General features: G+C 71.5%; 53 protein-coding genes (2 of these 53 running past the window's edge). 31 read left to right on the forward strand and 22 right to left on the reverse strand.

The window, feature by feature from the left end:
* Nucleotides 1–380 carry the 3' portion of a RidA family protein gene (locus ACIA5G_RS46580; RefSeq protein ID WP_395935639.1) on the forward strand. 19 nt of this gene lie to the left of the window's left edge, so the window shows 380 of its 399 coding nt (coding positions 20–399); its start codon lies beyond the left edge, outside the window; the stop codon is at nt 378–380.
* On the opposite strand, the gene ACIA5G_RS46585 is transcribed toward ACIA5G_RS46580, so the two are convergent.
* Entirely contained in the window at nt 381–1,175 is a 795-nt protein-coding gene (locus ACIA5G_RS46585) for a PIG-L family deacetylase (protein ID WP_395935641.1), read from the reverse strand. It abuts the gene before it with no gap.
* A gap of 74 nt (nt 1,176–1,249) precedes the next feature.
* Between ACIA5G_RS46585 and ACIA5G_RS46590 the strand changes: the two genes are divergently transcribed.
* Nucleotides 1,250–1,714 carry a DinB family protein gene (locus ACIA5G_RS46590; protein WP_395935643.1) on the forward strand — a complete coding sequence of 155 codons (465 nt, stop codon included), beginning with the start codon at nt 1,250–1,252 and terminating at the stop codon, nt 1,712–1,714.
* A 294-nt stretch (nt 1,715–2,008) separates the two neighbouring features.
* Here the strand turns inward: ACIA5G_RS46590 and ACIA5G_RS46595 are convergent, their stop codons facing one another.
* Nucleotides 2,009–2,806, reverse strand: coding sequence for an Fpg/Nei family DNA glycosylase (locus tag ACIA5G_RS46595; RefSeq protein WP_395935645.1), 798 nt, complete (start codon nt 2,804–2,806; stop codon nt 2,009–2,011).
* 38 nt (nt 2,807–2,844) lie between these two features.
* Nucleotides 2,845–3,471 carry a glyoxalase gene (locus ACIA5G_RS46600; RefSeq protein ID WP_395935647.1) on the reverse strand — a complete coding sequence of 209 codons (627 nt, stop codon included), beginning with the start codon at nt 3,469–3,471 and terminating at the stop codon, nt 2,845–2,847.
* Between the two features lie 256 nt (nt 3,472–3,727).
* Between ACIA5G_RS46600 and ACIA5G_RS46605 the strand changes: the two genes are divergently transcribed.
* The 5 genes from ACIA5G_RS46605 to ACIA5G_RS46625 all read left to right on the forward strand — a co-directional run bounded on the left by ACIA5G_RS46605 (nt 3,728) and on the right by ACIA5G_RS46625 (nt 6,803).
* The gene (locus ACIA5G_RS46605) at nt 3,728–4,471 is read left to right on the forward strand and encodes a dienelactone hydrolase family protein (protein WP_395935649.1); all 744 of its coding nucleotides are present in this window, start codon (nt 3,728–3,730) and stop codon (nt 4,469–4,471) included.
* Nucleotides 4,468–5,211, forward strand: a complete 744-nt coding sequence (locus tag ACIA5G_RS46610) for a GNAT family N-acetyltransferase (protein ID WP_395935651.1) — start codon at nt 4,468–4,470, stop codon at nt 5,209–5,211. The genes ACIA5G_RS46605 and ACIA5G_RS46610 overlap by 4 nt, the downstream gene beginning before the upstream one ends.
* The gene (gene infA, locus ACIA5G_RS46615; RefSeq protein ID WP_395935653.1) at nt 5,211–5,432 is read left to right on the forward strand and encodes a translation initiation factor IF-1; all 222 of its coding nucleotides are present in this window, start codon (nt 5,211–5,213) and stop codon (nt 5,430–5,432) included. Before ACIA5G_RS46610 ends, infA begins: the two co-directional genes overlap by 1 nt.
* A gap of 73 nt (nt 5,433–5,505) precedes the next feature.
* Entirely contained in the window at nt 5,506–6,168 is a 663-nt protein-coding gene (locus ACIA5G_RS46620) for a hypothetical protein (protein WP_395935655.1), read from the forward strand.
* Nucleotides 6,165–6,803, forward strand: a complete 639-nt coding sequence (locus ACIA5G_RS46625; protein ID WP_395935657.1) for a Fic family protein — start codon at nt 6,165–6,167, stop codon at nt 6,801–6,803. Before ACIA5G_RS46620 ends, ACIA5G_RS46625 begins: the two co-directional genes overlap by 4 nt.
* Before the next feature lie 8 nt (nt 6,804–6,811).
* Here the strand turns inward: ACIA5G_RS46625 and ACIA5G_RS46630 are convergent, their stop codons facing one another.
* Nucleotides 6,812–7,480, reverse strand: coding sequence for a dienelactone hydrolase family protein (locus ACIA5G_RS46630; protein WP_395935659.1), 669 nt, complete (start codon nt 7,478–7,480; stop codon nt 6,812–6,814).
* The gene (locus ACIA5G_RS46635; protein ID WP_395935661.1) at nt 7,480–8,343 is read right to left on the reverse strand and encodes an arginase family protein; all 864 of its coding nucleotides are present in this window, start codon (nt 8,341–8,343) and stop codon (nt 7,480–7,482) included. Before ACIA5G_RS46635 ends, ACIA5G_RS46630 begins: the two co-directional genes overlap by 1 nt.
* Before the next feature lie 65 nt (nt 8,344–8,408).
* Between ACIA5G_RS46635 and ACIA5G_RS46640 the strand changes: the two genes are divergently transcribed.
* Complete coding sequence (locus ACIA5G_RS46640) at nt 8,409–9,761, forward strand: TrpB-like pyridoxal phosphate-dependent enzyme (protein ID WP_395935663.1); 1,353 nt, start codon at nt 8,409–8,411, stop codon at nt 9,759–9,761.
* A gap of 90 nt (nt 9,762–9,851) precedes the next feature.
* On the opposite strand, the gene ACIA5G_RS46645 is transcribed toward ACIA5G_RS46640, so the two are convergent.
* A complete protein-coding gene (locus tag ACIA5G_RS46645) occupies nt 9,852–11,129 on the reverse strand; it encodes a diguanylate cyclase (RefSeq protein ID WP_395935665.1) in 1,278 nt (425 codons plus the stop codon).
* Between the two features lie 207 nt (nt 11,130–11,336).
* On the opposite strand from ACIA5G_RS46645, the gene ACIA5G_RS46650 reads away from it, so the two are divergent.
* A complete protein-coding gene (locus ACIA5G_RS46650; protein WP_395935667.1) occupies nt 11,337–11,630 on the forward strand; it encodes a hypothetical protein in 294 nt (97 codons plus the stop codon).
* A gap of 60 nt (nt 11,631–11,690) precedes the next feature.
* Here ACIA5G_RS46650 and ACIA5G_RS46655 read toward each other — a convergent pair whose 3' ends face one another.
* The 3 genes from ACIA5G_RS46655 to araD all read right to left on the reverse strand — a co-directional run bounded on the left by ACIA5G_RS46655 (nt 11,691) and on the right by araD (nt 16,570).
* Complete coding sequence (locus ACIA5G_RS46655; protein ID WP_395935669.1) at nt 11,691–12,884, reverse strand: MFS transporter; 1,194 nt, start codon at nt 12,882–12,884, stop codon at nt 11,691–11,693.
* A 43-nt stretch (nt 12,885–12,927) separates the two neighbouring features.
* Nucleotides 12,928–14,718: a VanW family protein gene (locus tag ACIA5G_RS46660; RefSeq protein ID WP_395935671.1), complete on the reverse strand. Its 1,791-nt coding sequence runs from the start codon at nt 14,716–14,718 to the stop codon at nt 12,928–12,930.
* 139 nt (nt 14,719–14,857) lie between these two features.
* Nucleotides 14,858–16,570 (reverse strand): L-arabinonate dehydratase, encoded by a 1,713-nt coding sequence (gene araD / locus ACIA5G_RS46665; protein WP_395935673.1) that lies wholly within the window; start codon nt 16,568–16,570, stop codon nt 14,858–14,860.
* Nucleotides 16,571–16,646: 76 nt separating this feature from the next.
* On the opposite strand from araD, the gene ACIA5G_RS46670 reads away from it, so the two are divergent.
* The 3 genes from ACIA5G_RS46670 to ACIA5G_RS46680 are packed head-to-tail and all read left to right on the forward strand — an operon-like array spanning nt 16,647 to nt 18,796.
* Complete coding sequence (locus ACIA5G_RS46670) at nt 16,647–17,300, forward strand: GntR family transcriptional regulator (RefSeq protein WP_395935675.1); 654 nt, start codon at nt 16,647–16,649, stop codon at nt 17,298–17,300.
* Complete coding sequence (locus ACIA5G_RS46675; protein ID WP_395935677.1) at nt 17,297–17,800, forward strand: metallophosphoesterase family protein; 504 nt, start codon at nt 17,297–17,299, stop codon at nt 17,798–17,800. Before ACIA5G_RS46670 ends, ACIA5G_RS46675 begins: the two co-directional genes overlap by 4 nt.
* A gap of 9 nt (nt 17,801–17,809) precedes the next feature.
* The gene (locus ACIA5G_RS46680) at nt 17,810–18,796 is read left to right on the forward strand and encodes a PHP domain-containing protein (protein ID WP_395935679.1); all 987 of its coding nucleotides are present in this window, start codon (nt 17,810–17,812) and stop codon (nt 18,794–18,796) included.
* On the opposite strand, the gene ACIA5G_RS46685 is transcribed toward ACIA5G_RS46680, so the two are convergent.
* From ACIA5G_RS46685 to ACIA5G_RS46695, 3 genes are all read right to left on the reverse strand, one after another.
* Nucleotides 18,786–19,448, reverse strand: a complete 663-nt coding sequence (locus ACIA5G_RS46685) for a L,D-transpeptidase (RefSeq protein ID WP_395935681.1) — start codon at nt 19,446–19,448, stop codon at nt 18,786–18,788. The genes ACIA5G_RS46680 and ACIA5G_RS46685 overlap by 11 nt on opposite strands.
* A 38-nt stretch (nt 19,449–19,486) precedes the next feature.
* Entirely contained in the window at nt 19,487–20,332 is an 846-nt protein-coding gene (locus ACIA5G_RS46690) for a chitosanase (RefSeq protein WP_395935683.1), read from the reverse strand.
* 267 nt (nt 20,333–20,599) lie between these two features.
* Nucleotides 20,600–21,190, reverse strand: a complete 591-nt coding sequence (locus tag ACIA5G_RS46695) for a TetR/AcrR family transcriptional regulator (protein ID WP_395935685.1) — start codon at nt 21,188–21,190, stop codon at nt 20,600–20,602.
* Between the two features lie 67 nt (nt 21,191–21,257).
* Between ACIA5G_RS46695 and ACIA5G_RS46700 the strand changes: the two genes are divergently transcribed.
* Nucleotides 21,258–22,712, forward strand: a complete 1,455-nt coding sequence (locus ACIA5G_RS46700) for a flavin-containing monooxygenase (protein ID WP_395935687.1) — start codon at nt 21,258–21,260, stop codon at nt 22,710–22,712.
* Nucleotides 22,713–22,723: 11 nt separating this feature from the next.
* Here ACIA5G_RS46700 and ACIA5G_RS46705 read toward each other — a convergent pair whose 3' ends face one another.
* Both ACIA5G_RS46705 and ACIA5G_RS46710 read right to left on the reverse strand, forming a co-directional pair.
* Nucleotides 22,724–23,884 (reverse strand): saccharopine dehydrogenase family protein, encoded by a 1,161-nt coding sequence (locus ACIA5G_RS46705; RefSeq protein WP_395935689.1) that lies wholly within the window; start codon nt 23,882–23,884, stop codon nt 22,724–22,726.
* Between the two features lie 42 nt (nt 23,885–23,926).
* Nucleotides 23,927–24,568, reverse strand: coding sequence for a GPP34 family phosphoprotein (locus ACIA5G_RS46710; protein WP_395935691.1), 642 nt, complete (start codon nt 24,566–24,568; stop codon nt 23,927–23,929).
* A 172-nt stretch (nt 24,569–24,740) separates the two neighbouring features.
* On the opposite strand from ACIA5G_RS46710, the gene ACIA5G_RS46715 reads away from it, so the two are divergent.
* The 5 genes from ACIA5G_RS46715 (at nt 24,741) to ACIA5G_RS46735 (ending at nt 33,966) form a co-directional block, all read left to right on the forward strand.
* Nucleotides 24,741–26,210 carry an APC family permease gene (locus ACIA5G_RS46715; protein ID WP_395935693.1) on the forward strand — a complete coding sequence of 490 codons (1,470 nt, stop codon included), beginning with the start codon at nt 24,741–24,743 and terminating at the stop codon, nt 26,208–26,210.
* Nucleotides 26,207–26,779 carry a GNAT family N-acetyltransferase gene (locus tag ACIA5G_RS46720; RefSeq protein ID WP_395935695.1) on the forward strand — a complete coding sequence of 191 codons (573 nt, stop codon included), beginning with the start codon at nt 26,207–26,209 and terminating at the stop codon, nt 26,777–26,779. The genes ACIA5G_RS46715 and ACIA5G_RS46720 overlap by 4 nt, the downstream gene beginning before the upstream one ends.
* A 45-nt stretch (nt 26,780–26,824) precedes the next feature.
* On the forward strand, nt 26,825–27,988 hold the full coding sequence (locus tag ACIA5G_RS46725; RefSeq protein ID WP_395935697.1) for a lactate 2-monooxygenase: 1,164 nt from the start codon (nt 26,825–26,827) through the stop codon (nt 27,986–27,988).
* Nucleotides 27,989–28,178: 190 nt separating this feature from the next.
* A complete protein-coding gene (hrpA, locus tag ACIA5G_RS46730; protein ID WP_395935699.1) occupies nt 28,179–32,066 on the forward strand; it encodes an ATP-dependent RNA helicase HrpA in 3,888 nt (1,295 codons plus the stop codon).
* A 118-nt stretch (nt 32,067–32,184) separates the two neighbouring features.
* A complete protein-coding gene (locus ACIA5G_RS46735; RefSeq protein ID WP_395935701.1) occupies nt 32,185–33,966 on the forward strand; it encodes an exo-alpha-sialidase in 1,782 nt (593 codons plus the stop codon).
* Between the two features lie 43 nt (nt 33,967–34,009).
* On the opposite strand, the gene ACIA5G_RS46740 is transcribed toward ACIA5G_RS46735, so the two are convergent.
* Complete coding sequence (locus ACIA5G_RS46740) at nt 34,010–35,698, reverse strand: bifunctional 3'-5' exonuclease/DNA polymerase (RefSeq protein WP_395935703.1); 1,689 nt, start codon at nt 35,696–35,698, stop codon at nt 34,010–34,012.
* Between the two features lie 151 nt (nt 35,699–35,849).
* Between ACIA5G_RS46740 and ACIA5G_RS46745 the strand changes: the two genes are divergently transcribed.
* On the forward strand, nt 35,850–37,484 hold the full coding sequence (locus ACIA5G_RS46745) for an acyl-CoA synthetase (protein WP_395935705.1): 1,635 nt from the start codon (nt 35,850–35,852) through the stop codon (nt 37,482–37,484).
* Here ACIA5G_RS46745 and ACIA5G_RS46750 read toward each other — a convergent pair.
* Nucleotides 37,479–37,775, reverse strand: a complete 297-nt coding sequence (locus ACIA5G_RS46750) for a nuclear transport factor 2 family protein (protein ID WP_395935707.1) — start codon at nt 37,773–37,775, stop codon at nt 37,479–37,481. The genes ACIA5G_RS46745 and ACIA5G_RS46750 overlap by 6 nt on opposite strands.
* Nucleotides 37,776–37,850: 75 nt before the next feature.
* Between ACIA5G_RS46750 and ACIA5G_RS46755 the strand changes: the two genes are divergently transcribed.
* Together ACIA5G_RS46755 and ACIA5G_RS46760 are read left to right on the forward strand one after the other, a co-directional pair.
* Nucleotides 37,851–39,416, forward strand: a complete 1,566-nt coding sequence (locus ACIA5G_RS46755; protein ID WP_395935709.1) for an ATP-binding protein — start codon at nt 37,851–37,853, stop codon at nt 39,414–39,416.
* A gap of 287 nt (nt 39,417–39,703) precedes the next feature.
* Complete coding sequence (locus tag ACIA5G_RS46760) at nt 39,704–40,819, forward strand: LuxR C-terminal-related transcriptional regulator (protein WP_395935859.1); 1,116 nt, start codon at nt 39,704–39,706, stop codon at nt 40,817–40,819.
* 110 nt (nt 40,820–40,929) lie between these two features.
* On the opposite strand, the gene ACIA5G_RS46765 is transcribed toward ACIA5G_RS46760, so the two are convergent.
* Nucleotides 40,930–41,853 (reverse strand): hypothetical protein, encoded by a 924-nt coding sequence (locus tag ACIA5G_RS46765; RefSeq protein WP_395935711.1) that lies wholly within the window; start codon nt 41,851–41,853, stop codon nt 40,930–40,932.
* A gap of 388 nt (nt 41,854–42,241) precedes the next feature.
* On the opposite strand from ACIA5G_RS46765, the gene ACIA5G_RS46770 reads away from it, so the two are divergent.
* The 4 genes from ACIA5G_RS46770 to ACIA5G_RS46785 are packed head-to-tail and all read left to right on the forward strand — an operon-like array spanning nt 42,242 to nt 45,643.
* Nucleotides 42,242–42,994 (forward strand): SDR family oxidoreductase, encoded by a 753-nt coding sequence (locus ACIA5G_RS46770; protein ID WP_395935713.1) that lies wholly within the window; start codon nt 42,242–42,244, stop codon nt 42,992–42,994.
* Complete coding sequence (locus ACIA5G_RS46775; RefSeq protein ID WP_395935715.1) at nt 42,991–44,055, forward strand: phosphotransferase family protein; 1,065 nt, start codon at nt 42,991–42,993, stop codon at nt 44,053–44,055. Before ACIA5G_RS46770 ends, ACIA5G_RS46775 begins: the two co-directional genes overlap by 4 nt.
* The gene (locus ACIA5G_RS46780) at nt 44,056–44,712 is read left to right on the forward strand and encodes a histidine phosphatase family protein (protein WP_395935717.1); all 657 of its coding nucleotides are present in this window, start codon (nt 44,056–44,058) and stop codon (nt 44,710–44,712) included. It begins immediately after the preceding gene.
* A 10-nt stretch (nt 44,713–44,722) separates the two neighbouring features.
* Complete coding sequence (locus ACIA5G_RS46785) at nt 44,723–45,643, forward strand: SMP-30/gluconolactonase/LRE family protein (RefSeq protein WP_395935719.1); 921 nt, start codon at nt 44,723–44,725, stop codon at nt 45,641–45,643.
* A 100-nt stretch (nt 45,644–45,743) separates the two neighbouring features.
* Here ACIA5G_RS46785 and ACIA5G_RS46790 read toward each other — a convergent pair whose 3' ends face one another.
* From ACIA5G_RS46790 to ACIA5G_RS46805, 4 genes are read right to left on the reverse strand one after another with little or no spacing between them, the layout of a single operon-like run.
* Complete coding sequence (locus ACIA5G_RS46790; protein WP_395935721.1) at nt 45,744–46,571, reverse strand: enoyl-CoA hydratase family protein; 828 nt, start codon at nt 46,569–46,571, stop codon at nt 45,744–45,746.
* A complete protein-coding gene (locus ACIA5G_RS46795) occupies nt 46,568–47,260 on the reverse strand; it encodes an SDR family NAD(P)-dependent oxidoreductase (RefSeq protein WP_395935723.1) in 693 nt (230 codons plus the stop codon). Before ACIA5G_RS46795 ends, ACIA5G_RS46790 begins: the two co-directional genes overlap by 4 nt.
* Nucleotides 47,257–48,774, reverse strand: a complete 1,518-nt coding sequence (locus tag ACIA5G_RS46800) for a benzoate-CoA ligase family protein (protein ID WP_395935725.1) — start codon at nt 48,772–48,774, stop codon at nt 47,257–47,259. Before ACIA5G_RS46800 ends, ACIA5G_RS46795 begins: the two co-directional genes overlap by 4 nt.
* The gene (locus tag ACIA5G_RS46805; protein ID WP_395935727.1) at nt 48,767–49,519 is read right to left on the reverse strand and encodes a creatininase family protein; all 753 of its coding nucleotides are present in this window, start codon (nt 49,517–49,519) and stop codon (nt 48,767–48,769) included. The genes ACIA5G_RS46800 and ACIA5G_RS46805 overlap by 8 nt, the downstream gene beginning before the upstream one ends.
* 48 nt (nt 49,520–49,567) lie before the next feature.
* On the opposite strand from ACIA5G_RS46805, the gene ACIA5G_RS46810 reads away from it, so the two are divergent.
* The 5 genes from ACIA5G_RS46810 (at nt 49,568) to ACIA5G_RS46830 (ending at nt 54,406) form a co-directional block, all read left to right on the forward strand.
* Nucleotides 49,568–50,383 (forward strand): PaaX family transcriptional regulator C-terminal domain-containing protein, encoded by an 816-nt coding sequence (locus tag ACIA5G_RS46810; protein ID WP_395935729.1) that lies wholly within the window; start codon nt 49,568–49,570, stop codon nt 50,381–50,383.
* Nucleotides 50,380–51,174 (forward strand): tryptophan 2,3-dioxygenase, encoded by a 795-nt coding sequence (locus ACIA5G_RS46815; RefSeq protein WP_395935731.1) that lies wholly within the window; start codon nt 50,380–50,382, stop codon nt 51,172–51,174. The genes ACIA5G_RS46810 and ACIA5G_RS46815 overlap by 4 nt, the downstream gene beginning before the upstream one ends.
* Nucleotides 51,171–52,364 (forward strand): kynureninase, encoded by a 1,194-nt coding sequence (locus tag ACIA5G_RS46820; RefSeq protein WP_395935733.1) that lies wholly within the window; start codon nt 51,171–51,173, stop codon nt 52,362–52,364. The genes ACIA5G_RS46815 and ACIA5G_RS46820 overlap by 4 nt, the downstream gene beginning before the upstream one ends.
* A gap of 168 nt (nt 52,365–52,532) precedes the next feature.
* Nucleotides 52,533–53,606, forward strand: a complete 1,074-nt coding sequence (locus ACIA5G_RS46825) for a Glu/Leu/Phe/Val dehydrogenase dimerization domain-containing protein (protein ID WP_395935735.1) — start codon at nt 52,533–52,535, stop codon at nt 53,604–53,606.
* Nucleotides 53,603–54,406 carry a serine hydrolase gene (locus tag ACIA5G_RS46830; RefSeq protein WP_395935737.1) on the forward strand — a complete coding sequence of 268 codons (804 nt, stop codon included), beginning with the start codon at nt 53,603–53,605 and terminating at the stop codon, nt 54,404–54,406. The genes ACIA5G_RS46825 and ACIA5G_RS46830 overlap by 4 nt, the downstream gene beginning before the upstream one ends.
* Here ACIA5G_RS46830 and ACIA5G_RS46835 read toward each other — a convergent pair.
* The gene (locus tag ACIA5G_RS46835) at nt 54,391–55,338 is read right to left on the reverse strand and encodes a LysR substrate-binding domain-containing protein (protein WP_395935739.1); all 948 of its coding nucleotides are present in this window, start codon (nt 55,336–55,338) and stop codon (nt 54,391–54,393) included. The genes ACIA5G_RS46830 and ACIA5G_RS46835 overlap by 16 nt on opposite strands.
* Before the next feature lie 84 nt (nt 55,339–55,422).
* Between ACIA5G_RS46835 and ACIA5G_RS46840 the strand changes: the two genes are divergently transcribed.
* Nucleotides 55,423–56,036 carry the 5' portion of an MBL fold metallo-hydrolase gene (locus ACIA5G_RS46840; protein WP_395935741.1) on the forward strand. It continues 340 nt past the right edge of the window, so 614 of the gene's 954 nt are visible here — the first part of the coding sequence; its start codon is at nt 55,423–55,425; its stop codon lies beyond the right edge, outside the window.

The following is a 56,036-nucleotide window of genomic DNA, read 5'->3' on the forward strand; positions in this document are numbered from 1 at the left end:
ACCCGCCCGGCCTGCACACACCACCGGGCTACCACCACGTGACGGTGACCGAGGCACGCCGCACGGTGTACCTGGCCGGCCAGTGCCCGCTGGCCGCGGACGGCTCGCTCGTCGACGGCGGTGTCCTCGCCCAGACCGACCAGGTTGTCGCCAACACGGCCGCCGCGCTGGCCTTCGCCGGCGCCGGGCCGGCGGACGTCGTCCGCACGGTGATCTACGTGGCCACCGACGACCGCGAGACGCTCTCGGCCGTGTGGGACCGGCTCACCGCGTCCGAAATCGGCGCCGCGTTCAGCTCGGCGAGCACCCTGCTCGGCGTCGCGCAGCTCGGGTACCCGGGGCAGCTGGTCGAGCTGGACGTGACCGCCGCCCTCGCCTGATCAGAGGCCGGCCATCAGGTCGGTCTCGGTGATCCCCGGCCCCTGGCCGGCGCGGATGAACCACTCCGTGCCGAAGGCGAGCAGGAAAGCCTCGTCCGACATCGCCAGCATGAACATTTCCTCGGTGATCTGGCTGGGGTGCGCCCGCATCGCCGCGCGCTTCACCGAGACGTACGCCGACACGTCGACGGCCGCGGTGATCTCCGCCTCGGGCTTGCCGATCTCGAAGTTCTCCGGGTTGTCCGGCAGCGCCTCCGGCGGCATCAGACCCTGGTCGACGAGGTCCTTGAAGCCCCGTTGCATGAATTCGCGGTTGAAGGTGCCCTGGAAGACGCGGGCGGTGCCGGCCAGCTCGGCGGCGCGGAGGCCGACGCGGTGCACCTGGATGTGGTCCGGGTGGCCGTAGTCGCCGTTGTCGTCGTAGACCGTGAGGACATCGGCCGACTCCTCGCGCAGGATGACCGCGAGCTGCTCGGCCGCCTTCTCGACGTCGGCCTGCCAGAAGCAGTCCGGGGCCTCGTTCGTCGGCTCGTCCATCATCCCGGAGTCGCGGTAACCGAGGAATTCGACGCGTTTGACCCCGAGGATCTCGGCGGCGGCGTGCGACTCCTGGACGCGGCGCTCCCACAGCTCTTCGCCTTCGGCGAGGAAGCCCTCGGGCACCTCGCCGAGCTCGCCCCTGGTGGCCACGACGAGCACGACCCGGTGCCCGTCTTCGACGGCTTTGCGCATGACGCCCGCGGTGCGGAGGCATTCGTCGTCCGGGTGGGCGTGGAAGGTGACCAGTGTTGCCATGTCCACGACGCTACCGGGTGGGTCCGACAAAAACCGCCCGCGTGTGTGCGGTCCTGCCGCTAGGGTCCGCGGTCGTGGCCGACGAGAAGCGCACGTTGCGGATGTTCCTGCAGGCCCAGCGCGACAGTGTCCTGGCGATCGTCGACGGGCTCGGCGCGGAGCACCTGAGGACGTCGCTGGTGCCGTCGGGCTGGAGCCCGTTGAGCATGGTGGAGCACCTCGGGCACGCCGAGCGGCACTGGTTCCAGCAGATCGTCACGGGTGCGGCCGGCCCGCTGCCCTGGCCGGACGGCCGGCCGCCGTCGACGCCGGCGGTTTTCGAGTTCTACCGGGCGCAGTGCCGGCGGTCGGACGAAATCCTCCTCGCCACACCGCTGACGGCGCCGCCACGGGAACGCCACCCCGGGCCCCTCGGCGAGGAGATCACCGACCTGCGCGGAGTGGTGCTGCACATGATCGAGGAGACGGCTCGCCACGCGGGCCACCTGGACGTGGTGCGCGAGCTGATGGACGGCCGGACCGGCCTCGGCCCCCGCTAGCGCCCGAGCCGACCCCCCAGGCACGCGAGTCGTCCGTCCAGGTACGCGAGCCGACCGCCCAGGTACGCGAGCCGACCCTCCAGGTACGCGAGTCGTCCGTCCAGGTACACGAGTCGTCCGTCTGGGTGCGCGAGTCGTCCGTCCAGGTACATGAGCCGACCCTCCAGGTACGTGAGTCGTCCGTCCAGGTACGCGAGCCGACCCTCCAGGTACGCGAGTCGACTGTCTGGGTACGCGAGCCGACCCTCCGGGTACGTGAGCCGACCGTCCGGGTACGCGAGCCGACCGCCCCGGCTAGGCCTGTTCCTTCGAACACCACCACGTCGACCGGCCGCCGACCGTTCCGTGGGTCATCTCCGCGCCGCAGCGCGGGCAGTGGTCGCCGGGGCGGCGGTGGCCGATGATCTCGCCCGTGTGCACACCGCCGTGCTTGATCGCGGCGCGCAACGCCTTCCGCAGCGCCTTGTGGAGGTCCGTGAGCTCGGCTTCGCCCAGCTCGTTCACCGGCCGGGCCGGGCTCAGCGCGGCCTGCCACAGGGTTTCGTCGGCCAGCAGGTTCCCGATCCCGGCCAGCACGGACTGGTCCAGCAGCCGGGCCTTCACCGGTGCCCGGCCCCGGCCGACCCGCTCGCGGAACTCCGCGCGGGACACCTCGCCGGCGTCCGGGCCCAGCGCGTCGAGGTCCGGGTCGAGGCGTACCCGGCTGAGCCGGCGGGTGTCGAACAGCCGCAGCTGCTCACCATCGGTGAAGGTGATCCCGAAGCGGAACCACTCGGGTTTCTCCTCGCGGCCGCGGAACCGTCTCGGCCCGGGTGGCCCGCTTTCGCCCCCGAACCGCAGCTGCCCGGCCATCCCGAGGTGCAGGCCGAGGTTCGGGCCGGGCCGGCCGTCGCCGCCTTCGGTTTCGCACCACAGGGTCTTGCCGCGCCGGTGCGCCTCGGTGAGCCGCCCACCCCGCAACGCGGCGGCGAGGTCCCCGGGCGCGTGCGGGCGGCAGACCCAGTCGTCGTGGTCGTCGACCTCCCGGATCTTCCGGCCGAGGGCACCGGCGAGGACCTGGCGGGCGAGCTCCACTTCGGGCAGTTCCGGCACGGAACCAGTCTGCCGACTCCAGCGCCGGAGCGCAGAAGTCAGGGCTTGGCCGCGATCGACGTGGTCTCCCAGGCGAACCCGTCCGGGTCGGTGAACGGCCGGGCCGCGACGCTGACCGCGATCCGGTGCGAACCGGAGCCCTCCGGAGCCACGCCGGCGTCCTTGGCCAGCGCCTTGCGCCGGTACAGCGCCAGCTTGACCGGGCTCGAGCCGGACTCGAACTCGACGTACATGCGGCCGAAGCTCTTGCCGACCGTGAAGCCGTGCTCGGTGTAGAACTTCTTGCTCGCGACGATGTCGGCGGCCCCCAGCAGGAGCACGATGCTGTCGATCTTCCGGGTGGCCGGGCCGGTGTTCTTCTTCGCCGAGGTCGCGACCTTCCAGATCGCCCCGTCCGGGGCGCGGACGACGCCGCCGTAGCCCCACATGGACTTCGTGGCCGGCTTGATCGTCGTCGCGCCGGCGTCGAGGGCGCTGCCGATCAGGGCGTCGACGTCGGCCGGCTGCGACACGGTGAGGGAGAGGGTGTAGCCGCGGAACCCGTCCGTCGGGGCATCCGAGGCCCGGACGCGCAGCTGGGTGTCCAGCCCGAAGGCGGTGGTGTAGAAGCGTTCGGCGGCCGCGGCGTCGGCCGCTTCGAGGGTGATGCTGTCGATTGAGGTCATGGCGGTAACGCTAGGCGTGGCGCGTTGACCAGCGCTTCTCGATTCCTGATCGGTCTGCGGCGGGCCGGGCGGGTAAATGGTTGGACGGCGTCGGGCACGCGCTGCTAGCGTTCCCGCCGACCGTGAACCTGCCCCAGGAGGTGAGACCCATGTACGCAGCATCGAAGTGGGTGCTCCCCCTCGGCGTCACGGTCGGGCGGCTGACGTAACAGTTGCCGGGAGCGCCTCGACAAGGCACTCCCGAAAGGCAACAACCATGCATTTCACCGCGCAGACATCGGCGAACGGTGTCCTCGAACGCGACTTCACGGTGGGCGAGGTCCCCGGCGTGCTCTGGTCGCCCGCCGAGGGCGCCGGGCCCGCACCCCTGGTCCTCATCGGTCACGGCGGCGGCCGGGACAAGAAGGCGCCGCCCGTCGCGGGCCGCGCACACCTGTTCGTCACCCGGTGCGGCTTCCACGTCGCGGCCATCGACGCCCCGGGCCACGCCGGCCGCCCCCGCACGGCGGCCGACGAGCGCGAGGTTCCCGTGATGCAGCAGGCGATGGCGACGGGCGAGCCGGTCGGCCCGATCGTCCGCCGCTACAACGCCGACATCGCCGAGCGCGCTGTCCCGGAATGGCTAGAGACCCTGGACGCGCTCGAGGAACTGCCGGAAATCGGCGGCCCGGTCGGCTACTTCGGCCTCAACATGGGCACCGCGATCGGCGTGCCGCTGACGGCGGCTGACCCCCGCATCAAGGCCGCGGTCTTCGGCATCTTCTGGCACGACGACCTCGTCGACACGGCGAAGCGGATCACCGTGCCGATCGAGTTCGTGCTCCAGTGGGACGACCAGCACATCCCGCGCGAATCGGGCCTCGCGTTGTTCGACGCCTTCGCCTCGGCGGAAAAGACGTTGCACGCCAACGCGGGCAAGCACAAGGAGGTGCCGAGGTTCGAGGCCGACAGCGCCGTCCGGTTCTTCGCGCGGCACCTCGGAAAGGCGGAAACCGTATGAGCACCTTCACCTCGGGCGACGCCGCGGTGGTGATCACGCGGGTCGCGGAGCGGCACTGGCACGCCCTGGAGGACGACCGGGTGGTCGGCCGCGGCGAAGCGACCCTTCGTCCCGACGGCCGGATCTTCCTCAGCATCGACGCGTGGCACGGCGCGGTCTTCGACCAGCTCGCCGCGACGATGCTGCCCGACCTGCCGCGGCCGTTGTACACAGTGGTCGACGAAGCCGACGTCGACCTGACGTCCCACTGGGAGCGGGCCGGCTTCACCACCCGGCGCCGCGAGTGGGAATACGTCGTGCCCACCGATGTGGCGCGTCCTGCGTCGCCGGGTGTGACGATCGAGCCGGCGCGGGAAGCTCCGCTGCGCGAGCTGGACCGCGCGATCCGCGCCGAGGTCGAGGCGACGGTCGGCTGGCCGGAGATGCCGGCGGAAGTGGTGACGCGGCCGGTACCGGATCCCGCGAAGTGCACGGTGGCGACGGAATCCGGCCGGTACGTCGGAATGGTCCGGGTGGTGCCGCTCCGGCAGCCCCGGATCGGCCTGATCGCGGTCCGCGCGGAGTGGCAGCGTCGCGGGATCGGCCGGGCGCTGCTCGCGCACGTGCTGGGCGCACTGCACAGCAGTGGCCTCGAATCGGCGTCGGCCGAGGTGACCGAAGCCAACTCGGCGGCCATCGCGCTGTTCGAGGGCTTCGGCGCCCGGCGCGCGGGCAGCAACCTCGAGCTGGTGGTGCGCTGATGGCGAACGCCGGCGGCATCGAGGTGGAGGGCACCGTGCTGGAGTGCCTGCGCAACGCCACGTTCCGGGTGGAGCTGGAAAACGGGCACAAGGTGCTCGCGCACATCAGCGGGAAGATCCGGAAGAACTACATCAAGATCCTGCCGTTCGACCGGGTGCTGGTGGAGCTCAGCCCGTACGACCTGAGCCGGGGCCGGATCAAGTTCCGGTACCGCAGCTAACGAGTGGGGGAGGCCGTCGCCGCGACGGCCTCCCCTCCCGGACCTGCCGGGCCGGGCGTGACAGGCTGGGGACGTGACCGACACCGTCCATCCCTTCGACTTGACCTGGCGTGACGTCGATCCCCGGCAGCATCCGTTCGACGCCGCGACCGCGCTCGACGTGATCAGTTCCCTTGCCCCTGCCCGGTTTCCCGCGACGCCGGACGAAGGGGACGAGTGGACCGCCGAGATGGTGCGGGCCGTCGTCGACCGCTTCGGCCGGTGGGCCGCGGGCTGGCGGTGGGCACACAACGAGGGGGACCTCGGCGGCGGACCGGTGACGAGCTGGTGCTGCGCCCGGCACTCGATCACGACCCCGGACGCCACTCTCCACCGGATCGCGGACGCGTTGTGCCGGTGGCGGAGCTGGCTGGAGGACCTGGCCGAGCGGTTCGACCGGTACCCGCTGGACACCGTCGAAGGGGAGGAACAGCGGCAGATCCGGGAGCGCGCCACGACCCACCTGGTGACCGCCGTCGTCGACCGCACCGGCGCGGGAGACGCCTGGTACCGCCACGCCGAGCAGGTGCTGTCCTGGTTCCTGACCCGCTGGGGAACGGACCCGGCAACCGCGGCGGACCAGGTCGAGCGCGCGGTCTCCGGCGACTTCGCGAGCTGGACCGCACCGGAGACCCAGGTCCTGGACGACGTCGCCGGGCGGCTCGCCGAACCGTGGCCGCCCCGGGGCCGCGGATGACGGTTCCCGACCACCTGCGGGCGTGGCTCGCTGTCCGCGATTCCGTGCCCTGGCAGCCGAGTCCGTCACGCCGCGGGATGATCACCCCGCGGCGTGACGGACCGGTGCACGACATCGTCACCCGGGACGGCCCCCGCGCCGCACGTCTGCTGGCCGCCCTCGCCCAGGCTCGTGCCGACGCGGAATCGGGCGCAGCGCTGAGCTTCGAGGTGCTCAGCGGGTGGCAGCGCCACGTCCTCGGCGTCGCCGACGTGCCGTTCCGGTCCCACCCGGCGTTCGCCAAGGAAGGCCGCGAACGCTACGGCGTGAGCCCCGGCCTGCGCGGTGAGTTCGACCGATGCCTGGCGCAGGCCCACCACACCGGCCCGGGTCTCGCCGCCCGCGCCGCGCGGCTGTACCTCGACGTCTGCTTCTTCCACCCGTTCGACGACGGAAACGCCCGCTGCGCTTTCCTGGCGCTCACTTTCCTGCTGGCCGGGGCGGGAATCACGCTCGACCAGGTGGCTCCGCTCCGCCGTATCCCCCGCCGCGCGGGCAGTTCCGAAGACGCGCTCGCGCTCGCCGAGCTGGTGGCCATCCTCATCACGAACACGGCTCGTCGCGGGACGGCGATGGAGCTCAGTACTCGTTCTTGATACTGCGGTCACACCGGCAAGGTCCGCCCGAGGAACGCCGTCGTCAGGTCCCAGGCTCGCGCGGCCGCGGCCGGGTGGTGGAACATCGGCGCCACGTTGTTGTGGAACGCGTGTCCCGCCTCTTCCTGGACGTGGATCTCCGCGCCCGGGTGTGCGGCCACTGCGGACTCCACGAGACGCACGTCGGAGCGCGGGATGAACGGGTCCTGCCCACCGAAGTGGAACTGGATCGGGCAGGTGATCTCCGCCAGGTTCGCGATCTGCCCCGGCACCGTCGAGCCGTAGAACGACACCGCCACGTCCGGGTCACCCGCGGCCGCCGCCGCAAACGCCAGGGAGCCGCCCAGGCAGAAGCCCAGCACGCCCACTTTGTCCGTGACGGCGGGGGAAGCGCGCAGGTGCGCCGCGGCTTTCAGGACGTCCGAAAGGCCGAGAGCCGGGTCGAAGGCGGCTGCCACTTCCATCGAGGCCGCCACTCCCGCTTCGTCGTGCGTCGACGACCAGCCCGGCGACGTGCGCCAGAACAGCTCCGGGACCACCACCACGTAACCGAGGGACGCCAGGTCCGCCGCGACCGAGCGCAGGTAGTCGTCCAGGCCGAAGATCTCCTGGACCAGCACCAGTCCCGGGCCGCGGCCGGCCGGGGGCAGCCACTCCGGCAGGGGGAGATCGCTCATCACAACGCCCTTTCCAGGATGTCCGCGACCAGGGCGGCTTGCCGGCCGTCCGGGTCGAGGTCGGGGTCGAACACCGTCAGCTCGAAGCCCGCCGCGCCGGGGAGTGACAAGAGCCCGCGCAGCAGGGAGACCAAAGTGGACGGACCAAGACCACCCGGATCGGGACTGTCCACTGCGGACACGTGCGCCGGGTCGAGGACGTCGATGTCGACGTGGACCCAGAAGCCGTCCAGGCTGGCGAACGTCGAAGCCGCCACGGCCAGCGCGTCCGGCACCAGCAGGCTTTCCGAGGTGACGTAGGAGATCCCCGCCGACCGCAGCTCGGCCGACTCCGCCTCACGGACGCCCAGCACCACGACGTCGCTGTCGCGCACGTACGGCCGGAGACCGTCGATGTCGGCGAGGTCGCCGGCGCCGCGGCCGGTCATGATCGCCAGGTCCTCACCCGCCGCCGCGCCGACGTGGTCGGCGATGCCGAGGTGGCGGAAGTCGTCGTGGCCGTCGAGGTAGGCGATGCCGAACCGGCCTTCGCGGCGCAGCGCCAGCATCGCGCCGAGCGAAATCGAACAGTCGCCGCCCAGCACCACCGGGAAGCCGCCCGACGACCGGACCGACGCCACGCGGGTGGCGAGCGCACGCGTGTAGGAGGCCAGCGCCGCGGAGTTGCGGACGCCGTCACCCGGTTGCCAGGTGCCGACGTAGCGCCCCGGCGTCACGACACCGCCGTCCGACGCGTTCAGGCGGCGCAGGATCCCGAGGTCGCGCAGCACGCCGGGCGTCTTGTAACAGCCGGGCACCGCGCCCTCGGCCGGCGGCCGCAAGCCCAGGTTGGACGGAGCGTCGATCAGCACGAGATTCCCCACCGGGTCACCGTACTGGCTCCGCGGGCGGCCGCGTCCTAAGTTGGGAGACCGACCAAGGAGGCGCGATGGCTGAACAGACCAAGTACGTCCTGGACGAGGCCGATCTCCCGACCCGGTGGTACAACGTCGTCCCCGATCTCCCGGAGCCGCCACCGCCGCCGCTGCACCCCGGCACCCGCGAACCGGTCGGCCCGGCGGACCTGGCGCCGCTGTTCCCGCAGGCCCTCATCGAGCAGGAGGTGACGACGGAGCGCTATGTCGACATTCCCGAGGAGGTCCGGGAGGTCTACAAGCTCTGGCGTCCGTCGCCGCTGTTCCGCGCGCGCCGGCTGGAGAAGGCGCTGGGCACTCCGGCGAGGATCTACTACAAGTACGAAGGGGTCAGCCCGGTCGGCTCCCACAAGCCGAACACCGCCGTGCCGCAGGCGTTCTACAACGCGCAGGAGGGTGTCGCCCGGCTGACCACCGAGACCGGCGCCGGCCAGTGGGGGAGCGCGCTCGCCTTCGCCTGCGCCCAGTTCGGGCTGGAGTGCGAGGTCTGGCAGGTGCGGGCGTCCTACGACCAGAAGCCCTACCGCAAGCTGATGATGGAGGTCTTCGGCGCGACGGTGCACCCCAGCCCGTCCGAGCTGACCGAGTCCGGCAAGGCCATCCTCGCCGAACACCCCGACTCCACCGGCAGCCTCGGCATCGCGATCAGCGAGGCGGTCGAGCAGGCGGCACAGGACCCGGACACGCGGTACGCGCTGGGCAGCGTGCTCAACCACGTGCTGCTGCACCAGACGATCATCGGCGAGGAGGCGCTGCTGCAGTTCCAGCTGGCCGGCGACACCCCGGACGTCCTCGTCGGCTGCACCGGCGGCGGCTCGAACTTCGGCGGGCTGGCGTTCCCGTTCCTGCGCGAGAAGCTGGCCGGCCGGATGGACCCGGTGATCCGCGCGGTCGAACCGGCCGCGTGCCCGTCGCTGACCCGCGGGAAGTACGCCTACGACTTCGGTGACACGGCCGGGCTCACGCCGTTGCTCAAGATGCACACGCTCGGCCACGAGTTCATCCCCGACCCGATCCACGCGGGCGGCCTGCGTTACCACGGGATGTCCCCGCTGATCTCGCACATCTACGAGCTCGGCCTGATCGAGGCGATCGCCGTCGGACAGCAGGAGTGCTTCGCGGCAGGCGTGCGGTTCGCGCGGTCCGAGGGCATCATCCCGGCACCCGAGCCGACGCACGCGCTCGCGGCGTGCATCCAGGAAGCGTTGCGGTGCAAGGAAACCGGCGAGGAGAAGGTGATCCTCACGGCGCTGTGCGGGCACGCACACCTGGATCTGCCGGCGTATGGCGCGTACCTCGCGGGCGACATGGTGGACAACGAACTGTCCGCGGCCACGCTCCAGGAGTCCCTCGCCACCCTGCCCTGACCCGAGCGCCCCAAGGCGGCCTCGGTTGCGTCTGACGCACCGAAGGCCGCCTTGGGTGCGTGAGACGCACCGAAGGCCACCTTGGGGCGCTTACAGCACGTCGGGGATTTCGGGGCGGGACAGCTCCGAGCGGGTGTCCGCCAGGACGACGCGGTCCCGGCCCGCCGCCTTCGCCTCGAAGACCGCGTCGTCGGCGGCCTGCAGCAGGATCGTGTACTCCGTGGCCGTTTCCGGGTACACCGCCGCGCCGATCGACGCGGTCAGGCCGCTGATCACCTCGGGTTTGCCCGGGCGGACCACCGGGACGCGCACCTCGACGCGGGCGATCGCCGCCCGGATGCGGTCGGCGATCGACGCGATTTCGCCGCTCGTCGCGCCCGGGAGCAGCACCACGAACTCGTCACCGCCGAAACGGCCGACGTAGTCGCCGCCGCGGACCGAGTTCTGGATCGCCGACGCGATCGCGCGCAGCACCTCGTCGCCGGCCAGGTGGCCGTTGCCGTCGTCGATGGCCTTGAAGTGGTCGATGTCGATCATCAGCACACCCGCCGTCGAGGCCAGCTCGGCGGCGCGGGCGAGCTCGTTGCGGGCCAGCTGGACCCAGAACTCCGGGGCGAGCAGCGACGTCTTGGAGTCCGTGCGCGCGGCGGCCTGGAACTGCGGCAGCAGCAGGCCGATGTGCAGCGCCACCGGTGTCACCATGAGCACCGGCAGCAGCCAGGGCCGGACCGTCATCACCAGCGCGATGCCGCAGCCGACGCCGACCGCGGCCAGCACGATCAGCACGTCGGACGGGTTGCCGAACGCCTGCCGCGGCGGCTTGCCCGGGTTGCTCATCACGATCGCGAGGATCACCAGCAGGTAGTTGAGCCCGAAGTAGACGAGCCCGGACACCGCCAGCGCGAGCATCCCGCCGAACTTGTCCAGGTACGGCACGTACGGCGCCAGCCGGCCGCCGGTGCCGGCGGACAGCACCACACCCGCGGCGGCGCAGGCGAGGATCACGGTGGCGCCGGAAAACACTTTCCGGTGAATCACACCGCGGCGTTTGTACACCCGTACCCAGGAATGGGCATAACTGACGACGATGACGAGCGTGGCCAGTGGCGGGGGCAGCAGGAGCAGCCCGGCGAAGATCCAGATCGACTGCAGGTGCATGTGCGGCCGGCCGTCGGCGGCGAGCTCCCGGATGCGCTCGATGCGTTGCGCCGCTTCGAGATGGACGATCTCGCCGGCCAGGATCAGTCCACACCAGAGCACGGACTGACCCGTGATCGGCACGAGGCCCGCGGTCGCGAAGATCGCGACCGCGGCCAGGACGTCGACCGTGAGGACATAGCCGAACACCGGAGTGGGCAGCTTCCACACGGCCCACGTACGGAGACCTGATCGTGGACGTTCTGAGCTGGGCTTTCGCCCTCGGGACCCGGAGAATCCCACGAAACGCCCCTTTTGTTAGGACGGAACTCTTCGCGGAAATGTCACTGTAATCAAATGACCGCGGTGTGTCACTAGGCCGGTCAGGCTACCGTTCGGTTACGCACCGTGCAAGATCGCTCACAACCAGGAGAAACCATGTCGCACTTCCTGCCCAACGCCAACATCGTCCCGTCCCGCCGGCGCGCGCAGCGGCCGACCGACTGGACCCGTCAGCTGCCGACGGACTGGACCCGCGCGATCCCGACCGACTGGACCGCGCACCAGCTTCCCACCGATGGGACGCCGCGTCAGCTGCCGACCGACTGGACCGCCCACCGGATCCCGACCGACTGGGCCGGCACCGGCGCCGGCGTCGCACCACTGCCCGCCTGCCCCACCGACTGGAGCGAGCGCAAGGGCCAGCGGCCGACCGACTGGACCCGGTTCTGAGAACCGCCACCCGGTGACCGGCGTCGAGAGGGAGCCGGTCACCGGGACCCGGCCGGTCCGTCAAGAAGGCTGCGCCCGGCGCCACAACGTGGCCGCGCCGAACGCCGCCACCACGCCCACCGCTCCCGCCGAGGCGACAACGCCGTGCGGGGCGATCCGTTCCGCCGCGAGCCCGGCCAGCACCACCCCGAGGCCCTGCGACACCCGCAGCGCCGTCAGCGCGAAGCCGAACGCCTGCGCACGCTGGGTGTCCGGGGTCAGCTGCACGAACGTCGTGTTCGCGATGAGGTTGTACGAACTCGCCACGCCGGACAGCGTGAGCAGCAGGAGCGTCCCTTCGAGGTCCGGCCGCAACGCGCAACCCAGCAGCGCCGCGCACGCCAGCATCGCCAGCGGTCCCAGCAATCTGCTTCGCCGCGACGGCGGGATCCTCGACAGGGCCGCCATGCCCAGCACGTTGCCCAGCGCGTACGCCCCGAGCAGCAGCCCGACGACCACCGCGCCGCCACCCAGTTCCGCCGCGTACGGCGCCGCGATCGCCTCACCCGCGATGTAGAGCCCCGACACGCAGCCGAGCGCGACCAGCGCGAGCCGGCGCCGGTCGGCGACGACCACCGTCCAGCCCGCCCGCACGTGCGGCCACCAGCGGACCCCGGACGACTCCCGCGGCGGCCGCGACCGGACGCCGGTGACCAGGAACAGCGCCGACACCGCGAAGCTCGCCGCGTCCGCGAGCAGGGCGCCGCCGGTGCCGATGGCCGCGACCAGGAGCCCGCCCAGCGCGAACCCGGCGACCTGCCCCGCCTGGACGAGCATCATCAGCAGGCCCATCCCGGGCACGAACGCGTCGTCCGGCAGCACCTGCGGCAGCAGCGCCGCGCGCGCGGAGTTCCACACCGGGTTGAGCAGCTGGACGCCGATCAGCAGGGCAGCCACCGCCGGCAGCCCGAGCCCCGGCCACGCCATCGCGGCGACCGCCAGCGCACGCACGACGTCGGCCAGGACCATCACCGCGCGCGGTGGGTGGCGGTCGGCCAGCCCGGACAGCAGAGGCCCGCCGACGAGGTCGGGCAGGAACGTCAGCGCGTACGTCAGCGCCGCCCAGCCCGGCGAGTTCGTCCGGTCGTAGACCAGGATCGACAGCGCGACCCGCGCCAGCTGGTCACCGGTGACCGAGACGAGCTGGGCCGAGAACAGGGCCCGGAACTCGGCCACCGCGAGGACGTCCCGGAACCCGACCGCGCGCACCGCCATGAACACCCACGGTACCTACGCATACGCGCTGGGTGAACGGCCGTTAGGAGGGACCGCAGGTGATTTTCGGTTGCGGGTTGTAGTGGACCGTCCGGGTCGAGCGGCCGACCTCGCGGCCGGTCGCGGCGTCCTTGAGCACGCGGGTGTCGGACGTGGTGAACCCGGGCGCGCCGTTGGAGGCGTGGCAGTTCTCCGCCGGCCCCGGCTTGGTCGGCGGGTCGCTCGGGTTGGCCCGGCTGCCCGGGATGGACTCGACGGTGTACCGCTTGGTGCCCCACAGCTTCACGGTCAGCGACGACGGCGACCAGATCGCCTGGATCGCGATGCCGGTCGGCGAGTCGTTGGTGAACTTGAGGTCGATCACACTGGAGCCGTTGGGGTTCTGGAAGACCGTCGCCTCGCGCGCGGCGGGGTAGCGGCTGATGTAGTAGCTGTGCTCCTTGTGCCCCGCGTCCTTCATGCCCGCGAAGTACGACGCGTTGTACAGCGTGGTCGCGAACTGCGAGATGCCGCCGCCGACCTCGCGCCCCGGGGCGCCGTCCTTGATCACGCCCGCCTCGACGTAGCCCTGCGCCTTGCCGCGCGGGCCGGTGAACCCGTTGAGGCTGAAGGTTTCCCCGGGCTTGACGATGGCGCCGTTGACCTTCTGCGCGACCACGCGGATGTTCGTGCCGGAGTCGGCCGCGAAGCCGCCGGTGGTGAACTCGCCGACGACCTCCTTGACGCCGAGCTGGTTCGCCTGGTCGGTGGTCACCTTCGCCGGCGCGTCCTTGTAGATCGCCGGGACCTCGCGGCCGTCGGTCTTCTTCAGGACGTCGGGCAGCGGCTTGAGGCTCGGGTCCCAGTCGATGGTGCGGCCGTCGGTCGACGGGTCCACCGTGGGCTTGCCGCCTTCGAAGACGATGGTCGCCTCCTTGCCCTCCTTCTCGGTGGACTTCAGCTGCGGCCCGGCGGCTTCGGCGATCTTGCCGTTGTCGATCTTCGGTGTCAGCCCGCCGCCGTCGGCCGGCTCGAAGCTGAGCGCGGCGGCGATCGCCTCCGGCTTCACGGTGGCGTTCTTGCCCTCGCCCTTGACCACCAGCGGGCCGGAGACGGCGGGCCGCGCGAACTGCTCCAGCGCGGCTTGGATGCCTTCGGGGGTGGTGCGGACCGGGGTGCCGGTCACCGGCAGCGCCAGCGTCTCACCACGCGCCCACTTCTCGACGACGGCGGCCTTCGCGGCCTCGACGTCGAGCTTCTGCCCGGGTTTCGGCGCGACGGCGACCGGGTTCGCACCCTCGAACTTCACGGTGCCTTCGGCCGGCTCACGGTCGACCTGGCCGCGAAGGCCGTCGAGGGCGGCGGCGAGCTTGGCGTCGTCGGCGTGGCTGACCACACCGACCTCACGGCTGGAGAACAGCGACGACAGGCGCGTGAACGGGTTCAGCGGCTGCTCGCCGGCCTGGTCGAGGGTCTGCGCCCAGTCGAGGCGCAGCCCGGCGAGCGTCGGCGACAGCGTGCCCTGGACGTCACCCGCGGTCACGGCCAGCGGGCGCGTGAGCCGCGGCTCGATCTGGCCGCGCAGCTGCTGCTCGGCGGCGTCGCGGTCCATGCCGCCGACGTCGACCCCGGCCACGGTCACGCCACGCGGGACGCTGCCCTGGCTGACCAGCAGGTCGACGCCGTAGATCACGACGAGCAGCCCGAAGACGCCACCCGCGATCAAGCCGGCCTTGCGCAGGTTCGGCTTCGGCTTCGCGGGTGCGGGCTCGGGGGGTTCGGTGTCGGGGCGGACGACCGGCAGGACGTCCGTCTGCTCACCGTGTGACTCGGGCCAGCGCGGTTCGTACGGCAACTCTCCACCCCTTCAACGCGGCGCCGGTTCGCGCCCGTGACGGGCTCAGCGTACGGGGCACCCGGACAAGCCGTACGACTCGCCCTAACGGGGGATGAACCGGTCACGGAACGGCTGATCCGGTGCGCTGGCCGCCGCCTCAGCCCGCGTCCGGCTCGGGATTTGCGCCTGCCCTGGCCAGGAAGTCGAAGTCGCAGCCTTCGTCGGCCTGCGTGATGTGTTCGCTGTAGAGCGCGCCGTAACCCCGCTCGAACCGCGGCGCGGGCGCTACCCATGCAGCGCGACGCCGCTCCAGTTCCTCATCGGACACGTCCAGGTGCAACCGTCGCGAAGGCACGTCCAGGGTGATCAGGTCACCGTCGCGGACCAGCGCCAGCGGCCCGCCCACGTGGGACTCCGGCGCCACGTGCAGCACGCACGCGCCGTAGCTGGTGCCGCTCATCCGGGCGTCCGAAATCCGGACCATGTCCCGGACCCCGGCCTCGAGGAGGTGCGAAGGGATCGGCAGCATCCCGTACTCGGGCATGCCGGGGCCGCCGAGCGGGCCCGAACCCCGCAGCACCAGCACCGAATCGGCGGTGATCGACGGGTCGTCGATCCGCTTCTTGAGGTCCGGGTAGTTCTCGAACACCACGGCCGGGCCGGTGTGCGTCAGCAGGTGCGCTTCGGCGGCGATGTGCTTGATGACCGCGCCGGACGGCGCCAGGTTGCCGTGCAGCACCGCGACCCCGCCCTCGGCGGCCACCGGGTTGTCGCGGGGCCGGATGACGTCGTTGTTGTGCACCGACGCCGAAGCCAGGTTCTCGCCGAGCGTCCGGCCGGTGACGGTGAGCCGCTCGACGTGCAGCAGGTCGGTCAGCCGCGACAGCAGCCCGGGCAGGCCGCCGGCGTAGTAGAAGTCCTCCATCAGCCAGTCGCCGCCGGGACGGATGTTCGCCAGCACCGGGACGCGGCGCGCGAGCGTGTCGAAGTCGGCCAGCGAGACCGGGATCCCGCTGCGGCCGGCCATCGCGATCAGGTGGATCACGGCGTTGGTCGAGCCGCCGAGTGCGAGCACGGTGGTGATCGCGTCGGCGTACGCGCGCTTGTCCAGCACCTGCCCGACGGTCAGGTCCTCCCAGACCATCCCGACGATCCGGGCGCCGCTCGCCGCGGCCATCCGGTGGTGCGCCGAGTCGACGGCGGGGATCGACGCCGCACCCGGCAAGGTCATGCCGAGCACTTCGGCGGCCGAGGTCATCGTGGACGCCGTCCCCATCGTCATGCAGTGGCCGGGTGACCGCGCGAGCCCGCGCTCCAGTTCGGACAGCTCGGCGTCGCCGATCAGCCCGGCGCGCTTGTCGTCCCAGTACTTCCACATGTCGGTGCCGCTGCCGAGGACCTCGTTGCGCCAGTGCCCGCGCAGCATCGGCCCGGCCGGCACGAAGATCGCGGGCAGCCCGGCGCTCGCCGCGCCCATCAGCAGCGCCGGGGTGGTCTTGTCGCAGCCGCCCATCAGCACGGCGCCGTCGATCGGGTAGGACCGCAGGATCTCCTCGGTCTCCATCGCCAGCAGGTTCCGGTAGAGCATCGGTGTCGGCTTCTGGTACGTCTCCGACAGCGTCGCCACCGGGAACTCCAGCGGGAACCCGCCGGCCTGCCAGACACCGCGTTTGACCTGCTCGGCGCGTTCCCGCAGGTGCATGTGGCAGGGGTTGATGTCGGACCAGGTGTTGAGGATGCCGATGACCGGTTTGCCGAGGTGCTCTTCCGGGTTGTAACCGAGCTGACGGCTGCGGGCTCGGTGGCTGAAGTTGCGCAGTTCGCCGCCGCCGAACCAGCGGTGGCTGCGGAGCTCCTCGGGCTTCTTCATGGGAACCAGTATGGCATCTGATATATGATCCTGCGGGCCTGGTTGAATGGCCTTCGACACGACGAGGGAGCGCACCATGACCGGGACGTTCAGCCTGCCCGCCTCCCGGACCGAGGTGGTACTGGAAGAGATCCGCCGGGGCATCCTCACCCGCGAGCTGGTGCCCGGCCAGCCGCTGGTCGAGGCCGAGCTGGCCGCGCGGCTGGGGGTGTCGAAGACCCCGGTGCGCGAGGCGCTCAAGGTGCTGTCCAACTCGGGCCTGGTGACGTTCAGCCCGTACAAGGGCGCGTCCGTGTGCGTGGTCGACGCCGAGCTCGCCAAGTCCGTCTACGACGTGCGGATGGTGCTGGAGCCCGAGGCCGTCCGCCGGACCGTCGAGCAGCGGGACCCCGAGCTGCTCGAAGACGCGGCCGAGGCGCTGAAGGAGGCGTCGACGGCGATCGCGGACAAGGACCAGGCCGCGCTGAGCCTGCTCAACCGCCGGTTCCACCGCGCGCTCTACCGCGGCTGCGGCAACCCGCTGATGGTCTCGATCCTGGACGACCTCAAGGACCGCGCGGCGCTGATCAGCGTGGTCGGCTGGGAGGCCAACCCCAGCTGGAAGAAGGAGTGGACCGAGCACAAGGCGGTGCTCGCCGCGGCCAAGAAGGGGGACGCCGAGGGCGCCGCGGCGCTGCTGCGCGACCACATCGGCGGGTTCCTGGAGCGGGTGCTCGAGGCCATCGGATGAAGCTGCTGCTGATCTCGGACACGCACCTGCCGTTCCGCGGCCGGGTGCTGCCCGAGCAGGTGTGGGCCGAGGTCGACGCGGCGGACGTCGTTGTGCACGCCGGCGACTGGGTCGAGGTCGGCCTGCTCGACGAGCTCGAAGCCCGCAGCAAGCGGCTGATCGGCGTTCACGGCAACAACGACGGCGCCGACCTGCGGTCCCGGCTGCCGGAGATCGCCCGCGCGGACCTCGACGGCGTCCGGCTGGCGGTGATCCACGAGACCGGGAGCAAGGAGGGCCGCGCACAGCGGTGTGACACGCAGTTCCCGGACACCGACGTGCTCGTCTTCGGCCACAGCCACATCCCGTGGGACACGACCACCCCGGCCGGCCTGCGGCTGCTCAACCCGGGCTCGCCGACCGACCGCCGCCGCCAGCCGTTCTGCACCTACCAGACGGCCCGGATCTCCGACGGCGCGCTGGTCGACGTCGAGCTGCACGAACTGCCCCGGAAGGGGTAGACAGGTCCCATGGATCCGGCATGGGCGTTGCGGGAGATCGCGTTCCAGCTCGAACGCGCGGGGGAGCCGACCTACCGCGTCCGCGCGTTCCGGAACGCCGCCGCGACCGTCGACAAGCTCACCGCCGAGCAGCTCGCCCAGCGGGCCGAGGCCGGCACGCTCACCGCGTTGCCGGGGATCGGCAAGGCCACCGCCGGGGTCATCGAAGACGCCCTGGCCGGCCGGGACCCCGCCTACCGGGGGAAGATCGTCGAGAAGGAGCTGCCGGACGGCGAGCCGCTGCGGTCGGCCCTCAAGGGTGACTGCCACACCCACTCCGACTGGTCGGACGGCGGCAGCTCGATCGGCGAGATGGCCGTCGCGGGGCGGGACGTCGGGCACGAGTGGATGGTGCTCACCGACCACTCGCCGCGGCTGACCGTGGCGAACGGGCTCTCGCCGGACCGGCTGCGGACGCAGATGCAGATCGTCGCGAAAGCCAACGAGCTGATGGCGCCGTTCCGGCTGCTGCAGGGCATCGAGGTCGACATCCTCGACGACGGCGCGCTCGACCAGGAGGAAGAGCTGCTCGCCGAGCTGGATTTCGTCGTCGCGAGTGTGCACTCGAAGCTGCGGATGCCGGCCCGGGACATGACCCGCCGGATGCTCGCCGCGGTCCGGAACCCGCACGTGCGCGTGCTGGGGCACTGCACCGGGCGGCTGGTCACCGGCCGCGGCCGGCCCGAATCGGAGTTCGACGCCGAAGCCGTGTTCACCGCGTGCCGCGAGAACGGCGTCGCCGTCGAGATCAACTCGCGGCCCGAGCGGCTCGACCCGCCGATGAAGCTGCTGCGCCTGGCCGCGGAGATCGGCTGCGAATTCGCGATCGACAGCGACGCGCACGCCCCCGGCCAGCTCGACTGGCAGGGTTACGGCTGCGAGCGCGCGATCAAGGCGGGGATCGGGCCGGAGCGGATCATCAACACCCGCACGGCGGACGAGCTGCTCAGCCGCTGACCGAGATGTTGATGACCGGGTGCTTCGCCGGGTCGAGCCACCGCAGCACGGCGTCGAGGTCCCGGGCGGGGACGGACACGCAGCCCGCGGTCGGCTTGCCGTTGCCGACGTGCAGGAAGAACGCCGAGCCCGCGCCCGGCACCACGGGAGCGCGGTTGTAGTCGATGACGACGGCCTGGTCGTAGACCGGGCCCGCCTGGCCGAGGTTCTCCCCGGCGGCCTCGTCGAACGGGCACGCGCCGGGAGCGCACGAGAAATGCGTGTTGTAGTACGGGGATTTCACATCGGACACCCACCAGTCCGAGGTGGTGACCTGGCGGTAGGGCAGCCGGGTGGTCGCGGGCTTGATGCCGAAGGCTTCGGTCAGCGGCCACACGCCGGCCGGCGTGCGTGACGTCGATTCGCTGGCCCGGCCGATGCCGTTCTTGCCGACGTACGCCGGAACCGGGCCGTACGCCCGCGTCCAGCCGCGGCCTTCGTGCTGCCATGCCGTGAGAGTGGCGGTGGTGGCGTTCGCCGAATCCGCGACGACGGTGACCACCTGCCCCGCGTCCCCGCGGAACGACGGCGAAGCGACCGCCCCGGCGGGCGCCGCGGCGCTGGTCAGCAGCGTGGCGGCGGCCAGCGTGACGCCGAGGAATCTCCGGGACATGCCCGAGACCCTAGCGGCGCCACGCCAGCCGTGCGAGGTCAGTTGATGGTGTAGGAGTCCCCGTAGACCTTCCACTTCAGCGGGGTGTGCAGGTCGAAGTTGCCCGCGTTGAGGAACACCAGCTGCTCGGTGTCGACACGCGAGGTGTCCGAGTGGGCTTCCTCTTCGTTCATGACGACCTTGCGGGCGGTGAAGAACGCCTTGAGGTAAGCCGTCTCGTCGCCACCCTGCGCCGGGGTCTTCGCCTTCTTCATCGCGGCCGAGCGGATGCCGCCGAAGCTGCTGTGGTCGGTGCCGGGGCCGTGCATGACGATGGCGTCGTAGTAGGCGAACTGGCCGAGGTTGCTGAGGCCGTCCGACTTGCCCTGGCTCACCGCCGGGTTGAAGTACACGCGGTCGCGCTCGTTGTTCTGCGCGGTCTGGAACGCCGTGGTGGCCGCAGCCTGCTTCCACGCGCTCTCGAACGCCGAGCCGAGCCCGCTGTGCGAGTCGGTGCCGTTCACCTTGCGCAGCGCGGGAAGGTACTTCGCCAGCGGGTTGTTCGGCACCGAGTTCGTGTACGCCTCGACCAGTTCGAGCATGTCGCCGGTGCCGGAGCAGAACCCGATGATGCCCGCGGTGTAGCCGCGGCCGTCGCCGATGTCCTCGATGTACTTGTACTGCGCTTTCCAGTCCAGGGAGGAGTTTTCCGCGCTGGAGACCAGCTTCATCGCGATCTCCTTCTTCGCCGCGACCGAGAGGTCGCCGGTGGCGAGGACGGAGGCGCTCTGCGCGGCCGCCGGCGCGGGTGCTGCCGTGGAGAGCGCGGGCGTGGTGATCACGAGGGCCGCGACGGAAGCCGCGCCGAGCGCGCCGATCAGGACCGGCCGCAACTTCTTGCTCATGGGAGGAAACCCTTTCCGCGGAACGTGCCGTGGGGGAGCACGGCTGCTGGCATGGCGGACGAAGCCGGGAATTCGGCGGCCTTCCGGACGTCGCCTTCGCGGCTTCGGGTGGTGCTGCGGCGTAGCGCCACGGTAGCGAAGGGTGAGGGGCTTCACAAGAGGCGGAAGAAGTTCATGTTCGTGAACGGGGCGACTCGGTCCTCAAAGGACGAATCCGCGCGCAAATAGGGAAAGAAGTCAAGGGAGAGCAGACGATTTCGCCCGCGGTCAGCGGACCCCGGCGAAGAGGCGGATGACGTCCGGCAGGACGTTCACCGGGATCGTCGGGTCGATCGCGCGCTGGACGCCGAGGCCGATGCCGAGGCTCAGCAACGCCGTCGCGGCGTCGTCGGCCGACATCGGGAGCGTGATCCCGAAGCGTTCGGCGTACCCGGTGAGCAGGCCGGCGATGGTGTCGCGAATGGCTTTGTCCCGCGCGGCCAGTTCGGCGCGCACGTGCGGGTTGCGCCGGGCGTTCGTGGCGAACTCGACCTCCAGCGCGGTCCACGCCTCGTCGCCGATGCTGCGCTCGGCCCAGACCTGGAACGCCGCCAGCAGCCCCTCGACCCCGTCGGCGCCGACCAGGGCTCCGGCGACCAGTTCGACCTGCTCGTCGTGGATCCGGTCGAGCACGGCGAGGCAGAGCTCGTCCTTGTTGCGGAAGTTCGAGTACACCGCGCCCTTCGAGTACCCGGCCTCGTCGGCGACCTTCTCCAGCGACGTCACCGAGTAGCCGTCACGCAGGAACAGCTGCTTGGCGGTCTCGATGAGCTGCTCGCGGGTGCGCGCCTGGCTTTCCGCGCGGGTGAGTCGGGCCATGGGTGCACTCTAGCGAGGTCCGGAATTGGGGTACCACCGGTATTGAGATACTGCTAGTCTCCGAAAAATGGAACAACGCCACTTCGCGGTCCTCGTCGTCGGCGCCGGGGCATCGGGGCTGGGCGCCGCCATCCGCCTGGGCCAGGCCGGGGTCGACGACCTCGTCGTGCTGGAGAAGGCCGCCACGCTCGGCGGGACCTGGCGCGACAACACCTACCCCGGCTGCGCCTGCGACGTCCCGTCCGCGCTGTACTCCTACTCCTTCGCGCCGAACCCCGGCTGGACGCGCGCGTTCGCCGGGCAGGCCGAGATCCGGACCTACCTGCGGGACACGGCGTCGCGGTTCGGCGTCACGGACAAGATCCGGTACGGCGTCGAGGTGACCCGCGCGCAGTGGAACGCCGGCGCGGCGCGCTGGGAACTGGAGACGTCCCAGGGGCCTTACACCGCACGGATCCTGGTGGCCGGCACCGGCCCGTGGCACGAGCCGAACATGCCGGACCTGCCCGGGCTCGGCGGCTTCCCCGGCGAGGTCTTCCACTCCGCCCGCTGGAACCACGAGCACGACCTGGCGGGCAAGCGGGTCGCGGTGATCGGCACCGGCGCGTCGGCGGTGCAGTTCGTGCCCGAGATCGCGCCCCGGGTGGCGCGGCTGCACCTGTTCCAGCGCACCGCGCAGTGGGTGCTGCCGAAGCCGGACCACCCCGTCCCCGGCGTCGAACGGTTCCTGCTGCGGCGGTTCCCGGCGCTGCAGCGGGCGTTGCGCAGCGCGGAGTACGGCGCGATGGAGACGCTCGGCTTCGGCTTCCGACACCCGTGGCTGCTGCGGCAGGTGCAGAAGGTGGGGCTGGCCCACCTGCGCCTGACCGTGCGGGATCCCGCGCTGCGCAAGGCGTTGACCCCGGACTACACGCTGGGCTGCAAGCGCCTGCTGATGTCGAACACGTACTACCGCGCGCTGACGCGATCCACTGTGGACGTCCACGCGACGGCGGTCTCATCGGTGTCCGGTAACCGGGTGCTCGGCGCGGACGGCACCGCGGCCGAGGTCGACACGATCATCTTCGGCACCGGCTTCCACATCCTCGACATGCCGGTGTCGGCCCGCGTCTTCGACAACGACGGCCGGAGTCTCGACGACCATTGGAAAGGCAGCCCGCAGGCGTTTGCGGGGACCACGGTCGCGGGGTTCCCGAACCTGTACCTGCTGCTGGGGCCGAGCCTCGGCACCGGGCACTCGTCGGCGTTCATGATCCTGGAGGCCCAGCTGCGGCACACGGTGGCCGCGGTGACCCGGACCCTGCGGTCGGACCGGGCCTCGGTCTCGGTGCGGCCGGAGGTCCAGGCGGCGTTCAACGCGGAGGTCCAGGCGGCCCTGCCGGGCACGGTGTACCAGTCGGGCGGTTGTTCGAGTTATTACACGGACGTCAACGGGCGCAACAGTTTCAGCTGGCCGTTCTCGACCGGGCGGCTGCGGGCGCGAGTGGGTTCGTTCGACGAAGCGGACTACGAGATCGCTTGAACGCGCCACCGTCAGAGGGTGGCGAAGCGCAGGCCCGCCTTGGTGAGCCGGTCGATCAGCGCGTCGCCCATCGCCGTTGCCGTGGTCACCTGGCCCGCCGTTTCCGGCAGGTTGTCGGTGGCCAGGCACAGCGCCGATTCCGCGAGCATCTTCGCCGTTTCGTCGTAACCCGGGTCGCCGCCGGACACCTCCGTCACCACGCGGGAGCCGCCGCCTTCGCCGATGAACCGCACCGAGAACCACGAGCGCGCCCGGCGCTCGGGGCTCGGGCCGTTGCCGGGGGCCAGCAGCTTGGACAGCGCCCGGCGCGCCGGCGGGATCTGGGCCGCCGCCAGCAGCGCGCCCGCGCCGGTCACGCCGCCCGCCAGGATCGGCAGGTGCTTGACCGCGGCGAAGTGCCGGTAGGTGAAGTCGGGCCCGTAGCGCTCGGACGCGGCCGCCGACCGGCGGACGACCTCGGGGTCGATCGTCGGCAGCGGCACCGCCCACCAGCCCGGTCCGGCGACCCGGTGCGGACGGCCGAGCGGGGCGTGCGCGAACCGGCCGGCCGGCCGCGGCTCGGCGGCCGCGCGCTCGCGAGCGACGCGGGCTCCGGCGGCCAGCCGGCCCATGATGGTCAGCGCGCTGAGGAACGTGCCGCCCGAGGGCATCCCGCTCGCCCGGACGTAACCGTCGACGCGCAGCGGCACGCCTTCGGGCAGCTGCCGCACGGTGAACCACGCACCGAGGTCGTGCGGGATCGAGTCGAAGCCACAGGCGTGCACCAGCCGCGCGCCCGTCTCACGAGCGCGCCGGTCGTGCGCCAGGTACATCCGGTCGACGAACTCGGGTTCACCGGTCAGGTCGACGTAGTCGGTGCCCGCCTCCGCACACGCCGCCACCAGCGGCTCGCCCCGCGTCAGGTACGGGCCGACGGTCGTGATCACCACCTTCGTGGCCTCGGCGACGGCTCGCAGCGACGCCGCGTCGCCGGAGTCGGCGACGAGCAGGTCGAGCGCGGCGAACCGGTCGTCGACCTCGGCGAGCCGCGCGCGGACGGCTTCGAGCTTGCCGCGGCTGCGCCCGGCCAGCGCCCAGCGCAGGTCCGCGGGCGCGTGCCGGGCCAGGTACTCGGCGGTGAGCCCGCCGGTGAACCCGGTGGCGCCGAACAGGACCACGTCGTACGCGCGCATGTTTCCTCCTGAGGCTGTCGACGGCCCCAGGTTACCCGCCGGTCACTTCCGGTCGCCGGTGTAGACGACGGCCGCCGCGACCGCCGCCACCCCGCTGATGACGTCGGAGATGCGGCGCGGCAGGGCCTCGTGGGTGTCGGCCATCCAGCCCCGCACCTGCGCCCGGCCGAGCTCCGGCTCGCACAGGTCGTCGACCCCCGCGGTCCACGCGAGCAGCGCCAGGCACGCCGAATGCGGGTCCGGCCGGTCGACGCCGAACACCGCGGCCCGCGCCTTGTGCCGCGCCGTCGTCGAGACGAGCAGGTCCGCGGGCGGGTAGCGGTGCGTCCGGCGCAGGAGCACCCGATCGGGGGCCCGGCGGACGAGGCCGAGTGCAACGAGGTTGTCGGCGGTGATCGACAGCAGTTCCCCGCGCAGGTGGCCGACCCAGTCGCGCACGCTGTACGCCGCCGTTTCCGAAACAATTTCGGAAAACACGTGATCGGCGGTCGGAATACCCGGCGGGTGCGCGGCGATCGGGCGCACCTTCCGGTCTTCGACGGTGATCCGGTCGGCGAACAGCAGATCGCACAACGCCGCGCCCGCCAGCCCGATTCCCAGCGACGTCCGGCTCAGCACCGCACGTCCGGTGAACTCGTCGTGCCCCAGGAAGAACAGCGAATCCACCAAGGTGAGCCGGCGCATGGCAGAAATGTGCCCCCTGGGCGATCGGTGTGCGGGTGTCGAAGATAGCGGTGCGGCATCGGCCCGCTTTCGGTGCCATCACGTTTTACCCCGAACGGACGTACCGTCGCCGGGGGCGCACCCCCTACTCTGGGGCGCCGCCAAGATCACGAACGGCACGGGGGAAAGGTCCATGGGAACCCACACGCCGGGGCGTCGCGGCCTCGGCAGCAGGCGGCTCGGCGCCGCCCAGATCGTCTTTTTCGTCGTGGCGGCGGCGGGTCCGCTGTACGCGATCGCCGGCGGGGTCTCGGCGACGTACGCGGTGACGGGCAGCATCGGCGTTCCGCTGTCGTTCGTGCTGCTGGCCCCGGTGCTCGCGTTGTTCGCCGTCGGATACGCCGCGATGAGCCGCTACATCACGAACGCCGGCGCCTTCTACCCCTATGTGGCGCACGGGATCGGCCGTTCCGCGGGCACCGCCGTCGCCTACGTGACGGTGCTCGCCTACAGCTCCATCCAGGTCGGCGTCTTCGGCCTGTTCGGCCTTTCCGTTTCCACCTGGCTCGCCGGGGTGTTCGGGCTGAGCGTGCCCTGGTGGCCGGTCGCGCTGCTGATGGTGCTCGTCGTCGGCGCCGGCGGGGTGCTGCGGATCGACCTCAACGCGAAGGTGCTCGGGGTTGCCCTCGGGCTCGAGGTCGCCGTGCTCGTGGTCCTGGACGTCGTGCTGTTCGGCAATCCCGCGGAGGGCGCGGTTTCGCTGACGCCGCTTTCGCCGTCGAACCTGTTCACCGCGGGTGTCGGCGCCGTTTTTGCCTTCTCCATCGCGGTTTTCCTCGGGTTCGAGGGCGCCGCGACCTACGGCGAAGAGAGCCGTGACCCACGCCGGACGGTCGGCCGCGCGACGTACATCGCGATCGGCCTGACCGCGGTGCTGTACATCGCCTCGTCGCTCGCGATGGCGGTGGCGACCGGTCCGGACCACGTCGTCGAGCGGGCCGCGGCCGAAGGGCCCGGCCTGCTGTTCGGGCTCGGCGCGCAGCACCTGGGCACGGTGTTCGCCGACACGGCGTACGTGCTGTTCATGACGAGCCAGTGCGCCGCGCTGCTGAGCTTCCACAACGCCGTCGCGCGCTACTTCTTCGCGCTCGGCCGGGAAGGGCTGCTGCCGGAAGGGTTCAGCCGCACCAGCAAGCGCACCGGCGCGCCGATCGGCGGCTCGCTGGTCCAGACCACGATCGCGGTGGTGGTCGTCGCGGTGTTCGCGCTGGCCGGCCGGAACCCGTTCACCGACCTGTTCACCTGGACCGGCGTCACCGCCTCGACCGGGGTCACGATCATCATGATCGCCGTTTCGCTGTCGGTGATCGGGTTCTTCCGCCGGTTCCCCGGACGCGAGACGTGGTGGCGGCGCATCGGCGCGCCCGCGCTCGCGGCGGTGACGCTGACCGCGATCCTGGTGCTGATCATCGCCAACTTCGGCGTCCTGCTCGGCCCCGCGGGCGCGATCCCGTGGCTGCGCTGGGGCCTGCCGGGGCTGCTCGTGCTCGCCGGGCTGGCCGGCTTCCTGCGGGCCGAAGCGCTGCGCACCCGGAGCCCGGACGTCTACGCGGCGATCGGCGGCCCGCTGCGCGACGACGAAGACCTGGTGGCGGCGCGGTGACCGGCGTCCGGGCCGCCGAACCGTCCGAACTGGACACCGTGGCGGCGATCCTGGTCGCCGCGTTCCAGGACGACCCGCTGAGCCGCTGGGTGTTCCCCGGCGACGAGCGCCGCCGCACCGGCGCGCACCCCGCGTTGTTCCGCGAACTCCTCACCGCCGGGGTCGCGACCGGGAGCGTCGACGTCACCGAGGACCGTTCGGCGGCGGTGATCTGGACACCCCGGACCGGTGAAGACGGTGACGACGCGCCGATCGTCGGGCTCGAGCCCGCGGAGCTCGACAGGCTGGGGGTGCTGCTCGGGATGATGGCCGACCGTGAGCCGCCGGAACCGCACTGGCACGCGCAGTTCATCGGCGTGGTGCCCGGCCGGCAGGGCCAGGGCCTGGGCGGGCGGCTCGTCCGGCACGGCCTCGACCGCTACGACGCCCAGGGTGAGCCCACCTACCTGGAAGCCAGCTCGCCGGACAGCGCGCGGCTGTACCGGCGGCTCGGGTTCCGCGACCGCGGGCCTGCGTTCAGCCCGCCCGGCGGGCCGCCGGTGCAGCCGATGTGGCGTGCCCCGGCCTGAGCCGTTACCGGCGGGTACAGTGCCCCCGGACGCGAGGAGGCACAGGTGACGGAACGCTTCGGCAGCTATCAGAACGAGCTCTACCTGCAGGGGCTCGGCGGGGTGCTGCCGCCGTGCTCGACCGACGCGACGAAGCTCGAAGCGTCGGCTCGTGAGCTCATGGCGCCGGGCCCGTTCTCCTACGTCGCGGGTGCCGCCGGCTCCGGCGCGACCGCGCACGCCAACCGTGAAGCGTTCGACCGCTGGCGGATCGTGCCGCGGATGCTGACCGGCGCCACCGACCGAGACCTGTCGACGACGGTCCTCGGCACCCGGCTGCCCGCGCCGGTGGCCGTCGCGCCCGTCGGCGTCCAGTCGATCGTGCACGCCGACGCGGAGTCGGCGACGGCGCGCGCCGCGGCTTCGGTCGGGCTGCCGTTCATCCTGTCCACGGCGTCCTCCACCGGCATCGAGGACGTCGCCACGGCCAACGGCGACGGCCCGCGCTGGTTTCAGCTGTACTGGCCCGGCGACCCGGACGTCTGCGCGAGCCTGCTGGCCCGGGCGAAGAGCGCCGGCTTCACGGCGCTGGTCGTCACGCTCGACACGTGGACGCTGGCCTGGCGACCGTCCGATCTGGACCAGTCGTACCTGCCGTTCCTCACCGGCGAGGGGCTCGCCGTCCCGTTCACCGACCCGGTGTTCCGTTCCCAGCTGGAGAAGACGCCCGAGGAGGACCGCGGCACCGCGATCCTGCGCTGGATCGGCCTGATCACCGGCACCGACCGGACCTGGGACCAGCTGCCGTTCCTGCGTGAGCACTGGGACGGCCCGATCGTGCTCAAGGGCATCCAGCACGTCGCGGACGCCCGCCGCGCGGCCGAGGCCGGGATGGACGGCATCGTCGTGTCGAACCACGGCGGCCGCCAGGTCGACGGCGCGATCGGCGCCCTGGAGGCGCTGCCGGGCATCGTCGCGGCGGTCGGCGACCGTCTGGAGGTGCTGTTCGACTCGGGCATCCGCACCGGCGCGGACGTGCTGAAGGCGGTGGCACTGGGCGCGCGGGCGGTGCTGGTCGGCCGCCCCTGGGTGTACGGCCTGGCCCACGCGGGCGAGGACGGCGTGCGCCACGTCCTGCGGAGCATCCTGGCCGACTTCGACCTGACGATGGGGCTTTCGGGCCACCGCACCCTCGCGGACCTGGGCCCGGACTCGCTCCACCGGACCTGAGACACCGGCCGTCCCGGCTGAGCCCGAGCGCCCCAATGTGGCCTTCGGTGCGTCTCACGCAACCAAGGCGGCCTTCGGTGCGTGAGACGCAACCAAGGCCACATTGGGGCGCTTCTCGGGGTGCCGCCGGTCACGCGGCGGGGATATTCGGAAGCCCGCGTCGTCACGCACGGCTATCCTTGGCCCAAGTATGTCCACGCCATCCCCCCTCGACGCGCTGCGTGCGCGCCTGCCCGAGCTGATGCCGCGCGACGAGCAGCGGCTGCGCCGGCGACTCGACGGCGCCCGCAAGGCCCGTGACCGCGACGCCGCCCTCGCGCAGATCTCCGCCGACGTCGACCAGGCCGAGCTGCGCATCCAGGCGCGCCGCGAGAGCGTGCCCAAGATCGAATACCCCGAAGAGCTGCCGGTCAGCAAGCTCAAGGACGAGATCGGCGCGGCGATCGACAAGCACCAGGTCGTGATCGTCGCCGGGGAGACCGGCTCGGGCAAGACCACCCAGCTGCCGAAGATCTGCCTCGAGCTCGGCCGCGGCATCCGCGGCCAGATCGGGCACACCCAGCCGCGCCGGCTCGCCGCGCGCACGGTCGCCGACCGGATCGCGAGCGAGCTGAAGACCGAGCTCGGCCAGACCGTCGGTTACAAGGTGCGGTTCACCGACCAGTCCGGGCAGGACACGCTGGTCAAGCTGATGACCGACGGCATCCTGCTGGCCGAGATCCAGACCGACCGCTCGCTGCGCCAGTACGACACGCTGATCATCGACGAGGCGCACGAGCGCAGCCTCAACATCGACTTCATCCTCGGCTACCTCAAGCAGCTGCTACCGCGCCGCCCCGACCTCAAGGTGATCATCACCTCGGCGACCATCGACCCGGAGCGGTTCTCGAAGCACTTCGACAACGCGCCGATCGTCGAGGTCTCCGGCCGGACCTACCCGGTCGAGACGCGCTACCGGCCGCTCGTCGACCCCGAAGACCCCGAGGGTGACCCGGAGCGCGACCAGACGCAGGGCATCCTCGAAGCCGTCGAGGAGCTGTGTGCCGAGGGCCCGGGTGACGTCCTGGTGTTCCTCTCCGGCGAGCGCGAGATCCGCGACACCGCCGACGTGCTCAACCGCGCGAACCTGCGCAACACCGAGGTCCTCCCGCTCTACGCGCGGCTCTCGGCGGCCGATCAGCACCGGGTGTTCCAGCAGCACACCGGGCGCCGGGTGGTGCTCGCGACCAACGTCGCCGAGACGTCGCTGACCGTGCCCGGCATCAAGTACGTCGTCGACCCGGGCACCGCGCGGATCTCGCGCTACAGCCACCGCACCAAGGTGCAGCGGCTGCCGATCGAACCGGTGTCGCAGGCGTCGGCGAACCAGCGCAAGGGCCGCTGCGGCCGCACGTCCGACGGCATCTGCATCCGGCTGTACTCCGAAGAGGACTTCGAGGCGCGGCCCGAGTTCACCGACCCGGAGATCCTGCGGACCAACCTCGCGTCGGTCATCCTGCAGATGACGTCGCTGGGCCTGGGGGACATCGCGGCGTTCCCGTTCGTCGAGCCGCCGGACCGCCGCCAGATCAGCGACGGTGTCGGGCTGCTGCAGGAGCTCGGCGCGTTCGATTCGGTGAACACGGCCGACCGGCGGCTCACCGACACCGGCCGCAAGCTCGCGCAGCTGCCGGTGGACCCGCGGATGGGCCGGATGGTCCTGGAGGCCGCGCGCAACGGCTGCGTCCGCGAGGTCATGATCATCGCCGCGGCACTGTCCATCCAGGACCCGCGCGAGCGGCCGGCGGAGAAGCAGCAGGCGGCCGACCAGCAGCACGCCCGGTTCGCCGACCCGACGTCGGACTTCCTCGCGTACCTGAACCTCTGGGAGTACGTCTCCGAGCAGCAGAAGGCGTTGTCGGGCAACCAGTTCCGCCGCATGTGCCGCGCCGAGTACCTGAACTACCTGCGGCTGCGCGAATGGCAGGACATCTTCAGTCAGCTGCGTCAGCTGGCCAAGCCGCTCGGCATCTCGCTGAACACGAACACCGGCCCGGCCGACCCGCAGAAGGTGCACACCTCGCTGATCGCCGGGCTGCTCTCCCACATCGGGCTCAAGGACCCGGCGAAGGGTGACTACCTCGGCGCGCGCGGCGCCCGGTTCGGCATCTTCCCCGGGTCGGCGCTGTTCAAGAAGCAGCCGCGGTTCGTGATGTCGGCCGAACTGGTCGAGACGTCGCGGCTGTGGGCGCGGGTGAACGCCCGCATCGAACCCGAGTGGGTCGAGCCGCTGGCGGGGCACGTCGTCAAGCGGAACTACTCCGAGCCGCACTGGGAACGCAAGCAGGGCGCGGTGATGGCGACCGAGAAGGTGACGCTGTACGGCGTCCCGCTGATCGCCGACCGCCGCGTCAACTACGGGCGGATCGACCCCGAGATGGCACGCGCGCTGTTCATCCGGCACGCGCTCGTCGAGGGCGACTGGCAGACCCGCCACCACTTCTTCGCCGAGAACCGCGCGCTGCTGGAGGAGGTCGAGGACCTCGAGAACCGTGCGCGGCGGCGCGACATCCTCGTCGACGACCAGACGCTGTACGAGTTCTACGACGCCCGCGTCCCGGCCGACGTCGTCTCGGTGCGGCACTTCGACACGTGGTGGAAGAAGACACGCCACTCGGACCCCGATCTGCTGTCGTTCGAGAAGTCCATGCTCATCAACGAGTCCGCGGGCGGCGTCCGCGAGGGCGACTACCCCGACTCGTGGACGCAGGGCACGCAGGTCTTCAAGCTGACCTACCAGTTCGAGCCGGGCGCGGACGCCGACGGTGTCACCGTGCACATCCCGCTGCCGGTGCTGAACCAGGTCACCGAGGACGGCTTCGACTGGCAGGTGCCGGGGCTGCGCTCGGAACTGGTGACGGCGCTGATCAAGTCGATGCCGAAAGCGTTGCGGCGCAACTTCGTCCCGGCGCCGGACACCGCGAAGTACGTCCTCTCGCGAGTGTCCCCTTCGGACGGTCCGCTGCTGGAGGTGCTCGGGCGCGAGCTGCGGGCGCTGCGCGGGATCACGATCCCTTACGACTCCTGGGATGTTTCGTCCGTGCCGGACCACTTGAAGATGACGTTCCGGGTGGTCGACGAGCGCGGCAAGAAGGTGGCCGAGGGCAAGGACATCTCACTGCTGCAGCTCAAGCTGGCGCCGAAGGTCCGGGAGACGATCTCGAAGGCGGCCAACAGCCTGGAGAAGGCCGGCCTGACGAAGCCCTCGTTCGGTTCGCTGCCGCGGGTTTTTGCGTCGACGCAGCGCGGCCACGACGTCAAGGCGTATCCGGCGCTGGTGGACGAGGGTGCGTCGGTGGCGGTGCGCATGCTGGACACCCCAGCCCAGCAGGAGCACGCGATGTGGGCGGGCACACGGCGGATGCTGCGGCTCAACCTGAGCTCGCCGATGAAGTTCATCACGCGGTCGTTGTCGAATTCGTCCAAGCTGGTGCTGAACCGGAACCCGCACGGCAGTGTCGCGGCACTGCTCGAGGACTGCGTCGACTGCGCGGTGGACGCGTTGATGACGTCCGGCGGCGGCCCGGTGTTCGACGAGACGGGGTTCAAGATCCTGCTGGAGAAGGTCCGCGCGGGCCTGCACCCGGAGGTCCTGGCGGTGCTGACCGAGGTGGAGAAGATCCTCCGCGCGGCGAACGACGTCGAGGTGCAGTTGCCGGGGACCCGCGGCCCGGCGGAGTCGCTGTCCGACATCCGGAGCCAGCTGTCGGGCTTGGTGTACCCGGGTTTCGTGACGGCGACGGGTGCTTCGCGGCTGCGCAACGTGGTCCGGTACCTGCAGGGGATCTCCCGCCGGCTTGAGAAGCTGGCGTCGGAGCCGACGCGCGACTTGCAGCGGACGGCGGACATCGCGTGGATCACCGGCGAGTATCAGGAGGCGCTGGCTTCGCTTCCGCCGGGAACGTCGTCGCCGGCGTTGGATGAAGTGCGGTGGATGATCGAGGAGCTGCGGGTTTCGTTCTTCGCGCAGACGTTGGGGACGGCGCATCCGGTGTCGTTGAAACGGATCACGAAAGCCATCGACGACGCGCTGGCCTGATGCCGCCGGGAATGTCCGGCTCGGGTGGTTCCGAACTTCCGTCGGTTGACCGGGCCCGGTCGCGCGTCAAGCCTGGTGCGGCTGAGCAATCCGTCAGCCTCCGGGAAGGGACCCTCCGATGTCCTTGGGTGTTTCGTCCGCCAAACGAAGAATCTTCATCACGCTCACCGCGCTCGTCCTGCCGCTCGCCGTCGTCCTCGCGCCGGCCGCCCACGCGGCCACCGGCGGCTCGCCGCTTCCGGTGGATCCCCACTCCGGCAAGCACAAGATCGCCGCGGCTGCCGCGGAGCCGCGGCACGACGTGCCGAACCCGCTGCTCAAGGAGCGCTTCGCCGAGGAGGAAGAAGAGGACGGCGACGATCCCGCGCTGTCCGCGCTCTGCCAGACCTACCTCGGCAAGCCGAACCCCTACCGGCCGCTCGCGCCGAACACCGACGTCATCGCCGGGGACACCATCGTGCCCACCGGCAGCCAGACCGGCTGCAGCACCGCCCAGAACGAAACGACCATCGCCGTCAACCCGGAGAACCCGCGCAACATCGTCGCCGGGTCGAACGACTACCGGCTCTACAACACCCGCGAGGCCCGCAACGACTCCGGCGGCTTCGCCTACACGTCGTTCGACGGCGGCCGGACCTGGGCGAACGTCCAGCTGCCGCACCTCGACTTCCCGACCGGGGCGGCCGCGCCACTGTCCTACATGGACGCCGCGGGTGACCCGGCCATCGCGTTCGGGCCGCACAACACCGTCTACTACGCGACGCTCGTATTCAGCCGGGCCGCGGTCCCGGACGACGAGCAGCTCGCCAGCGGCATCGCCGTGTCGGTGTCCCACGACGGCGGGCGCAGCTTCGGGGATCCGGCGATCCTGCACCTCGACGGCGTCACGCCCGCCGGTACGCCCACGCCGGCGAACATCTTCAACGACAAGGAGTGGATCGCCGCCGACCCGGTGACGGGGACGGTGTACGTCACCTGGACGCAGTTCACCTACGACGCCGACGGGAACTTCACCGAGTCGCCGATCGTGCTGTCGAAGTCGGGCGACTTCGGGCGGACGTGGTCGCCGATGCGCCGGGTTTCGCCGTCGCTGACCGGCTTCCACGGCGGGATCACGCCCTACGGCAGCGGCTCGAACCCGGTGGTCACCCGGGACGGGACGCTCCAGATCGCCTACGAGACGTCGGTGTGCGCCAGTGCCGCCTGCGATCAGCCCGCCGACCACGACGCGGTGGTCGTGGCGACCTCGCGCGACGGCGGTCGCACGTTCCGGCACGCCGAAGTGGGGCTCGACTTCGACTTCCCGGTCGACGAGGACGTCGCCAACAACGCGCTGACCGGGGAGAACTTCCGCGTCAACAGCTTCCCGCAGCTGACCTACGACCGCGTGACCGACCGGCTCTGGGTGACCTGGGCCGATGACCGCAACGGCACCTACCGCGACGGCGAGTCGGTCAAGACGAACGGCGACGCGTTCCTGAGCGGGTCCGACGGCCGGCACGGCTGGTCGAAGCCGGTGAAGATCGGCACGGGCGCCGACGAGGTGTTCCCCGCCGTCGCGGCGCTGGCCGGCCGCGTCGCGGTCACGTTCTACACCCGCACCTACGACCCGCGCGGCATCGGGCTCGACTACGCGTACGCCACGGGCTGGGGTGACGGCGCAGGTTCGGCACCCATCCGGCGGATCACGACGCAGACGGCGAACCCGCAGGTGCAGTTCGTCTCGACCGGTGCGGTGACCGGGAAGGAACTGCAGGGTGTGTTCATCGGCGACTACACCGCGGCAGCGGTCGGCGCCGACTTCCGGCTGCACCCGTGCTGGACCGACTTCCGCGGCAACCCGGGCAAGACGCTGCCGAACCAGGACGTCGGAACGCAGACGCTGGCCATGTTCCCGTAGGTGACCGGCCGGCCGCCCCGGGCACGGGAGCGGCCGGCACGGTTCACTTCGCGTCGGCGTAGGTGTCGACCGGGGCGATGTGCAGCGGGAACCGGACCGGGCAGGCCGGGCCGAACAGCATCGTTGCCGCCTCCGTCACACTGTCCATAATGGACTCGGTCACCTCCGCCGCCAGGGGAGCCGGGGTGTGCACGATGACTTCGTCGTGCTGGAAGAACACCAGGTGCGCGGGCGCCGGAAGGCGTTGCCGGAGCGTCGCGAGCATCACCGCCGTCATGTCGGCCGCGCTGGCCTGGACCACGAAGTTGCGGGTGAACCGGCCCCAGCCGCGGGAAGCCCGCCGCGCCTTCAGCTCCGCCGCCTCGTCCGAAGCCAGGCCGCCCGTCAGAGCCCGCCACGCCGCGGACGGCGCCGGTGACGTCCGGCCCAGCCGCGACCGGACCCGCTCGCCGCGCTCGCCGGCCTGGGCCGCGTGCTCCACGTAGGCGACGGCGTCCGGGAACCGCTGTCGCAGCAGCCCCAGCAGCGGCCCGGCCTCGCCGGACGTGCCGCCGTACATCGCCGACAGCATCGCGATCTTGGCTCGGGCACGGTCGTCGCGGTCGTCGTCGGCGGCCGGGACCCAGCGGGCGCCGGAGAACAGCGCCTCACCCAGCCGGGCGTACAGATCCGTCGCCGCCGCGACGTCGGCGAGCCGCCGGTCGCCCGACAACGCCGTGAGCACCCGGGGTTCCAGCTGCGCCGCGTCGGCCACCACCAGCTTCCAGCCCGGGTCCGCGCGCACGCAGGTCCGCAGCACCTTCGGGATCTGCAGCGCCCCGCCACCCCGGCTCGCCCATCGCCCGGACACCACCCCGCCGACGACGTAGTGCGGGCGGAACCGGCCGTCGGCGACCCACTCGTCGAGCCACGTCCAGCCGTTCGCCGTGTACAGCCGGGACAGCTCCTTGTACTCCAGCAGCGGCGCCACCGCGGGATGGTCGATCCCCTTCAGGAAGTACTTCCGCGCGGACGGCACCTCGATCCCGGCCCGGGCCAGAGCCCGGACGACGCTCGGTGGTGAGTCCGGGTTGACCGGCCGCCCGCCGAACGCCTCGCTGATCTTCGCGGCCAGTTCGACCAGGGCCTTCGGCCGCTGCCCGGCCGGCACACGCGGGCCCAGCCGTGAAACCAGCAGCTCCTCGTGCAGGTCCGCCCGCCACGGCAGGCCGTCGGCCGACATCTCCACCGCGGCCAGCGCGCTCGCCGACTCCGCGGCCAGCAGCAGCCGGAACCGGTCCGGGTGCTCGGTCGCCGCCACCCGCCGCTCCTGCTCCGCGAGCACCCGCCGGACCGCCGTGACGACCGTCACTCCGTCCGGCAGCGTCGGCACACGAGTCTCGAACAATGTCGGCTGCGCCAGCTCGACGTCGGACGCCTCGGCCGGCGCTTCTTCACCGTTCGCCCTGGCCCAGGCCGCGCGCAGGCTCCGCGACTGCCCGTCCGCCCCCTCGTGCGCCAGCAACAGCCCTTCGGCCAGGGCGACGTCGTAACAGCGCTGCACCCGCACCCCGGCCGTCACCAGCACCGGGTACAGCAGCTCCGCCGACGGGAACACCCAGCGCGGCCCGAGCGACGCCTCCAGCTCCCGCGCCAGCGCCGCGAAACCCGCCTCGTCCAGGCCGTCCACCGTCGAGGACGGCGAATGCACGGTGAAGCTCCCGTCCTCCTCCCGCCCGGCGATCACCTGCACGAACACATTGTGCCGACCACCACCGACAGTTTCCGAGCGCGCACGGCTGGTGCGTCGGCGGCGCGCTTGGTTTACTCTCCAGTAGCCCCCATACCGCCGGTACGCCCGCCGTCGGCGTGGGCTCTCTTCCCGCAGCAACGGAGGTGCCTGGATGAGTCTGGTCGCGCTCGCCACGCAAGTGGCCGGCAAGGTGGCCGAGACGGCCCGCAGCGTCGACGTCATGCGCCGTGCCGGCCTGGTTCCGTTCCCCAGACTCGACGAAGGGGTCCGCTCGCTGGTCGCGCTCCGGAAGTTCGGCCCGTTCGCCGGCGCCAACCACATCTCCGCGCGCCGCGACCCGACCGCCGTCGGCATCGTCGACGAGCTCGGCCCGCTCACCTACAAGCAGCTGGACGACCAGTCGAACGCGCTGGCCAGGGCCTGGTCCGAGCGCGGGATCAAGCCGGGCCAGGTGGTCGCCGCGCTGTGCCGCGACCACCGCGGCCTGGTGCTCACGATGGCCGCGTCGGGCAAGCTCGGGGTCCGCCTGCTGCTGATGAACACCGGCTTCGCGAAGCCGCAGCTGGCCGACGTCGCCAAGCGCGAAGGTGTCACCGCGCTGGTGTACGACCAGGAGTTCACCGGCCTGCTCGACGCCATCCCGGCCGACGTCGAGCGCTACCTCGCCTGGGTCGACCAGGACAGCGACCTGACCGGCCGGGACGTGCCGGTGCTGAGCGAGATCATCGCCAGCACCGACGACCGGCCGTGGCCCGCGCCGGTCAAGCCGGGTGGTTTTGTGCTGCTGACCAGCGGCACCACCGGCACACCGAAGGGCGCGCCGCGGCCGCACACCTCGGCGCTGGCGTCGGCGCAGTTCCTCGACCGGATCCCGCTGCGGTCCAACGAAGCCACGTACATGGGCGCGCCGCTGTTCCACGGCACCGGCCTGTCGCAGTTCATCCTCTCCTTCGCGCTCGGCTCGAAGGTCGTGATGCGCCGCAAGTTCAGCCCGGAAGAGACGCTGCGCGGGGTCGCCGAGCACAACTGCACCGCGCTGGTGCTGGTGCCGACCATGCTGCAGCGCATCGTCGACCTGCCGAAGGACGTCCGCGAAAAGTACGACACGTCCTCGCTGCGGATCATCTTCGTCGCCGGCTCGGCGCTGTCGCCGGACCTCGGCAACCGCGCCAACGAGGCGTTCGGCCCGGTGGTGCACAACCTCTACGGCTCGACCGAGGTCGCGGTCGCGACGGTCGCGACGCCGGAGGACTGGGCGAAGGCGCCGGGCACGGTCGGGCGCGCGCCGGTCGGCTGCAAGGTGGCGCTGTACGACTCCGGCGGCGGCCGGATCACCGAGCCGAACGTGACCGGCCGGGTGTTCGTCGGCAGTGGCCTCAGCTTCGGCGGGTACACCGACGGCCGGCACAAGGAGATCATCGACGGCCTGCTCTCCAGCGGCGACGTCGGCCACTTCGACGACGACGGCCTGCTGTTCATCGACGGCCGTGACGACGAGATGATCGTCTCCGGCGGCGAGAACGTGTTCCCGATCGAGGTGGAGAACCTGCTGGTCGAGCGCGAGGACGTGCTCGAGGCGGCGGTGGTCGGCATCGACGACCCGGAGTTCGGGCAGCGCCTCAAGGCGTTCGTGGTCCGGGCCGAGGGCTCCGATCTCGACGTCGAAGGTGTCCGCGACTACGTCAAGGCGAACCTGGCGCGCTACAAGGTGCCCCGTGACGTCGAGTTCCTGGACGAGCTGCCGCGCAACGCGACCGGGAAGGTGCTGCGGAACAAGCTGTCATGAGCCGCGCTGGACGTTGACGATCCGCCAACGTCCGTCGCGGCGCTCCGCGACGACCGTGCAGGGAGCGCCGTCGCGGTGCCCGGTCGCAACGCCGACCGCGGGTGTCACCTGCAGCCGGGTCCAGCGGAACGCGCCCGCCGGGGCGTGCTGTGGCCAGGCGTCCCGGTCGAGCACGAGCCCGGCCGGCCCGTCGCCGCGGAAGCCGTCGCCCAGCAGCGGCGACAGCGCCCCGGTGTCGCCGCGCGTCTCGGCGTCCCGCCAGCGGGCCAGCAGCTCTTCGAACGTGTCCACGGTTCGAAGGTCGCAGCTGCGCGTTCCCCGGACATCTGCCACCTGGCCGAGATCCGCTGGCAGACTGACCGGGCGATGACCGACACCCGACTCCTCCCCGCCGGCACCGTCACCATCCTGTGCGCCGGTGACGCGCCCCCGGCCGCCTTCGCGACGCCGGAAGAGGCGCTCGCGGCGTCGGCCGGCGGCCCGGCCGCGCTGCACACCGGTGAGGCGCTGATCCGTGAGGACGGCACGCCCACCGGACCCGCCGTGCGGCGGTGCGAGCTGCTGCGTGCGCTGGCCGACGGCCGGACGCTCGTCTCGGCCCGCGCCGCGTCCGCCTTCGAAGACGCCGTCACCCTGCACGACCTGGGGGTGCACCGGCTGGCCGACCTCACCGCGCCCGAGCGGATCTTCCAGCTCGGCGGGACGCCGGAGCCGCTGCGCTCGCTCGACGTGGTGCCGAACAACCTCCCGGTGCAGCTGACCGGGTTCGTCGGGCGCGAGGCCGAGACCGGGGACCTTCGTCGGCTTCTGGCCGGCGGACGGCTCGTCACGCTGGCCGGGCCGGGTGGCAGCGGCAAGACGCGGCTGGCCGCGCAGGTCGCCGCCGCGGCCGCGCCCCGGTGGCCCGACGGGGTGTGGTGGGTCGAGCTCGACGCCGTCACCGGGCGAGCCGAGGTCGCCGAGCTGGTCGCAGCGACGCTCGACGTGCCGGTGGAACCGCGGGCCGGCGCCGCCCGGTCGGTCGCCACGGAACTGCGCGACCGGCGGGTGCTGCTCTGCCTCGACAACTGCGAGCAGGTTCTCGACGGTGTTGCGGACGTCGCCGTCGAGCTGCTCAAGTCGTGTCCCGAAGTTGCGCTGCTGACAACCAGCCGGGAGCCCCTCGACGTGCCGGGGGAGACGGTCTGGCGGGTGCCGCCGCTGGCCGTGGAGGAGGCGGTCGCGCTGTTCGTCGAACGTGCGGGCGCGGTGCGGCCACTGTTCACTTTGGACACTTCGAGCGCGGCCGCCGTCCGTTCGGTGTGCACCCGGCTCGACGGCATCCCGCTGGCCGTCGAACTCGCCGCCGCGTGGCTGGGAACCCTTACCCCGCACCAGATCGACGCCGGCCTCGGCGACCGGTTCGCCCTGCTCACCCGCGGCCCGCGCGGAGTCCCGGCGCGGCAGCGGACCCTCGAAGGCTCGATCGCGTGGAGCCACGACCAGCTCGACGACGCCGACCGAGCGGTGTTCCGGCGGCTCGCGGTGTTCGCCGGCGGGTTCACCCTGGACGCGGCCGGCGGCCCGGCCGTGCTGCCCGCGCTGGGCCGGCTGGTCGACAAGTCCCTCGTGGTCGCCGAAGACGGGCGGTACCGGCTGCTGGAGACGCTGCGCGAGTACGCGGCGGCCCGGCTCGCCGAGGCGGGTGAGGCCGACGCCGTCCGCGAGCGCACCTCGACCACTACCTCGCGCTCGCCGAAGCCGCCGAGCCCGACCTCGACCGGGACAAGGACGCCTGGCGGGCGCGGGTGGAACCCGAGCGCGACAACCTGCGCGCGGCCCTGGAATGGGCGCTGGCGCAGGAGGATCCCGACCGTGGCCGCCGGCTCGCCGCCGCCGTCGCGTGGTTGTGGAACCTGCGGGGCCGCGGGCACGAGGGCCTGGCGTACCTGAAACGCGCCGTGGCGCGGTGCCCGGACGAGCGGTCGCCGCTGCAGGCGCGACTGCTCACCGGGATGGGCCTGGTCGCCGACACCACCGCGCCGTTCGACCTCGAAGCCGCGCGGCAGGGCCTGGAGCTGGCCACCGAACTCGGCGAAGCGAGCCTTCGCGCGCGTTGCCTCTCACTGACCGGGCTCGGTCACCTGTACACCAACTTCGACGCGGCTTGGGACCTCGCCGTCGAAGCCGAGAAGGTGGCTGAAACTGCCGAAGACGGCTTCGCCCGCGACAGCGCGTTGATGCTGCGCGGAATCATCCAGTTCGCGCGCGACCGTCACGACGAAGCCGGGGCCTTGCTCGCCGAAGCGGCCGAAGGACTTCTCCGCCGCGGCGACCGTGGGCTCGCTTCGACGGTCCTCAGTGTCCAGTCGGGGATCGCGGTGGCCACGGGGGATCTGCCGCGGGCACACGAACTCGCCGAACGCGCGGTGGCGGTGGCTGCGCCGCTCGGGGACTTCCACCGGGTCAACACGACGCTGTCCCAGCTCGCGCTGGTGCACTGCCTGGCGGGTGACGTCGAGGCCGGGTTCCGCGTGATGGAGCCGTTCTTGAAGCTGATCGAGACGGCCGGGGACGTGTTCGTGCCCGGCATGGCCCGGGTGATGGGCGAGCTGCACCGGCGTCGTGGTGAGTACGAGGAAGCCGCCCGCTGGTTCGAGCGCGAAGCCGTGCCCGGGACGTACATGGCGTCGCAGGGACTGGCCGAACGCGGCGCGGTGCTGCGCGCGCAGGGCCGGGCCGAGGAGGCCGCGGCGGTGCTGGCCACCGCCGTCGATCTGACGCGCCGCTGGTCGCTGCCGTCGTCGCTGGCCGCCGCGCTCGAGCAGCAGGGGTATCTGGCCGGGCCGGAGCAGGCCGCCGAGCTGCACCACGAGGCGTTGACGCTGCGCCTGGACCACGGCCTCCGGCTGGGCGTCCTGGGGAGTCTCGACGCGCTGACCGTCGTCCTCGCGCGCACCGGCCGGGAGGCGGACGCCGCCCGCGTGCTCGTGTCGGCCGACCGGGCCCGGGCCGGCCTGGGCCTCCCGCGCCGCCTCGACGAGCAGGCCGAGCTGGACGCGCTCGGGCTCACCACGGAGGAGACGCCGATGGGGCTCGACGACGTGGTCGCGTTCGTGCGCCGGACCCGCGGTTCGCGCGGCCGCCCGTCGAGCGGCTGGGGGAGCCTGACGCCGACCGAGCTGGAGGTCGTGAAGCTCGCGGCGGAGGGCTGCAGCAACCCCGAGATCGGCACCCGGCTGTTCATGAGCCGTGGCACGGTGAAGACGCACCTCGCGCACGTCTACGCCAAGCTGGGGATCGCGAACCGCACGGAGCTGGCGACGGTCGCGGCACCGCACCTCGCCGGAAGCTGACGCCGTACCGGAGGGTCGGTTCGCGTACCTGGAGGGTCGGCCAACGAGCCGACTGTCTGGGTACGCGAACCGACCGTCTGGGTACGCGAACCGACTGTCTGGGTACGCGCTCAGTCCCAGTCGATGCCGAAGACGCCGGGGCCGAAGTCCAGGGCCACCGCGTGCACACCGTCGCCGCCGTCGAGTTTGAGGGGGCGGCGGCCGAGGGTGCCCGTTGCGCCGTTGCGGGAGTACTGCCAGCAGCGGGCGGGTGCGGTGCCCGGCGCGAACCGGACCTCAAGCAGGTATTCGCGCACCGGGCGGCGGAACTCGCGGTAGTGCGTGTTGCGGCACTCCGGGTACGGCGGCCCGCTGTTGGTCAGCGTGTACTCGATCAGGTGCGTCTCGCCCCGGTCGATCGGCTGGTCGAAGAGCAGTTCGGCGACGATCAGGCCGTGCGCCTCGTCGACCTCGGCCCGGCCGACGCGGCAGTTGCGCACGGCGTGCAGCTCCGGCGGGCCGGCCGCCGGGTCGTCCTGGGTGTAGACGAGCAGCCAGCGGTCCTGGCCGTCCGCGGCCGCCTGGAACACCGCCCGCGCGGTGACCGCGCGCTGGCCGCCGTCCGCGGCGATCTCGCACCGGTCGTGCAGCCCGACCAGCTTCAGCGGGTGCTGGTGCTCGAGCGCGTCCGACGCGCCGACCTTGTCCAGCAGCGGCTGCAGCACCTCACGCGGGAACGCCATCGGCTCGGCCGGGCGCTTCCCGGCGCCGCCGCGCGGCCGGGGCGGGGGCAGCAGCCCGAGCAGGGCGCCGGCGGGGACGTCGAGGATCTCTTCGAGCGTCCGGACGGCCGAGAGCGAGCTCTGCCGCTCGGGCTGCCGCTTGCCGGACTGCCAATAACTGAGGGCGGTCACGCTGACGACCACACCGCGGGCCCGCAGCCGCGCCTGGATCCGGTCGAGGGAGAGCCCGCTGGTGGCGATGGCCGCACGCAGCTGGGTGGCGAACGCGGTGCGCCCGCCTTCGTGGCCGTCACCCGCCGTGCTGCCCGCCATTGCTGATCCCGACCCGCCCCGTGCCGTCCCCCGACGATCCCCGACACGGAGCACGTTAGCAGGATTCGCGCGCGCGTCCGCGCCCCTCTTCACCCCGGTTGCCGGTGACCGGACCGGCGCGGGCACTCGGGCGAACGGGCTAGTACTGGCAACTGTGAACCATTGCCCCGGCCTGGGCGGACGCGCTTGTATGACCTTGCCCGCGCCGGTGGCTCCGCCTCCCCCTCACGGCCGAACCGGGCGCAGGTGAACAGCCGTTGGACAAACGGCTCCGGCTCACCCGGCCGCGTTGTGCGACCGGCCGGGGTGGCCGCGCGATGACCGGTGGCCCGGCGACGCCCCCAGCGCCGGGCCACCGGTCTTATTACTTCCGGGTAGCATCCGGGGCATGACGCTCCGGAAGAACATCCTGATCACCGGCGCCAGCAGCGGTTTGGGCGAAGGGATGGCCCGCCAGTTCGCGGCGAAGGGGCGCAACCTCGCCCTGTGCGCCCGGCGCACCGAGCGGCTCGAGAAGCTCGCGGCCGAGCTGACCGCGGCGCACCCCGGGATCAAGGTGGTCACTCGCACCCTCGACGTCACCGACCACGACCGCGTGTTCGCCGTCTTCGAGGAGTTCCGCACCGAGCTCGGGTCCCTCGACCGGGTGATTGTGAACGCCGGGCTCGGCAAGGGGCAGCCGGTCGGCAAGGGCCGGTTCGACGCCAACCGCCAGACCCTCGAGGTCAACTTCGTCGCGGCCGCCGCCCAGATCGAGGCTGCCGCCGGGATCTTCCGCGAGCAGGGCGCCGGGCACCTCGCCGTCGTCTCGTCGTTCAGCGCCATCCGCGGCCTGCCGGGCAACCTGACCGCGTACGCCGCTTCGAAGGCCGGGATCTCGGCGTTCGTCGACGGCACCCGGCTCGAGCTGAAGCGCAAGGGCATCACCGTCACCGACGTCCGGCCCGGCTACATCGAGTCCGAGATGAACGACCGGATCGGCAAGAACCCGTTGCTGGCCAAGGCCGAGAGCGGGGCGCGGGCGCTGGTCAAGGCGATCGAGGCCGAGCGCGCCCGGGCCTACGTGCCGGCGTGGCCGTGGGTGCCGCTGAGCCTCGCGATGCGCGTGACGCCGGCCTCGGTGCTGCGGAAGTTCGCATGACCGCCGATACGACCGTCGACGTCCGCGCCGAGGACGCCTTCGACGCCGCCGCGGTGCACGCCTGGCTGGCCGACCGGGTCGAGGGCCTCGGCGCCGAACCACCGGGCGTCCGGCAGTTCCCCGGCGGCGCGTCGAACCTGACGTACCTGCTGGCCTACCCGGGCCGCGAGCTGATCCTGCGCCGCCCGCCGGCCGGGCACAAGGCGGCTTCGGCGCACGACATGCGGCGCGAATACCGCGTGCAGCACGCGCTGAAGCCGGTCTTCCCGTACGTGCCGCGGATGCTGGCGTTCGGGGACGACCCGGCCGTGCTCGGCGGCGACTTCTACGTCATGGAGAAGCTTGACGGCCTGATCCTGCGCGGCAACCTCCCCGAGGGCATGACCCTGACCCCCGAACAGGCCCGTGAGCTGTCCGGCAAGGTGGTCGACCGGCTCGTCGACCTGCACGCCGTCGACGTCGAGAAGGCCGGGCTGAGCGACCTCGGCAAGGGTGCGGGTTACGTCGAACGGCAGATCCGCGGCTGGTCGGACCGGTACGTCGCGGCGCGCACGGACAACGTCGGCGACTTCGCTGAGGTGCGCTCGTGGCTGGCTTCGAACCAGCCCGATGAGGTCAAGATCTGCCTGATCCACAACGACTACCGGCTCGACAACCTGGTGCTCGACGGCCCGTCGACGCTCAACATCGCCGGGGTGCTCGACTGGGAGATGGCCACGCTCGGCGACCCGCTGATGGAGCTCGGCAGCATGCTGGCCTACTGGGTGCAGGCCGGCGACGACGACGTCATGCAGGCCAGCCGCCGGCAGCCGACGCACCTGCCGGGGATGTTCACGCGCGAGGAGTTCGTGGCGCGCTACGCCGAGAAGACCGGGCTTTCGGTGGGGGACTGGCGCTTCTACGAGGTCTACGGCCTGTTCCGGCTCGCCGCCGTGCTGCAGCAGCTGTACCGGCGCTATCAGGACGGCGCCACGCGCAACCCGGCGTTCAAGGACTTCTGGCAGTTCGTCGGCTACCTGGACTGGCGCTGCCGCGAGATCATCGCGAAGGGACGGGTGTAAGTGGGCGCGATCTACCTGGTCCGGCACGGCCAGGCGTCGTTCGGCGCGGCCGACTACGACGCGCTGTCCCCGCTCGGCTTCGAACAGTCCACTGTGGTCGGTGCGGAACTGTTGCGGCGTAACGTGTCCTTCAGTCAGGTCCGCTCGGGAACGCTGGCGCGCCAACGCGACACCGCGGCCACGGCGCTGAAGGTGCTCGGCAGCGACGTCCCGGTGGTCGAGGACCCGCGCTGGAACGAGTACGACCACGTCGACATCGCCCGGCACCACGCCGGCGGCGCGCCGCAGGAGGATTCCCGGGCGTACCAGGGTCTGCTGGACGCGGCGCTGACCGCGTGGACTTCGGCGGGCGACGGCGGTCCGTGCGCCGAGACGTGGCCGGCGTTCCTCGCCCGCTGCCGCGGCGCGCTGGAAGACCTGGTGGCGGCTTTGGGCAAGGGGGAGCACGCGGTGGTGTTCACCTCCGGCGGGGTGATCGCCACGATCTGCGGCCTCCTGCTGGGCACGCCGGAAGCCGGGCTGCTCAAGCTCAACCGCGTCACGGTCAACGGCGGCATCACGAAGCTGGTGTCCGGGCGCGGAGGTGTCACACTGCTCTCGTTCAACGAACACCCGCACTTCGAGGCGGACGCGGCCTCGTTGCTCACCTATCGGTAGGAGGCGCGTGATGCGGTTCGGCGAGGTCACGGTCATCCCGGTGAACGGGCACGGCCCGGAGGACGTCGTGGTCGATCGCGAAGGCCGGATCTACACCGGCGTCGACGACGGCCGCATCCTGCGCCTCTCACCCGACGGCGGGCGCATCGACGTCGTCGCCGACACCGGTGGCCGTCCGCTGGGGCTGGAGCTGTACGGCGACAACGAGCTCCTGATCTGCGACGCGCGGGCGGGTCTGCTGGTGGTGCCGTTGTCCGGCGGCGAGGTGTCGACGTTGGCCACTTCCGCCCTGGGGCTGGACTTCGTGTTCTGCAACAACGCGGCGGTGGCTCTTGACGGGACGATCTACTTCACGGACTCGTCGCGCCGCTTCGGCATCGACAACTGGCGTGACGACCTGATCGAGCAGACCGCGGGAGGCCGCCTGCTCCGCCGTAACCCCGACGGCTCGATCGACCTGCTCCTCGACGGCCTCCAGTTCGCGAACGGCGTCGCACTGGCGCCGGACGAGTCGTTCGTGGCGGTCGCGGAGACGGGCGCGTGCCAGGTTTCCCGCGTCTGGCTGCGGGGTTCGCGCGAAGGCAAGTCCGACGTGTTCGTCGACGGGCTGTGGGGCTTCCCGGACAACATCGCAACCGGCTCCGACGGGCTGATCTGGATCACCCAGGCGTCCCCGAAGGTGGCGGCACTGGACGTGGTGCGCCGGATGCCGGCGTTCCTGAGGGCGGGCGTCCGGGCGCTCCCGACGTCGATGCAGCCGCGGCCCGGCCGTGAGGTCGGAGTGCTGGGCGTCGCGGCGGACGGCAAGGTGGAGCGCTCGTTCCGCGGCGAGATCCCGGGTTTCCACATGCTCGTCGGGGTCCGCGAGTGGCAGGGGAAGCTGTACTTCGGCTCGCTCGAGGAGAACGCGGTCGCCGTGACGTCCCGCTGACCTCGGCTCTCAAACGCCCCAATGTGGCGTTGGTTGCGTCAGACGCACCGAACGCCACATTGGTGCGTTGGATGCACCGAACGCCACATTGGGGCGCTGCTCAGCGGCCGGTCCAGCGGGGTTCGCGCCCGGCGGACCACGCCGCGTAGAACTCCTTGTGGTCCTTCGCCGTCATCAGCAGGGCCTGGGTCATCGCCTCCAGCTCGATCGCGCTGCCGAGGTCCATGTCCAGTTCGCGGGTCAGCAGCACCTTCGTCGTCGCGTACGCCAACGCCGGGCCGTCCGCCAGGCGCCGGGCCAACGCAGCAGCGGTGGCGGCCAAGTCCGTATCCGGAACCACCTGGGTGGCCAACCCGATCTCGGAAGCGCGCGAAGCGGACACCTTGTCACCGAGGATCAGCAGCTCCGTCGCGCGGCCCAGGCCGACCAGGCGCGGCAACAGGTACGCCGAGCCCATGTCCGCGCCGGCCAGGCCGACCTTCGTGAACAGGAACGCGAACTTCGCCGACTCGGCCAGCAGCCGGAAGTCGCTCGCCAGCGCGATCACCGAACCCGCGCCCGCCGCGACGCCGTTGACCGCCGCGATCACCGGCAATGGGCACTCGCGCAGCGCCTTCACCACCGCGCCGGTCATGCGCGTGAACTCCAGCAGCTCCGCCGTCTCGAACTTCTGCAGCTCGCCGATGATCTCCTCGACGTCACCGCCGGAGCAGAACCCGCGGCCCTGGCCGGTGATCACCAGCACCCGCACGTCCTCGTGCTGGGGCAGCTCGATGATCAGGTCCCGCAGGTCCGCGTAGACGTCGAACGTCAGCGCGTTCAGCTTCTCCGGCCGGGTGAACGTCACGGTCGCCACGCCGTCGGAAACCGTGAACTCGAAGTGCTCCCACTCCTTCGTCAGCGGTGCGGTCGCGCGGAACGGGCTCATGTCTGGATTCCTCCGCCGTCGAGTACAAGGGTCTGGCCGTTGATCGCGGCGGCTTCGGGGGCCGCCAGGAAGGAGACGGCGAACGCCACCTCCGCAGGTTCCAGCAGTCTGCCCAGCGGGGACGCCGCCGCCAGCGCGGCCTCGGCCTCCTCAACGGCACGTCCGGTGCGCTCCTGGATGCGCGCCACCGAAGTCGCCGTCATGTCGGTGCGCACGAACGCCGGGCAGACGGCGTTCGCCGTGACGCCGGTGCCGGCCAGCTCCGCCGCGACCGCCCGCATCAGCCCGGCCGCCGCATGCTTCGACGCCGTATACCCGGCCGTGTAACGGTAACCGACGTGCGACGCGGTCGACGCCACCGTGACGATCCGGCCGCGATCCCGCGAGCGCATCCCCGGCAGCACCGCGCGCGTGCACAGGAACGCGCCAGTCGCGTTGACGTCGATCTGCGACCGCCAGTCCTCGAGCGAAGTCCGGGAAACCGGTGCGCTGGAAGAGATCCCGGCGTTATTGACCAGCACGTCCACCGGTCCCGCCGAAGCGAAGTACGCCGCCACGGCGTCCTCATCGGTGACGTCGCACTCGGCGCGGCCGGGCGCGAGCACGGTGTCGCCGGACGAACGGAACCGCGCGGCGATCGCCGCGCCGATGCCCCGGGTGCCGCCGGTGACCACGACCAGGCGGCTCACGGGCGGGCCGCCAGCGCCCGCCGGTCGAGCTTGCCGTTGGCGGTGCGGGGGAGTTCCGTCACGAAGACCACCTCACGGGGATACTTGTGCTTGGCCAGGTGGGCTTTTGCGTGGTCCTTCAGCTCGTCCGCGGACACCGAGGCGCCGAGCCGGAGCACAACGTACGCGCGCGGCACGACCAGACCGTCGGCCTCGTGCCCGACGACGGCGCAGTCCATCACCGCGACGTGGCCGAGCAGACAGTCCTCGATCTCGCCGGGGGCGACAAAAACGCCGCCGACCTTGAGCAGCGCGTCGGCCCGGCCGTGGTGGCGGAAGAAGCCGTCGGAACGGCTGAACAGGTCGCCCGACGTCAGCGTGTCACCGTCGAACGTCCGTGCGGACTTCTCCGCGTCGCCGAAGTACTCCAGTGCGATCGTCGGCCCGGTGACCCGCAGCGGCCCGATTTCCCCGTCGGGCAACGGGTTCCCGAGCTCGTCGACCACTTCAGCGGTGTACCCGGGCACGGCGGTGCCGAGCGTGCCGATCCGCGCGCGACCGGGCCGGTTCGACAGGTAGATGTGATACGCCTCCGACGAGCCGATCCCGTCCACCACCGGCACCCCGAAGGTCGCGTCCCACTTCCGGTGCAGCTCCGACGGCAGCGCCTCGCCCGCGGACGTGGTCATCCGCAGACAGCTGAGGTCCTGCGAATCCGCGGCCGGGTGCGCGACCATCGCGCTCATCATGGTCGGCACGTTGACCAGCACGGTCGGCCGGTGCCGCGCGATCAGCTCGAAGATCAGGTCCGCGGTGCTGCGCTCGGGGAACGCGATCCCGGCCGCGCCGACGCCGAACGGGAACAGCGCCACCAGGTCGCGCGCATAACCGAAGAACAGCTTGGGCACGGCAAGGATCCGGTCGTCTTCCCGCAGCCCGAGCACCTGCACGGCGTATCGTTCGAAGCTCTCTTTGGCGCTCCGCAAGGGATGCACACACGCCTTGGGCGCGCCGGTGCTGCCGGTGGTGAACTTCCAGATCCCGATGTCGTCGAGCGTGGTCGGCGCGGCTTCCAACAAGTCCGGCGCGGCGTCGACCAACGTCCGAAATGGACGCTCACCCGGCAGTAGCTCGCTCTCGGGCACACCCGTGACCAGCAAGTTTCGCGCGCCGGCCTGCCGCAGTGCGGGCAGCGTGACGGCGTCCGCGAGCACGGCGACGGCTTCGGTGTACCCGAGGTAGTACGCGTAGTCCTTGGGCTGCAGGAACGGGTAGACCTCGGCGGTGACCGCGCCGATCTTCTGCGCGCCGTACCAGGCCGCGACGAACTCGTCACCGTCGCTCAGCGCCAGCAGCACCCGCTGTCCTTTTCGGACACCCGCGTCCCGCAGCACGTGCCCGGCGCGGTTGGCCAGCGTCGCCAGCGAGGCGTAGCTGACCGCCCGTGAGCCGACGAACAGCGCGGTCCGGTCCCCGCGGCCCTCGGCCACGTGCCGGTCGAGGAAGTGCGTGGCGAGGTTGAACGGCTCACTCACGGGCCAGCTCCCGGATCGCTTCCACCAGCAGATCGGTCAACGTCGAGAACGTTTCGACGCCTTCTTCCGCGGTCGCTTCGGCGGGCGAACCGCAGTAGGCCTCGGTCATGCCCATGTCGAGAAAGCCGCCGTCGGACGGGGCCGAAGCGAGGCTGATCGGCACGTGCGGCAGTGACCGCATGACAACCTGGTCCACCAGCTCGGGCCGGTCGGCCAGCACCAGCGACGTCTCGTACCGCCCGGCGTGGCACTCACCCGACCGGAACTCGTCGGTCAGCCGCTGCGCGTGCCGCCGCCGCACCAGGTCGAGCAGCGCGACACGCCCGTCGTAGGCGAAGTTGAGCGTCTCGGCCGCGCGCCGCAGGGTGACCAGGTGCGCGGGCTCGAAGTGGTTGTTGACCAGCAGGATCCGAGGCAGACGCTGGCCGATCAGCGCGGCGCCGATGTCGACGAGCAGCGAGTGCAGGGTCTCCTCGCCGATGTGGATCCCGCCGGCGAACCCGGTCGCGAACCGCGTCACGCCGTAGGGCACCTCGGGCAGCACCAGCACGTGGACGTCCTCGTCGGCGGCCAGCCGCTCGGCCGCGCGTTCGCACATCCCGCGTGAGATCAGCGGGTCGGTGCTCAGCGGCGCGTGCGGGCCGTGCGGCTCGATCGCGCCCAGCGGGAGCAGCAGCACCGGGACGCGGTCACCCGAAGGCAGGGCGGCGACCTGGCGCGAGCTGAGGTCCGCGAAGTACGTCACGCAAATCAAGCTACACCGCAGCGGCCTGAGGTGTATAGAGTTGCGCCCGTGCCCGCCGACGCCTTCGAAGCCAGCCCGCAGGAGCTGGTCGTGACGCTGCTGGGGAGCTACGTGCACCCGCGCGAGACGCGCCGGGTGTGGTCGGGCGGCCTGGTCGCGGTGCTCGCCGAGCTGGGCTTTTCCGACGGCGCGGCGCGGATCGCGCTGACCCGCCTGGTGCGCCGCGGCCTGCTCACGCGCCACCGCGAAGGCCGCACCGTGCACTACTCGCTGACCCGGCGCACCGTCGCGCTGCTCGCCGACGGTGACCACCGGATCTTCTCCCTCGGCCGCCGCGAGCGCGCCGCGGGCGAGTGGACGGTGCTCTGGCAGAGCATCCCGGAGAGCCGCCGCCAGGCGAGAGAACGGCTGGTCCGGCGGCTGCGGTTCCTCGGTTTCGGGCCCTACCAGGACGGTACCTGGATCGCCCCGCACAACCGCGAGGCCGAGGTGGTCGCGCTGCTCGGCGAGCTGGACGTCACCGAGCACGCCGGGCTGCTGCTCGGCCGGCCGTCGGCCGCGCTGGACGTCCGCCGGTTCGCCGGCCGGGCCTGGGACCTCGACGAGCTGGCGGCGCGCTACACCGCGTTCGTCGACCAGTTCGGCGGCTACCCCGGCGGAGAACTGGCCGACCGGACCGCGTTCGACGTCCGCACGCGGCTGGTGCACACCTTCCGCGCGTTCCCGTCGCTGGACCCCGAACTGCCCGCCGACCTGGTGCCCGCACCGGATCGCCGGGCGGCGGCGGTCGAGTTGTTCCACGATCTGTACGCCGCGCTCGCGAAACCCGCGCAGCGCCACTTCGACGAGGTGACCCGAGGATGACCGAAATCAGCCCTGCCACGCAGGAAGCCTTGAGCTACACCTCGTACCTGGCGCTGGACGAGGTGCTGGAAGCCCAGCGCCCGCGTTCGGACGAGCACGACGAGCTGCTGTTCATCGTGATCCACCAGGTGTACGAGCTGTGGTTCAAGCAGATCCTGCACGAAGCCGCGTTCCTCCAGCAGAACCTCGAAGCGGGCAAGACCGCGCATTCGATCCGGATCCTGCGGCGGATCCTGACCATCCTCAAGGTCGCCGTCGCGCAGATCGACGTGCTGGAAACCATGACGCCCAGCCAGTTCACCAGTTTCCGCGCCCGTTTGGACGCTTCGAGCGGCTTCCAGTCGGCCCAGTTCCGCGAGCTGGAAGCCGTCCTCGGGCGGCGCGACGAGCGTGTGTTCGCGCACTACCCCGAAGGCGGCGAGCAGCGGAAAAGCATCGCCGAAGCGATGGCGCGGCCGTCGTTGTTCGACTCTTTTCTCGCGTATCTCAAGGCTTCTGGCTACCCGGTCGGGTGTGATCGAGACGTCACTCGACCGGTGGAGCCGTCCCCGGCCCTGCAGGCGATATTGCTGGACGTGTACAGCGACGACGGCGGTCCGTCGGTCGTCGCGGAATGTCTGGTCGATCTCGACGAAGGGATGCAGGAGTGGCGCTACCGGCACGTGAAGATGGTCGAACGCACCATCGGCGACAAGACCGGGACAGGGGGATCATCCGGCGCGACCTACCTGCGTACCACGCTCTTCCAGCCGATGTTCCCGGATCTCTGGGCCGTACGGAGCCGACTTTGACCACCTTGGACGATCTGCGCGCGGACGACAACGCCCTCGCTCCGCACTACACCCGGTTCTCGGTGCGGGAGCGCCTCCTGCTGTCCGGGCATTCGCACCAGGCTTGGCCGGACGTCGCGGAGGAAGGGCTCCTGGAGTCCTTCGCCGACGCCGCCCGGGACGTCGACGAGAAGTGGGGCCGCGCCTTCGCCAAGGCCGACGAGCTGCGCGCGGGCTTCCGCCTGCTGCTCGGCGACCCCCACGGCGAGTACGCGCTCGGCGCGAGCACACACGACCTCGTGCTGCGCTTCCTGTCGGCGATGGAGCTGCCGCGAAGACCACGGCTCGTCACCACCGACGGCGAGTTCCACACGCTGCGCCGTCAGCTCGCCCGCCTCGAGGAGGAGGGCGTCGAGGTCGTGCGGGTGCCGCTCGAGCCGGTGACGACGCTCGCCGAGCGGGTCGCCGCCGAGGTCGACGACAACACCGCCGCGGTGCTCGTGTCGGCCGTGCTGTTCGAGACGTCGAGGCTGGTCCCGGGGCTCGCGCACCTGGCCGACTCCTGCCGCGCCCGGTCGATCGAGCTGGTCGTCGACGCCTACCACGCGCTCGGCGTGGTGCCGTTCCCGCTGCACGACCTCGGGCTCACGAACGCCTGGGTGCTCGGCGGCGGGTACAAGTACCTGCAGCTGGGCGAGGGCAACTGCTTCCTGCGGCTGCCCGCGCACGCCCAGGAGCTGCGGCCGGTGATCACCGGCTGGTACGCCGAGTTCGGCGCGCTCGCCGACGAACGGCGTCCCGGCGGTGTCGCCTACGCCACCGGCGGTGACCGCTTCGCCGGCGCCACCTACGACCCGGCCAGCCACTACCGCGGCGTCCGGGTCCAGCGGTTCTTCGCCGAGCAGGGGCTCACGCCCGAGTTCCTGCGCGAGGTCTCCCAGCACCAGGTGGGGCTGCTCGCGTCGGTGTTCGACAAGCTCGGCTTGCCCGAGGACGTCGTAACGCGGGATCGCTCGGTGCCGTTGGAGCGGCTCGGCGGGTTCCTCTCGCTGCGCTGCGCCGACGCCGGTGCGCTGCAGGCGGCGCTGGCCGCCCAGGGTGTCCGCACCGACAGCCGGGGCCACCACCTGCGCTTCGGCCCGGCGCCGTACCTCTCCGACAACCAGCTGGAGACGGCGATGGGCACCCTCGGCACGGTGGTCCGCGGCTGATCTCCGAGTTACCCGTCCGTATCCCGGAACCTCCACTGGTCCGGCGTACGGCGAAGATCTAGGTTGGTGCCGGGAACCCCGCGCGGACGACCTCCGCGCCGGCTCCCGACAACCACTGAAGCGCGTCCCGGCCACGAACCGGGCGCGGGAGACAAAGGAGTCACCACCGTGACCGAAGGAGTGTTCGCCCGGTCGTCCGGGCACGAACAGGTCGTGTACTGCCACGACCAGGCCAGTGGCCTGAAGGCCATCATCGGCATCTACTCCACGGCGCTCGGACCTGCCCTGGGCGGGACGCGCTTCCACCCCTACGCCACCGAAGCGGACGCGCTCGACGACGTGCTCGCGCTGTCCAAGGGCATGGCGTACAAGAACGCGCTGGCCGGGCTCGACCTCGGCGGCGGCAAAGCCGTCATCATCGGCGACCCGAAGACGCTCAAGTCCGAAGCGCTGCTGCGCGCGTATGGGCGCTTCGTGCAGTCGCTGAACGGCCGGTACATCACAGCTTGCGACGTGGGCACGTTCGTGCACGACATGGACGTCGTGGCCCGCGAATCCCGCTACGTCACCGGCCGCTCGCCCGAGGACGGCGGCGCCGGCGACTCGTCCGTGCTCACCGCGTTCGGCGTCTTCCAGGGCATGCGGGCCTCGGCCGAGCACGTCTGGGGCAGCCCGGACCTGGCCGGCAAGCGCGTCGGCGTGGCCGGCGTCGGCAAGGTCGGGCACATCCTCGTCGGGCACCTCGTGGACGCCGGGGCACAGGTGACCATCACCGACGTCTACGCGCCCGCGATCGAGCGCACTCGCTCGATCTACCCGTCCGTTCAGGTGGTGTCCGATGTGGACACCCTGCTGCGCACCGAGCTGGACGTCTTCGCGCCGTGCGCCCTGGGTGGCGTGCTGAACGACGAGACGGTGCCGGCGCTGGGTGCTCGCATCGTGTGTGGTGCCGCCAACAACCAGCTCGCGCACGCCGGGGTGGACAAGCAGCTCGCCGACCGCGGTGTGCTGTACGCGCCGGACTACCTGGTGAACGCGGGCGGCGTGATCCAGGTCGACGACGAGCGGCACGGCTTCACCTTCGAGCGCGCGAAGCGCAAGACGACGGCCATCTACGACACGACGAAGGCCGTGTTCGCGCTGGCCGAAGCCGACGGCGTGCCCCCGGCGACGGCGGCCGACCGGCTCGCGGAGCGGCGGATCGCCGAGGTCGGGCGGCTGCGGTCCATCATGACCGTGTGAGTCCTTCAGACATCTTCGAGACAGCGGGCGTGCGGGGCTTCCTGCACGCCCGCTGTCTCGGTTCCGCTGCTTGCGTCGAGGTCGACGCCGATTCGCCGGTCGTGCTGGCGTCGGTGGTGAAGGTGCCGCTGGCGTTCGAGTTCGCCCGCCAGGTGGCGGCGGGCCAGCTCGACCCGACGGACCGGGTGCGCGCTTCGGCGGCCGACCGCCTCGGCGGCACCGGTTCGGCGGGTTTCGCCGACGACGTTTTGTACAGCTTGCGGGACGCGGCTCTGCTGGCGTTGTCGGTGTCGGACAACACCGCCGCGGACCTGCTGTTCGACCGGGTCGGGGTGGAGAACGTGCGGTCTCTGCTCGCCGAACTGGGCCTGACCCGGACTTCCGTCATCGGCGCGCCGCGGGACCTGCTGCGCACGATCATCGACGACACCGCCGCCGGAGTTCCGTTGCGAGCGTTGGATCCTCTGCGGACGTCGGCTACTACGCCGCGCGAGATGACGTCTTTGCTGTCGGCGATCTGGCGTGACCCCGGGCCGGGTGCGCAGGTCCTGGAGTGGATGTCGGCGCAGGTGAGCTGGCACCGGCTGACGGCCGGGTTTCCGCCGGAGGTGACGGTGGCGGCGAAGACGGGGACGATGCCGGGGATCCGCAACGAGATCGGCGTTGTGACCTATCCGGACGGGAGTGCGTACGCGGTGGCGGTGTTCACGGTGGGTGGTGCGGAGACGTTGCGGCGGCCGGACATCGACCGCGCGATCGGCGACGCGGCCCGGGCGGCCGTGGATCAGCTGCGCTCGTAGAACACGTCCCACGGCCGCACCCCACCCGGGTCCGGCGGCACCAAGCGCGAAACCCCGTCGTCCCTGAGCACCCCCGCCGCGATCTCCGCCAGATTCGCCGCCTGCGGGTGGGGGCTCGTCGACGGCCAGGCGAACGCCATCCGCGCCCGGAGGACCTGGTCGGTCAGCGGCCGCCAGACCACCCGCGGTTCCTTGCGGGCGCGGGGCTCGAACGCGACCCCGTGACCGGCCAGGACCAGGCCGAGCACGAACTCCGGGTTGCGGGCGTGCCGGATCGACGCCGGGCGGAAGCCGTGGTCCCAGCACGTGCGCAGCAGCGCGTCGTAACTTCCGGGTGCGGCGGCGCGCGGGGCGTGCACCAGGCCTTCGCCGGCGAGATCGGCGAGGGCCAGCTCGGACCGGCGCGCCAGCGGTGAATCCCGGGGGAGGACCACGCCCAGCGGCGTGTCGACGGCCGGGCCGAGGTCGAGCCCGACCACGTCCACCGGCAGCTGCAGGAGCCCGGCGTCGAGCTCACGGTCGGCGAGCAGCCGGGCCTGCTCGGCCGTGGTCAGCTCCTGCAGGTCGAGCCGGACGGCGGGGTGCTGCGCGGCGAACTCCGTCAAGATCGCGGCGAGCACCCGGCCGGGCAGCTCCGGCGGCACCCCCGCACGCAGGGCGTCCAGCTCGCCCCGCTCGGCCTTCGCGACGAGCGCTGTCATCCGGTCCCAGCGGCTCAGCAGGTCGCGGGCTTCGGCGCGCAGCACCTCGCCGGCTTCGGTGAGCGTGACGCGGCGGCCGCGGTCGAACAGCTTCGCGCCCAGCTCGGCTTCGAGCCGCTTGACACGCTGGCTCAACGGCGGTTGCGCGATGCCGAGCCGGTCCGCGGCGTGGCCGAAGTGGAGTTCTTCGGCGACAACGAGGAAGTACCGCAGCGAACGGAGGTGGTCCACGCTGCGACGATACTCGTCCGCATATCGACATGCCGACGTCTTGATCTTGGACAGCCGCGCCGCGGCCGTGATCGGGTGGCCGGCATGAACACAGGACTCAGCAGACGCGGGCTGTTCGGCGCAGGCGCGGCGGCGGCCACGATCCTCGCCGGGGTCTCGGCGGCCTCGGCGTCGCCCGCACCCCGCGGGACTTCGCGGATGACGCTGCGGTGGTGGGGAAACAACGGCTGGGAGATCCGCGTGCCGGGCTCGACCGGGACCAAGACGGTCCTGATCGACCCGTGGCTCACGCGCTTCAAGACCGGCACGTACACGCCGGCCGGCGCGGACCCGCGCACCCCGCTCTCGGTGAACAAGGCGCTGATCGACGGTTACCTGGATCGCGGCGAACTGCGTGCGGACCACATCCTCGTCACCCACGGCCACTACGACCATCTCACCGACGTCCCCTACCTGGCCAAACGCACCGGCGCGACGGTGATCGGCACCGAGACCCATTTGAGTCTCATGGCGGCGCTGGGCGCGCCGGAGGACCAGCTGGCGATCGCGAGCGGCGGTGAGGACCTGACGTTCGACGGTTACTCGATCCGGATCATGCGCTCCCTGCACTCGGCAACCGGCGACCGCGCCCGGGTGGCGTTCCCCGGCTCGCGCCCGCTGTCCCGCCGCGACCGCCCTCGCGTCATCGAAGACCTGCT

The sequence above is a fragment of the Amycolatopsis sp. NPDC051758 genome, assembly GCF_044453095.1.
Taxonomy (GTDB): Bacteria; Actinomycetota; Actinomycetes; order Mycobacteriales; family Pseudonocardiaceae; genus Amycolatopsis.

Excerpts from the sequence above, each read along its gene's own strand:
- ACIA5G_RS46630 (WP_395935659.1), bottom strand. The coding sequence starts at position 7,480 with ATGAGCGATCTCCCCCTGCCGGAGTGGCTGCCCCCGGCCGGCCGCGGC.
- ACIA5G_RS46755 (WP_395935709.1), top strand. The coding sequence starts at position 37,851 with ATGACCGACACCCGACTCCTCCCCGCCGGCACCGTCACCATCCTGTGC.
- ACIA5G_RS46775 (WP_395935715.1), top strand. The coding sequence starts at position 42,991 with ATGACCGCCGATACGACCGTCGACGTCCGCGCCGAGGACGCCTTCGAC.
- ACIA5G_RS46815 (WP_395935731.1), top strand. The coding sequence starts at position 50,380 with ATGACCGAAATCAGCCCTGCCACGCAGGAAGCCTTGAGCTACACCTCG.
- ACIA5G_RS46685 (WP_395935681.1), bottom strand. The coding sequence starts at position 19,448 with ATGTCCCGGAGATTCCTCGGCGTCACGCTGGCCGCCGCCACGCTGCTG.
- ACIA5G_RS46695 (WP_395935685.1), bottom strand. The coding sequence starts at position 21,190 with ATGGCCCGACTCACCCGCGCGGAAAGCCAGGCGCGCACCCGCGAGCAG.
- ACIA5G_RS46675 (WP_395935677.1), top strand. The coding sequence starts at position 17,297 with ATGAAGCTGCTGCTGATCTCGGACACGCACCTGCCGTTCCGCGGCCGG.
- ACIA5G_RS46785 (WP_395935719.1), top strand. The coding sequence starts at position 44,723 with ATGCGGTTCGGCGAGGTCACGGTCATCCCGGTGAACGGGCACGGCCCG.
- ACIA5G_RS46585 (WP_395935641.1), bottom strand. The coding sequence starts at position 1,175 with ATGGCAACACTGGTCACCTTCCACGCCCACCCGGACGACGAATGCCTC.
- ACIA5G_RS46655 (WP_395935669.1), bottom strand. The coding sequence starts at position 12,884 with ATGGCGGTGCGCGCGGTCGGGTTCCGGGACGTCCTCGCGGTGGCCGAG.
- ACIA5G_RS46610 (WP_395935651.1), top strand. The coding sequence starts at position 4,468 with ATGAGCACCTTCACCTCGGGCGACGCCGCGGTGGTGATCACGCGGGTC.
- ACIA5G_RS46745 (WP_395935705.1), top strand. The coding sequence starts at position 35,850 with ATGAGTCTGGTCGCGCTCGCCACGCAAGTGGCCGGCAAGGTGGCCGAG.
- ACIA5G_RS46600 (WP_395935647.1), bottom strand. The coding sequence starts at position 3,471 with ATGACCTCAATCGACAGCATCACCCTCGAAGCGGCCGACGCCGCGGCC.
- ACIA5G_RS46790 (WP_395935721.1), bottom strand. The coding sequence starts at position 46,571 with ATGAGCCCGTTCCGCGCGACCGCACCGCTGACGAAGGAGTGGGAGCAC.
- ACIA5G_RS46710 (WP_395935691.1), bottom strand. The coding sequence starts at position 24,568 with ATGCGCCGGCTCACCTTGGTGGATTCGCTGTTCTTCCTGGGGCACGAC.
- ACIA5G_RS46735 (WP_395935701.1), top strand. The coding sequence starts at position 32,185 with ATGTCCTTGGGTGTTTCGTCCGCCAAACGAAGAATCTTCATCACGCTC.
- infA (WP_395935653.1), top strand. The coding sequence starts at position 5,211 with ATGGCGAACGCCGGCGGCATCGAGGTGGAGGGCACCGTGCTGGAGTGC.
- ACIA5G_RS46680 (WP_395935679.1), top strand. The coding sequence starts at position 17,810 with ATGGATCCGGCATGGGCGTTGCGGGAGATCGCGTTCCAGCTCGAACGC.
- ACIA5G_RS46625 (WP_395935657.1), top strand. The coding sequence starts at position 6,165 with ATGACGGTTCCCGACCACCTGCGGGCGTGGCTCGCTGTCCGCGATTCC.
- ACIA5G_RS46640 (WP_395935663.1), top strand. The coding sequence starts at position 8,409 with ATGGCTGAACAGACCAAGTACGTCCTGGACGAGGCCGATCTCCCGACC.
- ACIA5G_RS46605 (WP_395935649.1), top strand. The coding sequence starts at position 3,728 with ATGCATTTCACCGCGCAGACATCGGCGAACGGTGTCCTCGAACGCGAC.
- hrpA (WP_395935699.1), top strand. The coding sequence starts at position 28,179 with ATGTCCACGCCATCCCCCCTCGACGCGCTGCGTGCGCGCCTGCCCGAG.
- ACIA5G_RS46700 (WP_395935687.1), top strand. The coding sequence starts at position 21,258 with ATGGAACAACGCCACTTCGCGGTCCTCGTCGTCGGCGCCGGGGCATCG.
- ACIA5G_RS46650 (WP_395935667.1), top strand. The coding sequence starts at position 11,337 with ATGTCGCACTTCCTGCCCAACGCCAACATCGTCCCGTCCCGCCGGCGC.
- ACIA5G_RS46715 (WP_395935693.1), top strand. The coding sequence starts at position 24,741 with ATGGGAACCCACACGCCGGGGCGTCGCGGCCTCGGCAGCAGGCGGCTC.
- ACIA5G_RS46670 (WP_395935675.1), top strand. The coding sequence starts at position 16,647 with ATGACCGGGACGTTCAGCCTGCCCGCCTCCCGGACCGAGGTGGTACTG.
- ACIA5G_RS46760 (WP_395935859.1), top strand. The coding sequence starts at position 39,704 with ATGCTGCGCGGAATCATCCAGTTCGCGCGCGACCGTCACGACGAAGCC.
- ACIA5G_RS46770 (WP_395935713.1), top strand. The coding sequence starts at position 42,242 with ATGACGCTCCGGAAGAACATCCTGATCACCGGCGCCAGCAGCGGTTTG.
- ACIA5G_RS46705 (WP_395935689.1), bottom strand. The coding sequence starts at position 23,884 with ATGCGCGCGTACGACGTGGTCCTGTTCGGCGCCACCGGGTTCACCGGC.
- araD (WP_395935673.1), bottom strand. The coding sequence starts at position 16,570 with ATGAAGAAGCCCGAGGAGCTCCGCAGCCACCGCTGGTTCGGCGGCGGC.
- ACIA5G_RS46765 (WP_395935711.1), bottom strand. The coding sequence starts at position 41,853 with ATGGCGGGCAGCACGGCGGGTGACGGCCACGAAGGCGGGCGCACCGCG.
- ACIA5G_RS46690 (WP_395935683.1), bottom strand. The coding sequence starts at position 20,332 with ATGAGCAAGAAGTTGCGGCCGGTCCTGATCGGCGCGCTCGGCGCGGCT.